This is a genomic window from Brevundimonas variabilis (assembly GCF_014199945.1).
Classification (GTDB): Bacteria; Pseudomonadota; Alphaproteobacteria; order Caulobacterales; family Caulobacteraceae; genus Brevundimonas; species Brevundimonas variabilis.
Window position 1 is genome coordinate 55,357 of record NZ_JACHOR010000004.1, and the last position, 57,671, is coordinate 113,027.

Below are 57,671 nucleotides of genomic sequence, written 5' to 3' on the forward strand. Positions count from 1 at the left end.
GATAGGCGGGGTCAGCATTGACGCGGAAGCTCGAGTAGCAGGAAATCCGATAGCCAAGCGCTGTCAACGGGGGCAGACGTCGTCTGATAGCGGTGGTGCACTCAACTGATGGCCGTAACACACTTAGCGAAGGTCTCCGCAACCGTGCGATAGAGAAACGTCTTTCCGGTCCGCACGCTAAGCTGGTGAGCGATGGCGCTGAGCTCAGTTGAGCTTGGCATTAAATGGCCAGATTGGCGGGCTAGAGAAAATGCACGCTTGACGAGAAGAGATTTTGCTGTTCCCTTCTCGTTCAAGGGGAATACAAATGTCTGCAATAATAGGCTGCTTAGTTTCTCTTTCGGCTCTATGCGCCTCAAGTCAAGAAGTCAGGCTCGACCGCCTCCAAATCGTCCATGCCCTTTCAGGGCGAGCAGCACTTACGGTCAATGAGCGAGGCGACGCATTGACGTCAGGCGGAGCCGAACGCTTTTACCGTGACGGTAGATACTCCAGTGGCAACGACCGAATCGGACGACGGGGAAGCTATTACGTTCTGCGCGATCAGATCTGCGTCACGTTCCCTGATGACGATGCCCGAATGTGCCGACGCGTCTACAGGCTCGGGTGGGACTACTACTTTAGTTATGTTGCAGAGCCATCTTCACGTAGAAAGATAACCATATCCGATCTAGAATAGGAAATTTCCATGCCTTGGTCACAAGTTCAATCATCCATCGATTTTTGGGGCGTGGGACCTAACGGGGCCTGGGCGACCATACGGGAGGCGCCAGTCTCGTCCTTCTCGAGTTCAGATCAAGCGGACATACTGCTTTACTTAGAAAATTTATATAATGCTTCAGTAAGTTTCCGTCTACTCGTAGACAAATTTGTTTCTACAGGGCAGCGAATTCGTCTCGGAGAAAGTCCCACTGAACCAGGCCGAGCAAATTTTACTCAGCAACCAGTTTATGCAACGTTCAATTTTTCATTCGTAGGCGCGTATTATACATTCAATCAATTTGGCGCACTCGTTCCAGATACGGAAACAATACTTATGTTGCATGAGATTTTGCACGTCGTATTGAGTGCGAATGACACTATCGAACGTCCAACAGAGCAGCAGTTGAACTCAGCCGCTTTCGATTATGCGGGAGGAATATTTCCAACACAGAATCAGATCATGCAGGAGTTGGGTTTTTCTAATCTAGTTCTTCCGTCTTATGATGCTTTGGTCATGGGAAGCGATTTAGCCGCGCTGGGGCTTCAGCACTCAAATGTTAGCTATTCTTTCGGGGCTACAGTTGAAATCGTCAGGAGGGGTAACGGAGCGTCTAATTACATAGATATGAGTCAGCGGACGAATTCAAGCGATCTGCTATTTGGTTTCGGCGGCGACGATTTCATCATAGCGGGTGGTGGCGACGATTTTCTTTACGGTGGGACAGGTGACGATGAGTTGTCCGGAGGGCTCGGTGACGACGTTCTGAATGGAGGTATCGGAGATGACGTGCTTCATGGCGGTGAAACAGGAACGCTTACGCCAGGGGATGGGCGCGATCGTGTGGATTACTCCATAGTCGACTCGGGATTCGTTGCGCCTACCGGAATCACCATTGCGCTCAATGCGGCCAACTCGCCGATTGGCAGTTCAGGCGTTCAAGCCTTTACGGTATCGAACGATGGATATGGCAACCAGGACACATTGATCTCGATCGAGGAAATCACCGCAACTGATACAATCGACACCTTCTCCTTTGAGGGTATCTTTAATGCTGACCTAGACCTTCGCATAGACGGTGTTCTCAACTCTGGAGGTTCGGCTGATGTCGTGGACCTGTCATCGAGTGGAACGGGCTACAATCTGCTTCTGAGTGACCAGGGCAACGGTAGTTTGCAGAGCCGCATGGGCGGTGGGATTTTGAACTTCGACAACCTTCGACCGAACGTGGTCGGAAGCTCCCAGTCTGACGTGCTCGCTGTGAACATTGGCGGCTCGCTAATCGACGGCGGTTCCGGAGCCGACCTGCTCTTCACGACACTGGGCGGCGCGACCAGGTTGGATGGGGGAGATGGAAGCGATCGGCTTATTGTGTCTTACGACACGACCAGTGGTACGTGTGTTGTCTCTGGCGGTGCCGGGAACGATGCGATCGAGATAAGGGCTGAGGGATCTGCTACCGCACTTGGTGTATACGTTGAATTCGGCCTTGGGGGCGGACATGATTACATCATGGATGGGCTGAGAGGCGGAAGTCTAGGTGGTATTAGTGGCATAAATTTTACTGACGTATCCTCCGGACAGTGTCAGATCCTTTTTTCTGACGCTTATGGGAGAGTGGAAAACTATTTTGGCTGGGAGGATCAGGACGGTTACTACATTTGCATAGAGCGCGAGGTATTCCTCGAGCTTCCGGACGGGTCGACGATCAACGTCGGGCGTATAACGACTTTGGAAGATGAGTTTGGTAATACGGCCCTCGAGAACTTTCAGTGGGCTTATGTTCCCTTAGAGATGAACTTCTCCGACGGTACATTTGATGTTAGCGACCTGCTAGGTCCATTACTTAGCGATTTGCAGGGAGGTCCCGTCCCTGCGCGGGACACTTCAGCCTTCAGAACGGCTGAATCGGATTGGCAGGAATCATTTGGGCCCAGCTACGCGGACGCTTTGGGACTTGCAGCAGGTTCGGACACTTCTGCACCCCAAGTCATGCCAGTGCTCGCTGCAAAAACAACTACCGACGAATGGTATGCGGACCTTGAGCCTTCAATTAACGAGTTCCAATTTGACGAATTCCAGGGCTGTTTTCAAGCAATGAATGCTGTGCAACATTGGGAATTACTGCATTGACGGTTAGCGGTTTCAAAATAGCTGGTGAAATCGGAGCAGGTCTCGCTGCCTTCCTTCTTTGACAAGAGGATGTTTCCCGTGTCCGGGAACAGTCAAATAAGTCCGCCACATATCGAAAGCGGGACCTGAAACGTGAACAGAAAGCAGACTGATTTCACCTTAGAAGCGAATGCTTCTCCGGTGAGATACGAATGTCTGCTCCTGACGCTGCACCCGCCCCCCTAATGCGCCTCGTCCCAGTTCGTCGCCGCCCGGGCATCCACCACCAGAGGGACGCTCAGCTTCACCGCCGGTTCGTCGGCGGTTTCCATGACCTGGCGGATGACGGTCATGGCGGCTTCGGCGTCGGCTTCCGGTGTCTCGAACACCAGTTCGTCGTGGACCTGCAGCAGCATCTTCACCTGTGACAGGCCGGCGGCCTCCAACGCGCCGGGCATGCGGATCATGGCGCGGCGGATGATGTCGGCGGCGGCGCCCTGGATCGGGGCGTTGATGGCGGCGCGCTCGCCGAACTGGCGCTCGGCCCCCGACTTGGAATGGATGGCCGGGATGTGGATCTTGCGGCCGAACAGGGTCGAGACATAGCCCGCCGCCCGCACCTCGGCCCGGGTGGCGTCCATATAGGCGCGGATGCCGGGGAAGCGTTCGAAATAGGTCTTGATATAGGCCCCGGCCTCGGACTGGTCGATGTTCAGCTGGTTGGCCAGGCCAAAGGCGCTGATGCCATAGACGATGCCGAAATTGATCGCCTTGGCGCGGCGGCGGGTCTCGGCGGGCATGCCCTCGACCGGCACGCCGAACATCTCGGACGCCGTGGCCGCATGGATGTCGAGCCCGGCCTTGAAGGCGCGCTTCAGCTCGGGGATGTCGCCGATATGGGCCAGCAGCCGCAGCTCGATCTGGCTGTAGTCGGCGCTGATCAGCAGGTTGCCGGGCGAGGGGACGAAGGCCTGGCGGATCTGGCGGCCGATGTCGTTGCGGACGGGGATGTTCTGCAGGTTCGGGTCGCTGGAGGACAGCCGGCCCGTGGTGGTGGCCGCCATCTGGTAACTGGTGTGGATGCGGTGGGTGTCCGGGTCGGCGGCGGCGGACAGGGCGTCGGTATAGGTGCCCTTCAGCTTGGCCAGCTGGCGCCATTCCAGCAGGGTGGCGGGCAGGGGGTGGTCGACCGCCGGGTTGCGACCCAGCTCGTCCAGGATGGCGGCGTCGGTGGCCCACTGGCCCGAGGCGGTCTTCTTGCCGCCGGGCAGGTTCAGCTCGCCGAACAGGATCTCGCCCAGCTGTTTGGGGCTGCCCAGGTTGAAGGGGCGACCGGCCTGTTCGTGGGCCGTCTGCTCCAGCTCGACCATGCGCAGGCCGAACTCGTGGCTCAGGCGGCGCAGGCGTTCCGGGTCGATGCGGATGCCGGCGGTCTCCATCTCGGCCAGGACCGAGGGCAGGGGGCGTTCCAGGGTTTCGTAGACCGTCAGCAGCCCCTCCGCCGCCAGCCGGGGCCTGAGGATCCGGTACAGCCGCAGGGTCACGTCCGCGTCCTCGGCCGCATAGCGGGTGGCCGGGTCCAGCTCGACATGTTTGAAGGATTTCTGGGCCTTGCCGGTGCCCGCCACCGTCTTGAACGGGATGGGCTCGTGGCCGAGGTGCAGTCGGGCCAGCTCGTCCATGCCGTGGCTGTGCAGCCCGCCCTCCAGCACATAGCTGATCAGCATGGTGTCCTCGACCGGGTGCACCCGGATGCCGCGCCGGGCCATGACGGCGAGGTCGTATTTGGCGTTCTGGAGAACCTTGAGGACGCCGGGATCTTCCAGCAGCGGCTTGAGCTTCGCCAGCGCCGTCGCCTTGTCGATCTGGGCCAGGGGCTCGCGCGTGTCCGGCGCATCGCCGAAGTCCAGCCCGCCCGCGCCCGCCATCGGCGTGTGCTCGTGGGTCAGGGGGATGTAGCAGGCCTCATTGGGCCCGATGGCCAGCGAGACCCCGCACAGCCCGGCATGGGTGGCCGACAGGGCGTCGGTCTCGGTATCGAACCCGATGACCCCTGCCGCCGTGGCCTTCGCGATCCAGGCATCGAGGTCCGCCTCGGTCTGGACGCAGACATAGGCGGCATGGTCGAACCCCTGCGCCTCGACCGGCTCGGCCGGGGCGGCGGTCGCGCCATAGCGGGGCGTGACCACGGGCGCGCTCATATAGACCGGACGCGGGGCCAGGGCCGGGCCGTCGTGGTCGGGATGTTTGCCATCCCCGACACGGCGCGCCAGAGACCGGAACTCCATCTGCTCAAGGAACGCCGACAGGGTCGCCGGATCGGGATCGCGCACGGCGAAATCGGCGATGGCCTCGGGGGCCGGGGCATCGCAGGTCAGGCGCACCAGCTCGCGGCTGAGGCGGATCTGGTCGGCGAAATTGATCAGGGTCTCGCGCCGCTTGGGCTGTTTGATCTCGCCGGCGCGGGCCAGCAGGGTGTCGAGGTCGCCGTATTCGTCCAGCAGTTGTGCCGCCGTCTTGGGGCCGATGCCGGGGGCGCCGGGGACATTGTCGACGCTGTCGCCGATCAGGGCCTGCAGATCGACCATCTTGTCCGGGGTGACCCCGAACTTCTCCATCACCGCGTCCTCGCCCAGACGCCGGTCCTTCATCGGGTCGTACATGATGACCCCGCGCCCGATCAGCTGCATCAGGTCCTTGTCCGAGGACACGATCACCGCCTCGCCGCCCATGTCCCGCGCCTTGCAGGCATAGGTGGCGATCAGGTCGTCGGCCTCATAGCCGGGCAGTTCGACACAATGGACGCCGAACGCCGCCGTCGCCTCGCGCACCAGCGGAAACTGGGGGACCAGGTCCTCGGGCGGGGCCGAGCGGTTGGCCTTGTACTGGTCGTAGAGAGTGTTGCGGAACGTCTTTTCCGAATGGTCGAAGATGGCCGCCAGATGGGTCGGCCCGTCGGCGCCCTTCATGTCCTTCAGCAGCTTCCACAGCATATTGCAGTAGCCCTGCACCGCCCCGACCGGCAGGCCATCGGACTTGCGCGTCAGCGGCGGCAGGGCGTGATAGGCCCGGAAGATATAGGCCGAGGCATCGATCAGATACAGCCGCAGGGGCGCTGCGTCGGAGCCTGTGGCGGGCGGGGCATGGGGCGTGTCGGACATGGCCGCGACCATAGGGGCGTCCGCCGGCTTCGTCACCGGATCATGCGCAGCCGCGATGCGATCGCGTCACCAGGACAGGCTCACCCCGATCCGTGCCGTGCGGGGTGGGCCATAGCCGGTGATGGCATCCCCGGTCTGGGACACGGCCACGTCCGCGTCGAACAGGTTGTCGACAGCGGCATACAGGCGTGTGCCCTCGCGCAGGGCGAACTCGGCGCGACCGTCGACGGTCAGGGCGTCGTCGAGGATCCGGCTGTTCAGGTCGTCGTCGAACCGGCGGCTCTCGTAGCGCGCGCGGGCCGACAGGCTGACGCGGTCTGTGGCCTGCCAGTCCGCTCCGGCCGTCGCACTCCAGACCGGGGCCTGGGCGGGGCGCAGGCCGGTCAGCTGCGGCGCCGCCGTGCCGCCATCCAGCTCGGCATCGGTGACCGAAGCGGCGGCGACAAAGGTCAGGCGGTTGGCGATCCGGTATTCGCCGTTCAGCTCCAGCCCGGTCGCCTCGATCGTGCCCGCATTCTGGCGCTGGCGCAGGACACCGCCCGCCGGGACGAACCCTGCGCGCGGGAAGGTGCCGGGGCCCTGTCCGATCGTGACATTGACGATGGCGTCCTTGATCCGGTTCCAGAATACCGTGGCCGAGACCGAGGCTGCGCCGCCGGTCCAGGACAGGCCGGTCTCGACCCCCTGCAGGGTCTCGGGCTCCAGCGCGGCATTGGCCTCGGTCAGGTCATTTCCGACGCGGAACGGCCGGTGCAGTTCATTCAGCGTGGCCGGCCGGAACCCCGAATAGGCGGCGGCCCTTGCGGCCACCCCAGCCCCCAGATCGCGACGCACGGCAAGACGGGCCGACACGACCTCGCCCGACCGGTCGGGATCGGCGACGTCCAGCGTCGGCAGGCCGTTGGCCCGGTCCAGCTCCAGACGGCGACCGTTGGTCGTCTCCCAGTGATCAATCCGGACCCCGCCCGCCACCAGCCAGAGGTCGGACGTCCACGATCCTTCGGCATAGCCACCGACGACAGCCGTCTCGCCGCCCGCGATCCGGTCGCGGGTGAAGGCACCGTTCATGAAGCGGAATCGCTCGCGCGTCTCGCCGGTGTTGAACCGGGCATCGGCCCCGACCTCCCACTCCAGCCGACCTGCAGCCAGATCGACGGCGGTCTGGCGCAGGGCCAGATTGCTGCCCCACCCCTCGGCCGGCGTTTCGAACTGGTCATTGGCCGGGGTGGTCGCGCTGCGGTCGGCGGCAACCGCGACCGACGAGTTCGCAAAGTCGCTCTCGCTGCGCCAGATCTGGGCGCGCCAGCCGAGACGGTCGCGGGCGGGCGTCCGGGCCAGGGTGGCGCTGTAAAGCTGTCCGCTGGCCGAGGCGCGGGCCCCGACCAGACCGGCACCCCGATCCTCGTCATAGGCCGAGGCGCGCAGGGACAGGGCGGTCGCATCGTCCAGCCGGACGTCGCCGCGCAGGGATCCGCTGTGGGTCTGCAGGTCCAGCAGGGTGTCGGCCGCCCCGCCCGCGCCGTTACGGACCGCGCGGTAGCCGTCGCTGGTCTCGGCCATGAGTGAAGCCGTCAGGGCGAACCGGCCGCTTTCCAGCGCGGTCGAGGCCGCCAGCCGCTCGCCGCCATCCTCGGCCACGGACACGTCCAGAGCCCCGCCCCGGTCACGCTCGCGCAGGGCGATGACGCCCGTCAGGGCTCCGGCCCCATAGGGCCCGGCCCCGGAGCCGCGCACAATATCCACCCCGCTCAGGCTCTCGGGCGCGACCCGCGACCACAGCACCCAGCCGCCGAACGGGTCGTTCAGAGGCACGCCGTCGAGGGTAACCAGCGTCCGCCCCGCCCCCGAGGGCGCGATGGCGCGCAGGCTGATGCCCTGGGTCGTCGGATTGGAGGCCAGGCTCGATGTGCGCCGGAACAGTGACACGGCCGGCACGGTGGCCAGGGCCTCGTCGAGGCGGTTCGTCCGGTCCAGCACCTGGGGGTCCAGCCGGATGACGGAGAAGGCGGCTTCCCCGGCGGCGGGGGGCAGCCGGGCGGCCGTGACGACGACTTCGCCAAGGTCTGCAGGGGCCTGAACGACGGGCGGTGGAGGCGGCGGAGTCTGGAACATCGGGCCTAAGCGCCCAGGCGAGTCAAAAGCTCCGCCGCAAACTCGGAAAGGGTGTCATCGCGTGCGCCCATCACGACGATCCGGTCGCTCGGCCGGGCGATTGCGACGATCCGATCGCCACAGGCCGCGCGGTCCGGCAGGGCCTCGGCCTGTCGGCCTGCGGCACGGATGCCGGAGGCGATATCCTCGGACCCGACGCTGCGATCGGTGGTTCCGCCATAATAGACGGGCTCGGGCATCAGCAGGTGGTCGTCCTCGCGCATCAGTCCGGCGAAGCCCGCGATGAACTCGGACTTCATCAGCTTCAGCGGGCCAAAGCCGTGCGGCTGGAACAGGATCAGCAGCCGACCCGGAAAGGCATGCAGGGTCTTCAGCGTCGCTGCGATCTTGTCGGGGTTATGGGCAAAGTCGTCGATGACCGTGATGCCGCCCGCCGAGCCGACCACCTCCATCCGGCGGCGGATGCCGGAAAAGGTCTCGAGCGCGGCGACCGCCTCGGCCATGGGCACGCTCAGCGCCCGCACGGCCCCAAGGGCGGCCAGGGCATTGGCGACATTGTGGGCCCCGGGCACGTTCAGCACGACGGCAAAGGTCTCGCCGCTGGCCCGCTCGGTCAGGGTGAAGGTCATGCCCGTCGGCAGGGGGGCAAGATCATGGGCCGACAGGTCGGCATCGGCATGGCCCAGCGCAAAGGTGATCACGGCCTCGGCGCGACCGGCCTCGACCATCGCCTGGGCCAGGGCCGCCGTTTCAGGGTTGTCGAGGTTGAGGACGGCATGGCGGGCCCGGTCCGTGAAGCCGCCGAACAGGTCGCGCAGCTCCTCCATCGACTTGTGATCCAGCGAGATGTTCGACACCACGGCCACGGTCGGGTCGTAGCGGGCGATGGAGCCATCGCTCTCGTCCACCTCGGCCACGAACAGGTCGGGACCGCCGATCAGGGCACTGGCGAAGGGATGGTCCGCATCGGCGAAATTCCGCATCACGGCACCGTTCATGACGGTCGGTGCGCGGCCTGCAGACTGCAGGATCCAGGCGATCATGCCGGTGATGGTCGACTTGCCGCTGGTGCCGGCCACACCGATAGAGACCGGGGCATCATTGAACAGGCGGCTGAGCAGTTCGGGCCGGGTGACAATGGTCGCGCCGACGCGCCGGGCCGCACCGATGTCAGGGACAGTGTCCTCGATCGCGCCGGTGGCGACGACGGTCTGGTCCGGGCTGACGATCCCTGAGCCGTCCTGCGGGTGCAGGGCCACGTCATGCGCCCTCAGCCAGTCGAATTTGGCCGGGGTCCGGCCCTGGTCCAGCGCGCGGTCGGACCCGGCGATCCGCCCGCCCCGGGCCTGGACGATCATCGCCAGCGGCAGCATCCCCGATCCGCCGATGCCACAGAAGAAATAGTCTTTCGTCTCGTTCATCCCGCGTGACTAGAGGGATGCGATTCGAAGGGAAAGGGTGGTTGGTGCGATGCCGCCTTCCGGCCTATGAAAGGCGCACACCGGATCGGGGGAAGACGCTTTGAAGATCGGAATCGTCAATGCCTCGTCGCGCCTGAACCCCGAGCGGGGCGAGGCGATCGAGGCCTGGTTCGCGACCCACGTCCCGGACCAATCGATCTCGGTGGTGTTCCACCCGGCCAGTTTCTCGAAGCACGGCCATTTCGGCGGCGACGATGCGACCCGGGCAGCGGCCTTCGTCGAGTTCGCCAATGATCCCCGGCTGGATGCCATCTGGTTCGCGCGCGGTGGCTATGGCTCCTGCCGGATCGCCGAGGCGGTCATTCCGCGCCTGAACGACGTGGCCCGGGCCAAGCGGTATCTCGGCTATTCGGACGCCGGCAGCCTGCTGGCCGGGATGTACAAGGCGGGCTTCCAGCACCTGGCGCACGGGCCCATGGCCTCGGATGCAGTTCGCAACGACGCGACGGCCTGGCGGGCGCTGAACTGGCTGACCAAGGGCGCGGCGTCGTCATGGGAGCCCTCGCTGCACGAGGACCCTCGCCCGGCGGTGGCCTTCAACCTGACCATTCTGGACCAGCTGGTCGGTACGGTGCTTGAGCCGGATCTGGGTGGTCACGTCCTGATGCTGGAAGAAGTGTCCGAGGCGCTCTACCGGGTCGACCGGATGATGTTCCACCTGACCGGCCAGGCCTCGATCCGGCGTGTGGCGGGCATCCGGCTCGGCCGGGTTTCCGACATCACCTACAATGAGCCGGACTTCGGTCTGACACCCGAAGAGATCGTTCGCTACTGGTGCGACCGGTCGGGCATCCCCTGGCTGGGGACCGCCGACATCGGCCACGACCGGGAGAACAAGATCGTCCCCTTCGGACTGCGCTGATCCGGCTCAGGCCGCCTCGGCCCGGGCCGTCACCACGCAATCAAGGGCCTGGACCAGATCGGCGATCAGGTCATCCTGATGTTCCAGGCCGACCGACAGGCGCAGCAGGCCGTCGGTGATCCCGGCGACCTTGCGGGCCTCCGGCGTCATGGCGGCGTGGGTCATGGTGGCCGGGTGGGCGATCAGGCTTTCGACCCCGCCCAGCGACTCGGCCAGGGTGAAGACCTCCAGGTTCTCGATGATGGCGCGGACGGCCTCGACGCCGCCGGCCAGCTCGAACGACAGCATGGCCCCGGGGCCCTGCTGCTGGCGAGCCGCCAGCGCATGGCCGGGATGGGACTTCAGGCCGGGATAGTGGACTGCCTTGACCGCCGGGTGGGCTTCGAGCAGTTCGGCCACATGGGCGGCGGTGGTCTGTTGCCGCTCGATCCGGGCAAACAGGGTGCGCACACCACGCAGCGTCAGATAGGCGTCGAAGGGCGAACCGGTGACGCCCAGACAGTTGGCCCACCAGGCCAGCTCGGCATGGTCGGCCGGATCGGCCGCGATCACGGCGCCCCCGACCACGTCCGAATGACCGTTGATGTATTTGGTCGTCGAGTGGACGACGATGTCGGCCCCGAGCGCGATCGGCCGCTGCAGGGCGGGCGACAGGAAGGTGTTGTCGGCCACGACCTTTGCGCCCACCCGGTGCGCGCGGGCACAGATGTCGGCCACGTCGACGACGCGCAGCAGCGGGTTCGACGGGGTCTCGACCAGGACCATCTTCGGATTCAGGGCCAGGGCCCGGTCCAGAGCGACAGGATCGCCCTGGTCGACCCACAGCACCTCGAAATGGCCCTTGCGGGCGCGGGCGCAGAGCAGCCGGTGGGTCCCGCCGTAACAGTCATGCGGCGCGATCAGCAGGTCGCCGGGATCGAGCAGGCTGAGCGGCAGGTCGACGGCGGCCATGCCGGTCGCAGTGACGACGCAGCCTGCGCCGCCTTCCAGCTCGGCCAGGGTCTCGGCCAGCACGTCCCGCGTCGGATTGCCCGAGCGGCTGTAGTCGTATTTCCGCTTCTGCTCGAAGCCGGCGAACGAATAGTTCGACGACAGATAGAGCGGCGGCATGACCGAGCCGTGCGCCGTGTCCGTATCCACGCCGTGACGGGCGGCGATCGTTCTGGGGTCGGACTTGCGGCTCATTGGTCGATCTCCTTCAGGGCGTTGCGCAGGATGTCGCCGACGAGGGCGTCTTCCTTCAGAAAGGCGTCGTGGCCGTACAGGGACGGGGCCTCGACCAGACGCCACAGGTTCGGCAGGCGGGCGGCCAGCTCGCGGATATCGTCGATGGGAACCAGCCGGTCCGAGTCGAACCCGACCAGGGTGACCGGTGTGCTGATGGCCTCGGGCGACACGGCATGCCGGTCGATCGAGTCCGACAGCGACAGCCAGCGGGCGGGCGTGGTGTGGGTGCGGTAGGCCTTGCCCCGGGCCGTCAGATATTCGCAGACCGGATAGGCCTGACCGGCGCTGGCGGGGGCGGTGCTGGCGAAGCGATCGCCGAATTCCTCGGCCGTGCGATAGGTGGTCATGGCCAGTTCGCGGGCGAGGGCGACGCCATCTTCGGGGCGACCCGCCGCCTGGGCCAGCTGCAGGATGCGGCGCTGGATGCCGCGCCAGGCCGTGGCCTGCGGGTGGGCACGGTGCGCGGCCGAGACGACGACCAGCTGTTCGGCCCGGCGCGGGAACAGCTCCCCGAACGCCAGGGCGATCATGCCGCCATAGGAACAGCCGACGAAGGCCGACACGGTCTCGAAGCCCAGATGGTCTAGCAGCAGTCCCAGCAGCCTTGCCTGGTCATGGGTGGTGATCGTGACCGAGGAACCCTGCCCGGCATCGGGGGCATAGTCGAAGGCGAGGACCTGGAAGCGGGAGAGGTCGATAGGGCCCCGGATCGAGACCGCGCCGGACCACCAGCCCAGGCCGTTGGTCTCGGTCCGGTGCACGAAACGCCCGGCCGAGATCCCGCCGGCCACGACGATCAGCGGCGTGCCCTCGCGGCCGTGCAGACGGCCGGTCAGGGTGCGCTGGCCGAGGCGCTCCCCGGACTGGAGGCGGAAGTCGGCGGGAATGTCGATCGTGATGTCGACGGCGTCGCCCGACCGCTCGCGGCGTGGCTGCGCATAGGCACGGCTCGCCGGGATGGGGCGGAGGCGGGAATCGTCAGAGGTTTTTGAAGCCAGGGCCAGGGTCATCGGGTCGTCGCATCGTCCTGCTCAGCAAGACCCCGGTGCGATGACAGATCGTGGAACGTCGCCTCGTCGACGCTCCACTCATCTCTCGCGAGACCTGTCATTTCCGAAGAAATGGGGCGGTCTCTCGCAGGAGTTGGCACCGTTCGGTTGGGACCGATGGTTGCCCCGACGTCAAAGGGCCTATCCCTCGGTCGGTCTTGATGAGTTTCACTACGTTGCAACTGCGAGAACCGCCGGTCAAGTGCAAAAATTCACCCGTGTTCAGATAAAACCCGCGCCAAATGAACATTCCATTACGCCTCATGTGCACGGCGCGCAAAAAATGTGCATGACGGGGGTTGACGAATGGAAGCTCTGCCGACACCTTCAGGTTCGATTTTCACAGGAATGACGCTCGTGTCCCGTTTCGGCAGCATCGCCGGTTCGACCTTCTCCGCAGCCGGCTCGGCGCGGACCAGCACCCGTGTCACCCCCCTCACCACGCTCACGACCATCGGCGGTATGACCATCACCGGCCCCTTGCGGGCGGGGACAGGTTAGCGCGCGCCGGACAGGCCAAAACGCAAACCCAGACCCGCCCGGACCCCTCCGGAGCGGGTTTTTTCTTGCCCGAAATCCAGCCCCTTCATCTTCCAGTCCTGAAACGAACCCCATGCCCTACTCAGCTGCCCACCTTGCCGTCGTCCCGTCCGAACCGCTGAAACCTGGCTCTGCAGCCAGCCCGGCTCCGGATGTCGTGGTGCTCAAATTCGGATCGTCGATCCTGAAGTCCGCGGCCGATGCGCCGGTGGTCGCGTCGGAGATCTATGGCCATGTCCGCGCGGGCCGGAAGGTCGTCGCCGTCGTCTCGGCCTTTGCCGGGCACACGGACCGCCTTCTGGCCGAGGCCCGGTCGCTGGGGCTGGATCACGAGAACGATCTGCTGCCCGGCTATGTCGCGCTGGGTGAGGAAAAGGCGGCGGCCTTCTCGGCCATCGCCTGCGACCGGATCGGTCTGGGCGCCGTGGCCCTGTCGGTGCGGGAACTGGGGATCGTGGCGGACGGACCGCTGCAACATGCCCATCCCTGCGACCTGCGCGGCGACGGCCTGCGACAGGCGCTGGAGCAGCATCAGGTCGTCGTCGTCCCGGGGTTCGGGGCGGTGCGGCCCGATGGCCGGGTGGCCCTGCTCGGGCGAGGCGGTTCGGACCTGACGGCCGTCTTCATCGCGGCCGAGCTGGGCCTGAAGCGGGTGCGGCTGGTGAAGGATGTCGATGGTCTCTACGACCGCGATCCGGCCTCGGCCTCGGGCAAGCCGCTGCGCTATCGCCGGGCCTCCTGGGACGATGCCCGTCGCCACGGCGGGGCGCTGGTCCAGCACGGTGCCATCGACATGGCGCACCAGCGGGGTGTCGAGATCGAGGTCGCGGCGCTTGGCCGGGCCGACTGTACGGTGGTTGGGGATCATTCCGCCCCTCCGGGACCCTCGGTTCCCGATGCTCCGGTGCGGGTCGCCATCGCCGGCTGCGGTGTGGTCGGGGGTGGCCTTCTGGCCCGTCTGCTGGTCGATCCCCGGTTCCAGGTCGTCGGCGTCCTGGTGCGGGATCCGCGCAAGGCCCGCGACGTCGATGCCCCGGTCAATCTGTTCACCAGCGACCGCGAGGCCCTGCTGAACCAGAAGCCCGACCTTCTGCTCGAGGCCCTGTCCGAGGGTGGTGCCGGGCACGACCTGATCCGCTGTGCGCTCGAGCGCGGCATCGACGTGGCCAGCGCCAACAAACAGGCAATCAGCCGCGACCCGGCCGGACTGGCCGCCCTGGCCCAGGCCAGCGGTGCGCGTCTGGCCTATTCGGCGGCGGTCGGCGGGGGTGCCCCGATGATCGAGACCCTGCGCGCCGCCCGGGCGGCCGGGCCCGTGGCGGGCTTCGAGGCCGTCCTGAACGGCACGGTGAATTTCATGCTGGGCCGTCTGGAGGCCGGAGCCGATTTTGCCGATGCCCTGGCTGACGCCCGCGTCGCCGGCTTCGCCGAGGAAGACCCGTCTTCCGACCTGGAAGGTCGCGATTCCGCCGCCAAGGTCCGCCTGCTGGCGTTCGAAGCGTTCGGCGAAACGCCCGCCGAGGCCGATGTGCCGTGCGATGTGCTGTCGGATGCCTTTGTGGTGTCCGGGCCGGTCCGCCAGATCGGTGCCTGTCACCGGGTGGACGGGGCGCTGAAGTCGTCTGTCAGGCTTGACGGCGCGCTTTCCGACCCGCTCTTTGCCCGCCTCAGAGGGGAGCGCAACGCCTTGAAGGTCTACGGTGAGGATGGTCGGGTCTGGTCGTGCAAGGGTCGCGGCGCGGGTCGCTGGCCGACGACCGAAAGCGTTCTGTCCGATGTCGCCGACATTGTCCGGGCGCGACACGCCGTGCTCGGCCACCACTGAATGGCGGTCTTCACCCCGGTCTCTGACGATCAGGCACGCGCCTGGCTGCAGGGCCATTCGGTCGGCGAATTCGTGTCGCTGCACCCGATCGCCGAGGGGGTGGAGAACACCAACTACCGGCTGGAGACCGCGACGGGCCGGTATGTCCTGACCCTGTTCGAGGGACGGACGGATGCGGCGTCGCTGCCCTTCTGTCTGGGTCTGACCGACCATCTGGCCGACCGGGGCTTTCCGGCTCCGCGTCCGGTGCGGGACCGGTCGGGCCAGTGGCTGGGCCGGCTGAACGACCGGGCCTGCGCCGTGATCGAATGGCGGGCCGGGGCCTGGCTGCGGAGCCCGACCTTGGCGGATCAGGCGACGGCAGGCGCGGTGCTGGCGCGCCTGCACCGGGACGCCGCCGGGTTTTCAGTGCCGCGCGCCAATCCGGTCGGACCGGTCGCCTGGCGGGCCCTGGCCGACCGTTGCGCCACTGCGGCAACGGGTGCGGACCGCGCCATTCTCGACACGGTCGAGGCGGCGCTGGCCCGCCTGGGCGATCCGTTCGCCTCGGACCTGCCAAGGGGACCGATCCATGCGGACTATTTCCCCGACAATGTCCTGTTCGAGGGTGGCGAGGTGTCCGGCGTCATCGACTTCTATTTCGGCTGCGTCGACGCCCTCGTTTATGATCTGGCCATCGCCCTGAGCGCCTGGGGATTCGATGGCGAGGGGCGGGAAATCCCCGGAGCGGTCGAGGCGTTCCGGCGCGGCTATGAGTCCATTCGGCCCCTGTCACCGGCCGAGGCGCAGGCCCTGCCAAGGCTCGGCGAGGCGGCGGCGCTGCGGTTCACCCTGACCCGGCTGCACGACCGGATCTTCCACGACCCGACCAAGCTGGTGACGCCCAAGGACCCGGCCGCCTTCGTGAGGCGGCTGGACTACTGGCGGCTGGCGGAGGCCGTCTGACTGCCGAAGCCCCGGACGGCATCGAGGGCGGCCTCCAGCGTTCCGGCAATGACCGTCATCCGCTCCGGCCGGTCGCCCAGATCGCGGATCACGCGGCAGGGCTCGGGCGCGAAGCCCAGCACATCCCCGACGTCGCGGCCGAACTTGGCCGGATGGGCGGTGGCCAGCACCACAGTCGGGCCGTCGATCGCGGGCAGGGCCCGGGCGGCGGCCAGAGCCACAGCGGTGTGCGGACAGACGACCTGACCCCAGGCTGAGTGGGCATGGGCGATCTCGGTGCGGGTCGTGGCCTCGTCGATCGAGACCGCGGACACCTCGGCCCGGATAGCGGCCAGCAGGTCGGTGGGGAGGGTCACTGATCCCGTGGCCGCGAAGGTCTCGAACAGGTCGCGCGTCGCTGCCGGGTTGCGACCCGAGGCCTCGAACACCAGCCGCTCGAAATTGGAGGGGGCCTGCACGTCCATGCTGACCGAGGCCGTCTCGACGGCGGCCTTGCGGGCATAGATGCCGTCATTGATGGCGCGGGCCAGGGCGTCGTTGCTGTTCACGGCAGCGACGAAACCAGCGACCGGCAGGCCCATGCGGCGGGCCGCGACCCCGGCAAAGGCATCGCCGAAATTGCCGGTCGGCACAACGAAGCGGGGCGGGCGGGTCTCGCCCTGTGCGGCCATCTGGGCGACGGCCGAGACATAGTAGGGGATCTGTCCGGCCAGCCGGGCCCAGTTGATCGAGTTGACCGAGCTGAACCGGCCCCGCTCGCGCAGGGTCTCGTCGGCCAGAAGGCCCTTCACCAGCCGCTGGCAGTCGTCGAAATCGCCCTCGATGGCCAGGTTCAGCACATTGTCGGCGTCGATCGTCGTCATCTGCCGCCGCTGGATCGGCGAGACCCGGTCCAGCGGGTGCAGGACGATCAGGTCGATCCGGGCCTTGTTGGCAAAGGCGTTGACGGCGGCGGCACCGGTGTCGCCGCTCGTCGCCGTGACCAGGGTCAGCCGCTCGCCCGAGGCCGCCAGCGCCTCGTCCGCCAGGGACGCGGCCAGTTGCATGGCCAGATCCTTGAAGGCCGCAGTCGGGCCGTGGAACAGTTCCAGCATCCACAGGTCGTCTTCGAGCCGGACCATCGGTGTGGTCTCGGCGGTCTCGAACCCGGCGACCAGCTTCGCCAGCGCCCGGTCCAGCGCGCCGTCGGGCAGGGCCGTGCCGAGATAGGGCACCATCGCGGCGCGGGCGATCGCGGCATAGGTCTGGCCGGAGGCAGCGGCGTCTGCAGGCAGAACCGGCCATGCAGCGGGCATATAGAGGCCGCCGTCCGGGGCGATGCCACGCAGCAGGGCCTCGACGAAATCGACTTCGGGGGCCCGGCCGCGGGTGCTGACATAACGATCTGGGGACATCACGATGTTTCGTAAAGCGCGGTGACCGGCGCGTCATCCGTCTTTTCGCAATCGCGAAACGAAAGCTGCGACGCCTGTGACGCTGGCGTCGCAGGTCCGGAGCCGCCATCTAGGTCCGGATGAGACGTCGCGACTTCCTGATCCGGCTCGGCCTTGTCGCGGCAGGGGTCAGTGGCGCCTGGTGGCTGCGCGACAATGTGCTGTGGGCCCGGCCCGATGTGGCCTTCGGTCCCGACGGATCGAGCGGCTGGCTGCCCTATGACGAGCCGCGGGCCAGTGTGCCGACCGTCCAGATCACGGTGGCGGGTCAGCCCGTGCGTGCCCTGATCGATTCCGGGGCCCAGTATTCGGTGATCGACCGGGGTCTGTTCGAGACCCTGGGAATATCCAACACCTTCGACCTGCCGCTGGTGGCCTATGGCGTCGGGGGTCAGCCGCAGCTCGGCAAGGGCACGACTCTGGATATTCAGGTCGGAGAGATGCGACTGACCGGCCTGCGCACGGCGATCCTCGCGTTGGGTCCGCTGGCGATGCGCGAAGGTCTGTCGGCGCCTCTGATCCTGGGTCAGGACATGCTGCGCAGCGTGGTCATCGAGATCGAGACGGGCGAGCGGCGCGTGCGGATGGTGGCGCCAGACCGTCACGTCCTGCCCGACGATGTCGGCCCGGTCGCCGTGCGGCGTTCGGGCAATGCCCTGGTCACCGATGTGACGGTCGAGGGCTCGGTGATCGAGGCCGTGGTCGATACTGGAGCCTCGGCCCTGCTGGCGCTGAGCGGCGAGGCAGCAGGCGGGGCCGGTCTTCTGGACGGGCGGGCCCAGCGGCGGGGCTCCAGCATCGTGCTGGGCGGCGCGATCGCGTCTCGCCTGGTTGAGGCGCGGACCGTGACCTTTGGCGACGTCCTGTTCGAGGCGGTCGAACTGCCGATCTATGCTGACGTCGTGCTGCCGGGCTTTCCGGACGCGCTGCTGGGCATGGAGGCGTTCGAGGGCCAGACGCTGGTGATGAACACCTCGGCCGGCACCCTGCATGTCACGCGGACGACGGACCTGACGGTGGGGCCGCAAGGCGATCAGGGCCGGACCTGACCGGTGCCGCGCACGACGTATTTGTAGCTGGTCAACTGCTCTGCCCCGACCGGTCCCCGGGCATGCAGCCGGGCTGTGGAAATGCCGATCTCGCCGCCGAAGCCGAATTCGCCGCCGTCCGCGAACTGGGTCGAGGCGTTCCAGATGACGATGGCGCTGTCCACGGCGTTCAGGAAGGCGGCGGCGGTATCGGCGTCTTCGGTCACGATCGCGTCGGTATGGCCCGAGCCATGGGTGCGGATGTGATCGACCGCCTGTTCAATCCCGTCCACGACCCGGACGCTCAGGATCGGGGCCAGATATTCGGTGGTCCAGTCGGCGGCGTCGGCGACCTCGATCCCGGGCAGGATGGCGCGCGCCGCATCATCGCCGCGCAGGACACAGCCGGTCGCCGTCAGGGCCCCGGCGATGACGGGCAGCAGGGTCGGGGCTACGGCGGCGTCGATGAGCAGGGTCTCGGTCGCACCACAGACCGAGACGCGCCGCATCTTGGCATTGACGACGATATCCCGGGCCATGTCCGGGTCGGCGGCGGCATGGACATAGGTGTGGTTCAGCCCCTCCAGATGGCCCAGGACCGGGACCCGCGCCTCGGACTGGACCCGCTCGACCAGACTGCGGCCGCCGCGCGGGATCAGCAGGTCGATGGTGCCGTCCAGCCCCGTCAGGATCGCCCCGACCGCCGCCCGGTCCGGGGTCGGGACCAGCTGCACGATATCGGCCGGCAGGCCGACGGACGTCAGCCCCTCGGCCACGGCCGCATGGATGGCCAGGGCGCTGTCCAGACAGTCCGAACCGCAGCGCAGGATGGCGACATTGCCCGACCGGATGCACAGGGCGGCTGCATCGGCCGTCACATTGGGGCGGCTTTCGTAGATGATGGCCAGCACGCCCAGCGGGGTGCGGACCCGGGCGATGTCGAGGCCGTTGGGTCGCGTCCAGCGCGCGGTCTCCACGCCCAGTGGATCGGGAAAGGCCGCGACCTCATCTACGGCCCCGGCGATGGCGGTGATGCGGTCGGGGGTCAGGGCCAGCCGGTCCTGCAGGGCTGCGCTCAGACCGTTGGCCCGGGCCCGCTCCAGATCGCGCTCATTGGCCGCGAGGATCGTCCCGGCCCGGTCCCGCAGGGCCGAGGCGATCGCTGTCAGGGCAGCGGACCGGACCCCGGCCCCGGCCAGACGTAGGGGCTCGGTCGCGGCCCGGGCGCGGCGGCCCATGTCCAGCATCATCGCGGCAACGGTATCGGTCATGTCGGGTCCAGCACCAGATCGTCGCGATGGATGGCGACGCAGGGTCCCTTGTAGCCGACCAGACCCTCGATCTCCCCGGAATGTCGACCCTGGATACGGGCCATTTCATCGGCCGCATAGGCCGCGAGCCCGACGCCAAGAGGGGCACCGCCCTCGGTGCGAACGCGGACGCAGTCGCCCCGGTCGAACCGGCCTTCGACCGAACGGACCCCCGAGGCCAGCAAGCTGCGGCCTGTCGCCAGCGCACTGGCGGCACCGTCGTCGATCAGGATGGCCCCCGCGGGCTCCAGACTGCCGGCGATCCATTGCTTGTAGGCCGCCAGCGGCGTGGCCGGGGCGGTGATCAGACTGGCCCGGGCCCCGGCCTGGACGGCGGCCAGGGGTTGGGCGACCGCTCCCGAGACGATCAGGGTCGCGCAGCCGGCGGACCGGGCGATGCGGGCAGCCTCCAGCTTGGTGGCCATGCCGCCGGTGCCGACGTCGGCCTCGGCATTGGATCCCCCCGCCATGGCCAGGATGTCGGGACCCAGGGTCTCGACCAGCGGCAGATGCCGGGCCTGGGGATCGGACCGGGGATCGGCCGTATACAGACCATCCACGTCCGACAGCAGGATCAGCAGGTCGGACCGGGTCAACTGGGCCGTGCGGGCTGCCAGTCGGTCGTTGTCGCCGTAGCGGATCTCCTCGGTGGCGACGGTGTCGTTCTCGTTGACGACCGGGACGACGCCCAGCTTCAGCAGGGCCTCCATCGTGGCGCGGGCGTTCAGCCAGCGACGACGGCGCTCGGTGTCGTCGCGCGTCAACAACACCTGGGCCGGGGTCAGGCCGTGCGGCGTAAAAGCGGCCTCCCAGGCCTGCATCAGCAGCGACTGGCCGACGGCGGCGGCGGCCTGTTTCTCGTCCAGCCGCGCGTTGCGGGCCAGCCCCAGTCGCCCACGGCCCAGCGCGACCGCCCCGGACGACACGACGATGACCTGCCGCCCCTCGCGCTGCAGCCGGGCCAGGTCGCCGGCGAGCGCGGCCAGCCAGTCGGTCGCCGGTCCGCGCGACGCCGCATCCACGACCAGCGAGGAGCCGATCTTGACGACGATCCGCCGGGCAGCGGTCAGGGCGGTGGCAGCAGTCTGGGGCACGCAGGAACCATGGCGCGCCGGGTGCGGTGCAACAAGGGCCTTTGCCCCCGCATTGCCGCTCATCCCGGCGAAAGCCGGGACCGCCACCCTCCCTCCCGCTCATCCCGGCGAAAGCCGGGACCCAGTGTTGTTGCGGGGCCGGTCTGCGGGATCGGGGGTTGGGCCTCAACGCATACAGCGTTCAGCCCAAAGGACTGGGTCCCGGCTTTCGCCGGGATGAGCGGGTGAATCAAAGAGCCGAGAAGGTATCGCAGCTGGCGGGGTCGCCGGTCTGGTAGCCGCGCTGGAGCCACTCCATGCGCTGGGCCGAGGTGCCGTGGGTGAAGCCCTCGGGCACGACCCGCCCGCCGCCGCGCCGCTGCAGCGTGTCGTCGCCGATGGCCGAGGCAGTGCGGAGGCCTTCTTCCAGATCGCCGGGCTCCAGCGCAACCTGGCCGTTGGAGGCGGCAGACGCATTCTTGGCCCAGACGCCGGCATAGCAGTCGGCCTGCAGTTCCAGCGCGACGGAGTAGCGGTTGGCCTCGGCCTCGCCCGACGCCCGTTGCTGGGCCTCGCGGACCTGCTGCGAGGCCCCGGTCAGGGTCTGGATGTGGTGCCCGACCTCATGGGCGATGACATAGGCGCGGGCAAAGTCGGCGCCCGAGGCCCCGAGATCGGTCTCCATCTGCTGCCAGAAGGAAAGGTCCAGATAGACCGTCTGGTCAGCGGGGCAGTAGAACGGTCCCATCGCCGACTGGCCATAGCCGCAGCCGGTCTGGGTGCCCTGTTCATAGACGACCATATTGGGGGACTTGTAGCCCTCGAGCCGGGTCTGCCAGACGTCGTCGGTGCTGGCGCGGATCACGGCCACGAACTGGCCGGCCTGATCCTCGGGCGTGCCGACCTGACCGGTTTCCCGCGAGCCTGCGCCGCCGAACTGGCTGGCGACCTGCTGGGTCGTGGTCGGGTCGATGCCGAAGACGAAATAGCCGATCAGGGCCAGGACGGTGACGCCGATGCCACCCCCGGCAATCGCGCCGCCCCCCATGCCGCGCCGGTCCTCGATATTGCCGCGTCGTCCACCCTGCCAGCGCATGATCCATCCTCCCGAAGTCATCCAAGCTAGGCCGGAACGCGGGTAAAGGGGAAGGGATGCCTGATCGTCGGCGATCAGTTTCGGGGTCGGTCGAGCCAGTCGTCGATCGCGGTCACGCCGCGGACAATCGTCTCGCGCCGGGCGGTCGCGGCCTGTCGGGCGGCCCGGGCCTGTTCGAGCGTCAGGGCCGTCGCGGCCGGGTCACTGCCGATCGGAGCAGACTGACGTCGGGACTGGAGCTCAAGCTGCGTCAGGCGCGCGTTCAGCGCCTGTTGCCGGGCCTCGATGGCGCGCTGGTCGGATTGCAGGCGCAGGCGCTCGGTCTCGAACCGGTGCTGGTCTCCGACGGGATTGGCATTCCGGAAGTTGACCACCTGGGCGGTTGCCGGAGACGCCAGGATCAGACCGAACGCGATGAGGACGAGACTGCGCATGCGATGGACATGGGCACGCCGCCGGCCTGGTCAAGCGTGGCCTTAGCGGAGGCGTCCTCCTTCCCCCTTCCCCTGGAGGGGGAAGGGCCGGGGATGGGGTGGAGGCACTCTGGCGCCGTTTGGTCGCGTTCACCCGGTGCCCAAGGACCGGGTGGTAAAGCCCCCCTCTGACAGGTTGCCTCCACCCCATCCCAACCCTTCCCCCTCCAGGGGAAGGGCTATCGCCGGCTCACCTGTCGTGGTGAAGCCGGGCTCCTGATCAGAGCGCCGAATACAGGGCCTGCATCAGCCGTACGGCGCGGGGATCGCCGACGAGGTGGGGCGACTGGCGGGTCATGACATAGGCCGCCGACACCCGGTTCTCGGCATCGGCCATGGCACAGGACCCGCCCCAGCCGCAGTGACCGACCGCGTCAGCATTGGTGCCGAAGATGTTCAGCGTCTCGTTGCGCATGTATCCGGCGGCCCAGCTGATATCGAAGGGCACGACCTTGTCGACGCCCCGGATCCGCTCGCGCAGGACCTGCGACACGACATCGGGCGACAGGATGGCCTTGCCGTCCAGCACGCCGTCGTTGGCCAGCACCCCCAGGATCCGGGCGATGGCGACGCCTGTGCCATGCAGATTGGCCGAGGGGATCTCCGCCATCCGCCAGTCGGTCGAGCCCCGCCCGCCGGGGGCCGAACCGCGGTCGAGGAAGGCGGCCTTCTTCACCGCATCGATGGTCCCCAGGTCGGGGGCAGCGGAGGGTTTGCGCAGCTGGGCCACGCGGGCGTGCTCCGCCTCGGGCAGTCCGATCCACAGGTCGAGGTCGAACGGGATGGCAAAGTCCTGACGCAGGGCCGTGCCCATCGACCGGCCATCGACGATGCGGAACAGCTCGCCCGCCAGATAGCCGATGGTGATGGGGTGATAGCCTGACGCCGTGCCCGGCGGCCACATCGGGGCCTGGGCGCACAGCTGGTCCAGCACGGCGGTCCGGTCGAACCAGATGGTCGGATCGACGGTCTCCGAAAAGCCGGGCAGGCCCGACTGGTGCGACATCAGCTGGCCGACGGTCAGCCGGTCCTTGCCGGCCTGGCCGAAGGCGGGCCAGTGCGAGGCGACCGTGTCCTCATAGGCCAGCAGCCCGCGCTCGACGCAGGTGGCGATCATCAGGGCCATGATCGCCTTGCCGGTCGAGAAGACGGGCACCAGGGTATCAGGACCGAAGGGCACCGTGCGGGCTCCGTCCGACCAGCCGCCCCAGAGATCGATCACGGTCTCGCCCGCGATACAGACGCTGAACCGGGCGGCCTGTTCGTTCAGACCCTCGGGGGCGTCGGTGAAATTGGCGGCGAAGGCGTCCTTCACGGCGGCGAAACGGTCGGGGCAGACGCCCGAGATGTCGGTCATGCGGGGTCCTTTTCAGGTCGGGCCAGCCAGTCGAGGGCGCCGCGCGCGGCCGCCACGCCGGAGGCAAAGGCGGCCTGCAGCAGATAGCCACCGGTCGGGGCCTCCCAGTCGATCATCTCGCCGGCGACGAAGACGCCGGGACGGGCGGTCAGCATCAGGTTGTCGTCCAGGCCCTCGAACTTCACGCCCCCGGCCGAGGAGATGGCGCGCTCCAGCCCCTGCATGCCCGTCAGGGTCAGACGGACGGCCTTGATCCTTTTGGCCAGTTTCTCGGGGCCGGTGGGGATGTCGCCGGGGATCTCGCGCATCAGGGCAATGGCGACGGGCGACAGGCCGCCCGCCTTGCGCAGCCAGTTGGTCAGGCTGTCCTTGCCGCGCGGGCGCGACAGGCGCTCGGCCAGCACGGCCTCTGTCAGATCGGGCCGCAGGTCGATGACGAGGGTGGCCGAGCCGTCCCGGGTGATGGCCTCGCGCAGCGCCGGCGACAGGGCATAGATGGCTCCGCCCTCGATGCCGTAGCGGGTCAGCATCGCCTCGCCCTTGATTGTAAGTGGGCCTACCGCGCCTTGCGCTGCTTGAGGCCCGGAGGGACTTGGGCCGACCGAGAAAGCGGCCGCCTTCAGAGGCTCGCCGGCGAAGCGATCGCGCAGGATGTCGGACCATTCGACATTGAACCCGGCATTGGACGGCTGGAACGGCGCGACGGCGGTGCCGTCCGCCTCGAGAGCGGGTGCCCAGGCTCCGTCGGAGCCGAGCCGGGGCCAGCTGGCCCCGCCCATGGCCAGTATGGTGGCGTCAGCGATGACGGGCTCGCCGTTCTCGAAGGTCAGGGCCGGGCCGTCGAACCCGGTCCAGCGCGAGCGGCTCACGATCGTGACCCCCATATCGTCCAGCCGCCGCAGCCAGGCCCGCAGCAGGGGCGAGGCCTTCAGGCTTTTCGGAAAGATCCGGCCGCTGGAGCCGGTGAAGGTCGGCTGGCCCAGACCCTCGACCCATTCGACCACGGCGGCGGGGGGGTATTGGTCGAGCCAGGGCGTGACGTCCGCAGTCCTGTCGCCATAGCGGGCGGCAAAGGGGGCGCGGTCCTCGGAATGGGTCAGGTTCAGTCCGCCCCGACCAGCCAACAGGAATTTGCGGCCGACCGAGGCCATCCGGTCGTGCACGACGACCCGCACCCCGGCGCTGGCCAGGACCTCGGCGGCCATCAGCCCGGCAGGACCGCCGCCGATGATGGCGACGAGGGGGGCAGTCGGGGATGCGGACGCGGTCATGGCGGGGACTTAGCCCGCCCGGGCCGGGACCGCCACTCGCCATGACCCGATACGGCGCCTATGTTCCGTGCCATGAGTGTTGCCTTCACCCGAGAGGAAGATCTCGAAGCCACGGCTGCCGATCTTCCCGACCGTCCCGTTTCCCCGCACGCCAATCTGGTCACGCCCGAGGGACTGAACCAGATCGAGGCCGAACTGGCCTCGGCCCGTGCGGCCTATGCGGCGGCCCAGGCGCACGGCTCGATCGAGGTCGACCGCACAGCCATGGCGCGGGCGACGCGGGATCTGCGCTACTGGTCCGCGCGCCGCGCCAATGCCCAGCCGCAGCAGATCGCCCCGCCTGACGGCACGGTCCGGTTCGGCGGTTCGGTCACGATCGAACGCGAGGACGGCCGGACCCAGACCTGGCGGATCGTGGGCGAGGACGAGGCCGATCCTGCGAACGGTTCCGTCAGCCATGTCTCGCCGCTTTCGCGGGCCCTGATGGGCAAGCGGGTCGGGGACGAGGCGGTCGTTGCGGGTCAGTCGGTCGAGATCGTGGCCGTCGATCAAGCGTGAAGGTTGTCGTGCGGCCCGGCTTGCCTCACAAACAATCCCCGAAGGCATGATAGACGTGCCGACCTGTCCGGCGTTCGAGCCGCGCCCCGCGCGACGACGCCCTAGTCAATGAAAGCGAGGCCCGTTCATGGCCAGAAAGCCCAACTACAGTTTCGAGCGTCAGGAACGCGATCGCGCCGACGCCAAGAAGGCCGCCGAAAAGGCTGCAAAGAAGGCGGAAAAGAAAGCCCAGGCGGCCTGGGAAGCCGGTGAGGGTCCCCAGCCTGACGAGGCCCCGCGCGAGGACTGATCCCGCGCGAGGCAATTGCGCGCAGCAACCCGGCGGCGATTTGCCTTTCCGCTCCAGTTGAGTCTCCTATGGGGTAACGACCCCTTCGGAGACCGACGTGGGCGACAGGACTGGAAACACCCATCCCGACCGGGTTCGCTCGGTTCTGGCCGACGACGCGGGGCCCGCGCGGTCGGTCGTGGCGGCGTCGTGGCGTCGGTCCATGACGGTGTACGGGCTCGATCCTGCCGATGCCTCTTTGCCCGAAACCCTGACAGAGCAACAGCTTCGCGCCGTCTGCGAGGCGATGGAGCCCCTGACCCGCGCGGCCCAGGGCACGCTGGACCGGCTGTTCCGGGCGGTGGGCGATACCGGCTGCTGCGTTCTGCTGACCAATCGCGACGGCGTGCCGGTGGACCGGCGCGGGGCGGTTAGCGACGACGAGACCTTCCATCGCTGGGGGCTTTGGCCCGGGGCGGTCTGGAGCGAGGCGACCGAGGGCACCAACGGCATCGGCACCTGTCTGGCCGAGGGGCGGGCCCTGACCATTCACCGCGACCAGCATTTCCACACGAAGAACACGGGGCTGAGCTGCACGGTCGCGCCGATCTATGATCATCAGGGGCGGCTGGCGGCGGCGCTGGATGTTTCGTCGTGCCGGGCGGACCTCACCGAAGGCTTCGTCGGCCTGATCGCGGCGGCGGTGGCCGATGCCGCCCGCGCGATCGAGGCCCAGAATTTCCGCCAGGCCTTCAGCGGCTCGCGCATCCTGCTGGCCGCCGACGAGGATCGCAGCACGGCGGCGCTGCTGGCCGTCGACCGGCACGATCTGGTGGTCGGGGCGACGCGGTCGGCGCGGCAGCTTCTGGGGATCACCGATGCCTGTATCGCGGGCTCCCTGCCGGCAGCGGACGTGCTGTCGGTGGCGACGGATGCCGAGGACCTGATCGATGCGGAGCGCGGGGCGGTGCGGCGGGCGCTGGCGCGGGCTGACGGCAATGTCTCTGCGGCGGCACGCGCGCTGGGGGTCAGTCGCGCGACCCTGCACCGCAAGCTGAACCGGCTCGGCCTGCACTGACGCGTTGACGCGTCGTTCCGGACGACCTGTCGCAACCTTGCGACAGGTGTGCGCCGCACCAAACCATGACGCTCTGGCACCCTGTCCGGGCTGGGCTTCAGGTGAGGGTCAGCGATGCCGGGCGAACCGGCGCGTCCCAGGAACCCGGAGACACCCCATGACCAAGCCCGAATTCATCCGCGCCGTCACGCCCCAGTTCAAGACCCGCTACGAGAACTACATCGGCGGGGCCTGGGTGCCGCCGACCAAGGGACGCTATTTCGACAATTCCTCACCGGTGAACGGCCGGGTCCTGTGCGAGATCGCCCGGTCGGACGCCTCGGACATCGAACTGGCGCTGGATGCCGCCCATGCTGCAAAGGATGCCTGGGGCAAGACCTCCACCACCGAACGGTCCAACATCCTGATCCAGATCGCCCAGCGAATGGAGGACAATCTTCAGAAACTGGCCGAGGCCGAGACCTGGGACAACGGCAAGCCGCTGCGCGAGACCCTGGCCGCCGACCTGCCGCTGGCGATCGACCACTTCCGCTATTTTGCGGGGGCCATCCGGGCCCAGGAAGGCGGCATCAGCCAGATCGACAACGATACGGTGGCCTATCATTTCCATGAGCCCCTGGGCGTCGTCGGCCAGATCATCCCGTGGAATTTCCCGATCCTGATGGCTGTCTGGAAGCTGGCACCGGCCCTGGCTGCCGGGAACTGCGTGGTCATCAAGCCCGCCGAACAGACTCCCGCCTCGCTGCTGGTCCTGATGGAGATCATCGGCGACCTGATCCCGCCCGGTGTGCTGAACGTCGTCAACGGCTTCGGTCTCGAGGCCGGCAAGCCGCTGGCGTCCTCGACCCGGATCGCCAAGATCGCCTTCACCGGCGAGACGACCACGGGCCGCCTGATCAGCCAGTATGCGTCGCAGAACCTGATCCCCGTCACGCTTGAGCTGGGCGGCAAGTCCCCCAATGTCTTCTTCAAGGACGTGATGGCCGAGGACGATGCCTATCTGGACAAGGCGCTGGAAGGCTTTGCCATGTTCGCCCTGAACCAGGGCGAGATCTGCACCTGCCCCAGCCGGGCCCTGATCCACGAGGACATCTTCGATGCCTTCATGGAAAAGGCCATCGCCCGCGTCGAGGCAATCGTAGCCGGCGATCCGCTGAATCCCGACACCATGATCGGGGCCCAGGCGTCTTCGGAACAGTTCGAGAAGATCCTGTCCTATCTCGACATCGGCCGTCAGGAGGGTGCCGAGGTCCTGACCGGCGGAGCGAAGGCCGAACTCCAGGGCGATCTGGCGGGGGGCTATTTCATCCAGCCCACCATCCTGAAGGGCCACAACAAGATGCGGGTCTTCCAGGAGGAAATCTTCGGCCCGGTCGTGTCGGTGACGACCTTCAGGACCGACGAAGAGGCGCTCGAGATCGCCAATGACACCCTGTATGGCCTGGGGGCCGGTGTCTGGACCCGGGATTCCAACCGGGCCTATCGCATGGGTCGCGGCATCCAGGCGGGCCGGGTCTGGACCAACTGCTACCATGCCTATCCGGCCCATGCGGCCTTCGGCGGCTACAAGCAGTCGGGCATCGGGCGCGAGAACCACCGGATGATGCTGGACCACTATCAGCAGACCAAGAACCTGCTGGTCAGCTACAGCCCGGACAAGCTCGGCTTCTTCTGATGACGGCGGACAAGGTCTCCGCCACCCCCGCCGCGCTCGCCCTGCTGGCCGAGATCGTCGCCGACCACGGTCCGGTGATGTTCCACCAGTCGGGCGGGTGCTGCGACGGGTCCTCGCCCATGTGCTATCCGGTCGGCGAGTTCATCCTGGGCGACCATGACGTCCGGCTGGGGCGGATCGGGGAGGCGGACTTCTGGATCAGCGGCTCCCAGGCCGAGGCCTGGAAGAATACCGACCTGATCATCGATGCCATCCCGGGTCGGGGCGGCATGTTCAGCCTCGACAACGGTCGCGAGCAGCGGTTCCTGACCCGCTCCACCGTCTGTGCCGTGCCGGAGTAGATGAGCCAAACCGGGCCTCGGGCGTTGATGTCGCCGGGCAAGGGTGAGGTCACGCGTGAAGAATCTGTTGGGCAGGCTGCTGCTGGTGGCGCTGATCGGAGCCGGCCTCGCCTTCGTCAGCGCGCCCGTGGTGACCTTTTTCGGCATCCGTTCGGCGGCCCAGGCCAACGATGTGGCCGGTCTGGTCCGGCTGATCGACTTTCCCGCCGTGCGGGCGTCCCTTCGGCCGCAGCTGGCGGGGCGGCCCGAGATCATGACGCCTGCCCCGTCCATTTTCGACGATCCGATCGGGGCCGTGCGCCGCCGCTTCCAGCAGGCGACGGCACCGGCCGCGCCGGACCCTGATTCCTATCTGACACCCGACGCGATCAACGCCCTGATGGCCGGGCAGGGCCGGTATGCGGCGACGCAGACCGTGCCGATCGAGGCCTCTGACGCCTGGCCCCGGCTGCGCTACTGGGGCTTTCAGACCACACGTCTGTCGGTTGCGGACGCGGGCGGGTCGGAAACCCTCTTTACCTTCCAGAGACGGGCTCCGTTCGAATGGAAACTGGTGCATATCGGTCTGCCGGACGGGGCGACACCGGTCGCCGTTCCGCGCCCGACCGACCCGATCGCCTCCGTGCCTGAAAGGCCTGCTGCCCGATGACCAAGACCCGCAAGCGCCGTCTCCTGATCGGAACCGCCGTCATCAGCTTGATCGTTGTGCTGATCCTGTTCGTGGTGACGCCGGCCCTGGCGGTGCAGGGTATTATCGCGGCGGCAAAGGCCGGGGACGCTGCTGCGCTTGAGAGCCGGGTCGATTTCCCGGCCCTGCGTGGCAGCCTGAAGGATGAGCTGAATGCGCGGATGCGGGCCGAGGTTCGGGACCAGTTGCGCGACGAGGACCCCGGTCTGGCCGCCCTTGGGATGATGCTGGCCCCCAGTCTGATGGACAGCGCCGTGGACGTCTTCGTCACCCCGGACGCCGTGGCCGCCATGGTGTCTTCGGCCGAGGCGCCGGGCGTGAAGGACGACGCGTCCGCCGAGCGCGGGAACGACGCCGACATCCGCCGGAGCTACGGCTTTCGCGACCCGAACACTTTTGTCGTGACCCTGACCGATCCGGAACGGGCGGAGCAGCCGCTGAAGCTGCTGCTGGAACGGCGCAATCTGGTGCAGTGGAAGCTGGCGGGGGTCGATCTGCCGGACCGGGTCTGAGGCCGGCAGCCCCTCCACCCCTTCGGGGTCCCCCTCCCCATCGCTTCGCGACAGGGAGGATAAACGCTTTCCTCCCCACGCAGTGGGGAGGGGGACCGCGAAGCGGTGGAGGGGCTACTGCGCTGCGATCCAGGCATCCATCCGGCGATCCAGCAGGTCCAGCGGCAGGGGGCCATCGACCAGAAGCGCGTCGTGGAAGGTGCGGACGTCGAACCGGTCGCCCAGGGCCTGTTCGGCGCGCTGGCGGATCTCGCGCAGGCGGATCTCGCCGATCTTGTAGGCCAGGGCCTGACCCGGCCAGCCGATGTAGCGCTGCAGCTCGGTCTCTATATTGTGCGGGGCCAGGGCCGAGTTGTCGGTGAAGCAGCGACGGGCTTCCTCCGTTGTCCAGCCCATCCAGTGCATGCCAGTGTCGGCCACCAGCCGGCAGGCCCGCCACATCTCGTAGGACAGGCGGCCGAACCGCTCCTCGGGCGTGCGGTAGAAGCCCATCTCCTCGCCCAGGAACTCGGAATACAGGCCCCAGCCCTCGGTGAAGGCGGTGACATTGGCGCTGCGGCGATAATAGGGGCCCTCGGCGGCCTCCTGCTGCAGGGCAATCTGCAGGTGGTGGCCGGGGACGGCCTCGTGCAGGGTCAGGGCCGGCAGTTCATACAGCGGCCGCTGGTCCAGCCGTCCGGTGTTGACGATATAGCCGCCAGGCACGCCGTCGGCGAGCGAGCCCCCGTTGTAGCGGCCGGTCGTATAGGTCGCTTCGATATCGGCCGGGACGGGGCGGACGTTGTAGGTCAGCCGCGGTAGGGTCCGGAACAGGGCGGGCAGGCCGCCGTCGGCGCGCTTGGCCATCTCCGACGCCTTTTCCAGCAGCTCCTCGCGGCTCTTCGCATAGAAACGCGGATCGGTGCGCAGGTGGTTCAGGAAGCTGGCGAAGTCGCCGGTCCAGCCGGCGGCCTTCATCTCGACATCCATCCGGGCCCGGATCCGGGCCACCTCGTCCAGCCCGATCTGATGGATCTGGTCGGGTGTCAGGTCGGTGGTCGTGTAGCCGCGCGCCTGGAACGCATAGAACTCCTTGCCGCCGGGCAGGGAGCCGACACCGACCGCCTCGGGCGCGGCGGGCAGGTAGTCATCCTCGACGAAATCGACCCAGGCCTGACGGCGCGGCACGATCTGTTCGGCGACGATGGCGGCAGCGCGGGCCCGGAGATCGGCCTGGACCTCGGTCGGAATGGAGGCCGGCAGGGTGGCTGTGGGCTTCAGAAGCGGGTCGGTGGCGGCGGTATAGGCCGTCTCGTTGCGGAAGGTGACGAGGGCGCTTTCGACGACCGATTTCGGCTGGACGAAGCCGGTGGCGAGGCCCCGACGGGCATTGGCGAGGCCTGCGTCATAGAAGGCCGACACGCCCGCGAGCCGCGTCAGCCAGGCCTCTGCATCGGCGCGGGTCGCGATCCGGGTCGTGCTGGCCAGATAGGCCGCGGACTGGCCGGGCCCGCCCTCGGAATCGAAGGCGAGGCGGCTGCTGTCATAGGCGATGGCCTCGATCCCGCGATCGACGATCCGGGTCAGGAAGGCATGGTTCAGGGCGTCGTCCGGCGAAAGGCCGGTGGGGTCGATCGCGGCCAGCCGGGTCTTGAAGGCGGTCAGCGGCTGGACCTGGGCCTCCTCGAAGGCGCGGGTCGGGTCGGGCAGGCGGGACTTGGCGGCCTGATCGCCTTCCTGACCGGCGGAGATTGGATCCAGCGCCCGCAGATAGGTTTCGTAGTCGGCTAGGATCGAAGCCAGGGCCGGGTTCTCGGCCTGGACGGCGGCCGTCGGCGGGGTCGCCTGGGCGAGGGCCGGTGCGGCGACCGATGTCAGCAGCAGGGTGACAAGGCTGAGCGTGGCAATGCGTTTCATGGAAGACCCCCGGATGACAGGGCCGCATGGAGCCTGCACCGGGGGGTGGCGTCAACCGCCAGCCTAGCCGTGGATGGTCTCGCCGTGCTCCGAATAGTCGAGGCCCTCGATCTCGGACTCCTTGCTGACGCGCAGGCCGACCGTGAATTTGCAGATCATCAGGATCAGGAAGGTCCCGATCGCGCTCCAGGCGATGACGGAGAGCAGACCCAGGGCCTGTTTCAGGACGGTGGCCCCGTCCGCCACGCCATTGATGGCCGCATTGGCGAAGACGCCGGTCAGCAAGGCCCCGACGATGCCGCCGATGCCATGGATGCCCCAGGCGTCGAGGGTGTCGTCATACCGCAGCCAGCGCTTCAGCCAGACGGCGCCCGCATAGCAGGCCGGGCCGCCGATCAGGCCGATGAAGAAGGCCCCCTTGGGGTCGACCAGCCCTGCGGCGGGAGTGATGGCGACCAGTCCCCCGACGATGCCGGACAGCAGGCCCAGCAGGGTCGGGCGCTTGCGGTCGATCCACTCGATGAACATCCAGCCCAGCGCCGCCGTGGCGGCAGCGAGGATGGTGTTCAGGGCGGCGACGGCGGCGATGCCGTCCGCAGCCCAGGCCGAACCGGCGTTGAAGCCGATCCAGCCGACGAACAGCAGGCCGGTGCCGATGGCCGTATAGGCCAGGTTGCCGGGGGCCATATTGTCCCGACCGAAGCCGTGGCGCGGGCCCAGCACGAGGGCGCAGACCAGACCGGCGACGCCGGCATTGACATGGACCACGGCTCCGCCCGCGAAATCCAGCACGCCCATGGCCCCGAGGAAGCCGCCACCCCAGACCTGGTGCGCGATGGGCACATAGACGATCAGATGCCACAGGGCGAAGAACAGCAGGGTCGCGGAAAACTTCATCCGCTCGGCAAAGGCCCCGGCGATCAGGGCCGGGGTGATGATGGCAAAGGTCAGCTGATAGGCGATCCACAGGAACTCGGGCAGGCCGGGCGCGAGGCTGTGGGCCGTGTCGATCCGGACGCCATCAAGGAAGACGGCCTGCAGCCCGCCGATGAAGGGATTGGTCGCCGGCCCGCTGGTCCCGAACGACAGGCTGTACCCCACCAGGAACCAGAGCACGGTCACGATGGCCAGCGCCGCTGTTGAATGGGCGATGGTCGCGATGACGTTCTTCTTGCGGACCATGCCGCCGTAGAACAGCGCCAGACCCGGCAGGGTCATCAGCAGCACCAGCGCCGTGGACGTCAGAATCCAGCCGGTCGAGGCCTCGTTCAGGACCAGCGCTGCCTGATGGGCAAGCAGTTCGGGAGCGGCGGCGGTGGTCATGCCGGGACGGCCTCGATCGGTTCAGCAGCCTTCTCTGCCCGGGCCACGGGGGTTGGGACGACGCGGACGAAGCGCAGGACGCTGTCGCTCCAGTCGCTCAGCAAGCGGCTGGCCAGCGGTGAACCGGTCGCCTTCAGATGGGCCTCGACGAGGGCCTGCAGCCGGTCGGCCGCCTCGGGCGTCACGGCTGCGATCGAGGCCAGATCGCCATTCAGGGCCAGGGCGACCCGGTCCGGGGTCCCGAGCACGAACAGCTCGCCGCCGCTCATGCCGGCTGCCAGATTCCAGCCGACCGGACCCAGAACGACGACGCAGCCGCCGGTCATGTATTCGCAGCCATGGGCCCCCAGACCCTCGACCACGGCATGGGCTCCGGAGTTGCGGACGGCGAAACGCTCGCCCGCCGAGCCCGCCACGAACAGCCGGCCCGATGTCGCGCCATACAGGGTGGTGTTGCCGATTGCGGGCTGGTGCTCGCGCCATTCGACCGGCTTGACCACGATATCGGCACCGGACAGGCCCTTGCCGACATAGTCATTGGCCTCGCCGGTCAGTTCCAGCTTGAGCCCCTTGGCTCCGAAGGCCCCGAAGGACTGGCCGGCCGAACCGTTCAGCCGCAGGGTCAGGACGCCGGTCGGGCCGGTCGAGCCCCAGCGCCGCACGATGGCCGACGAGACCGCCGCGCCGATGGTGCGCATGACATTGGAGATCGGATAGGTCAGCTCCGACGTCTGGCCCCGGTCGAGGAAGGCCCAGGCATCGTTGAGGACGCGGGCGTCCAGCGTTTCCGGCACCGCCGCGCGGCCCTTCTCGGCCCACAGCTTCTTCTCGGAGGCCTCGACCCTGACCAGCAGGGGGTTGAGGTCGAGGTCGTCCAGATGCACGCCCCCGCGCCGCACCTGACGCAGCAGGTCGGTCCGGCCGACGATCTCGTCCAGCGACCGGGCTCCCAGCATGGCCAGGTATTCGCGGACTTCCTCGGCGATGAAGGAGAACAGGTTCACGACCTTGTCCGCCGTGCCCGTGAACTTCTCGCGCAGGCGCGGGTCCTGGGAACAGACGCCGACCGGGCAGGTGTTGGAATGGCACTGGCGCACCATCAGACAGCCCATGGCGATCAGCGAGGCGGTGCCGATGTTGAACTCTTCGGCCCCGAGGATGGCGGCGATGACGATGTCGCGGCCGGTGCGCATGCCGCCGTCGGCTCGGACCACGACATGGCTGCGCAGGTTGTTCAGGCTGAGGACCTGATGGGTCTCGGCCAGGCCGATCTCCCACGGCAGGCCCGCGTGCTTGATCGAGGACTGGGGCGAGGCCCCGGTGCCGCCATTGTGCCCGGCGATCAGGATGCAGTCGGCCTTGGCCTTGGCCACACCCGAGGCGATGGCCCCGATGCCCGAAGCACTGACCAGTTTCACCGTGACGCGCGCGTCCGGATTGATCTGCTTCAGGTCATAGATAAGCTGGGCCAGGTCCTCGATCGAATAGATATCGTGGTGCGGCGGCGGCGAGATCAGCGTCGTGCCGACCGTCGAATGCCGCATCCGGGCGATGAATTCGGTGACCTTGAACCCGGGCAGCTGGCCGCCCTCGCCGGGCTTGGCCCCCTGGGCGATCTTGATCTCGATCTCGCGGCACTGGTTCAGATATTCGGCGGTGACGCCAAACCGGCCCGAGGCGATCTGCTTGACCGCCGAGTTCATGTTATCGCCGTCCGGACGGGTGGCGTAGCGGTCCGGGTCCTCGCCGCCCTCGCCGGAGACCGAGCGGGCACCGATCCGGTTCATGGCCACGTTCAGCACGCCGTGTGCCTCGGGTGACAGGGCCCCCAGCGACATGCCGGGCGTCAGGAAGCGCTTGCGGATGTCGGAGACACTCTCGACCTCGTGCACCGGGACGGGAGTCAGGCGCTCGCGCCAGTCCAGCAGGTCGCGCGGGGCGAGGTCCGGCTGGTCGCGGATGGCTTCTGAATACTGTTTGAAGCGCTTGTAGTCGCCGCGATTGCAGGCGTCCTGCAGCAGGTGGATAGTCCGGGCATCGTGGGCGTGGGCTTCCTGGCCCGCACGGATGCGGAAGAAGCCACCGATCGCCGGCGAAGGGGCGGCGTCGATCCAGGCGGCAGCATGGCGGCGCATCGCCTGCTGCTCCAGACCGGCCAGGCCGATGCCCGAGATGCGCGACGGGGCACCGGGGAAGAACTCCGCTGTCAGGGCCCGCGACAGGCCCAGGACCTCGAACTCGCAGCCGCCGCGATAGGCGGAGATGACGCTGATCCCCTTGCGCGCCAGGGTCTTCATCAGGCCGGCCTCGAGACCGGCCTTGTAGTTCAGGCAGGCGTCGCGCAGCGACAGGCCCGGATAGGCCCCGCGATCGAGACGTTCCTGGAACATCTCCTGCGCCAGCCAGGGGTTCACGGCGGTCGCCCCGACTCCGACCAGAACGGCCACGCCGTGCGGCTCCAGCGCCTCGGACGAACGCACCACGATGGAGACGAAGCTGCGCAGGCCGCGGTCGGTCAGCCGCAGATGAACCGCCGCCGTGGCGATGATCATCGGGATGGTGATCCGGTCCTCCGACGCGCGTTCGTCGGTCAGGACGACCAGGCCTGAGCCTTCACGGACGGCGGTTTCGGCCTCGAGCTGGATACGGTCGATGGCCGCGCGCAGTCCGGCACCGGGGCGGTCGACCTCGGCGGGAAGGGGATAGGAACAATCGATCGTCACCGTGGTCCCGGCGCCGACGACGCCCAGCATCCGCTCGTACATGCCGGTGGTCAGGATCGGGCTGTCGAGGACGAAGACGTTCGTCTGGGCCTCTTCCTCGGCGAGGATATTGCCCAGGTTCTTGAACCGGGTCTTGAGGCTCATCGCCCCGGCTTCACGCAGGGGGTCGATCGGCGGGTTGGTCACCTGCGAGAAATTCTGGCGGAAATAGTGGGCCAGCGGACGCGGCAGGGTCGACAGGACGGCGGGCGGCGTGTCGTCGCCCATGGACCCGACGGCCTCCTTGCCGTCGACGATCAACGGGTCAAGCAGCATGTCGAGGTCTTCGCGGCTGAAGCCCGCCGCGATCTGGCGCCGGGTCAGGGCCTCGCCGGTGGCGGCGCGGGGCTCGGGTCCGGGGCCGATCAGGGGCTCCAGATCGACCATGTTCTCCAGCCACTCCGTGTACGGATGGTCTGCCGCCAGGGCATCGATGGCCTCGGCCTCGTCCAGCAGGATGCCGTTGCGCAGGTCGGCCACGATCATCCGGCCCGGCCCGATCGGCAGGCGGCGCTTGATGCGGCTGTCCGGCAGTCCGGCCAGACCCGCCTCGGACCCGGCCAGCAGCAGGCCGTCGTGGGTCTCCATGGCGCGCAGCGGGCGCAGGCCGTTGCGGTCCTTGCCGCAGACGATCCAGCGACCGTCGGTGGCGCAGATGGCCGCGGGGCCGTCCCACGGCTCCATCACGGCATTGCAATAGGCATAGAGGGCCCGGTGCTCGGGCTTCATCAGGCCCTCGTCCTTGGCCCAGGCCTCGGGGATCAGCAGGGCCTTGGCCATCGGTGCCGGACGCCCGGCGCGGACCAGAACCTCGAACACATTGTCCAGCGAGGCGCTGTCGGAGCCACCCGGCTGGACTACCGGCTTGACGTCCTCGTCATGGTCGCCGAACGCCTGGGCCGTCATGCGGATCTCGTGCGACCGCATCCAGTTCAGATTGCCCTTCAGCGTGTTGATCTCGCCGTTGTGGGCCAGCATCCGGAACGGCTGGGCCAGCCGCCATTCGGGGAAGGTGTTGGTCGAATACCGCTGGTGGAAGATGGCGTAGGCGGCCTCGAAAGTCGGGTCCAGCAGGTCGGGATACAGCTGGTCCAGAAGCTCGGCGCGGACCATCCCCTTGTAGATCAGCGACCGGGCCGACAGGGAGCAGATGTAGAAGCCGGGCACGCTCTCGGCGATCACCGCGCGCTCGATCCGGCGACGGACCAGATAGAGTTCGCGCTCCAGCGCCTCGCCATCGTCGGACCCGGCGAGGTCGGCGGGGGCGGCCAGCATGATCTGTTCGATCTCGGGCCGGGTGGCATCGGCCTTGGAGCCGACCACGCGCAGGTCGATCGGGGTCTGGCGCCAGCCATAGATGAAGAAGCCTGCGCGCAGGACCTCGGTCTCGACGATGGCGCGAGCCCGGTCCTGGGCCCCCAGGTCGGTGCGCGGCAGGAAGATCTGGCCGATGGCGATGGGGCCGGGCCGCAGGGCCTGGCCGATGACCCGGACCTGTTCGGCAAAGAAGGCCTGGGGGGCCTCGACCATGATGCCGGCCCCGTCGCCGGACAGGCCGTCGGGATCCACGGCACCGCGGTGGGCGACATTCTTCAGCGACCGGATGGCCAGTTCGACCACTTCGCGGCGCGGCTTGCCGTCGATGGCGGCGACGAGGCCGACCCCGCAGGCGTCCTTCTCGGAGGCCGGCTGATAGGCATGGGCGTCGATCAGACGCTGGCGGTCATCATTATACTTGGTCAGCCAGGTCATTTCAGGTGTGTCTCGATCCACTTATCCCGCTCATCCCGGCGAAAGCCGGGACCCAGTGCTTTGGGTTTGTCGAGGACGGCAGAGCAGGGAAAAGGACTGGGTCCCGGCTTTCGCCGGGATGAGCGGAATAGGGAAAGGGGGTCATGCGGCCTGCTCCAGAATGCGGGCCTTGAGGTAGCGGTCGATCTCGGCTGCAGCCTCCTGACCGTCGCGCACGGCCCAGACCACCAGCGAGGCACCGCGCACGGCGTCACCGGCCGCGAAGACGCCGGGCAGGGAGGTGGCGGCGCTGCGAGGAGCCACGGCAACCGTATTCCAGTCCGTGAGGGCGAGGTCGGGGTGGTGGTCGGCAAAGGCCTCGGGCTCGAAGCCCAGGGCCTCGATGACCATGTCGGCAGCGAGGTCGAAATCACCGCCGGGGACCGGCACGATCTCGCGACGCCTGCCGAAGACGGGTTCGGATAGCGCCATGCGCGCTGCCCGGACGGCCGTGACCGCCCCGCCCTTGGACAGCAGGGCCTTGGGCGCGCCCAGCCATTCGAAGCGGATGCCTTCTTCCTCGGCATTCAGGACCTCGCGGGCCGAGCCGGGCATGTTCTCGCGGTCGCGACGGTACAGGCAGACGACCTCGGCGGCCCCCTGGCGGATGGCGGTGCGGACACAGTCCATGGCGGTATCGCCGCCACCGACCACGACCACGCGACGGCCCTTCGCATGATACCAGCCCTCGCCTTCGGGATCCGACAGGTCGCGGCGGTTCTGGTGCGTCAGATAGTCGAGCGCGCGGATGGTGTCGCCGGGGCCTCCGCCGGGCACCGACAGGGCCCGGGCCTGATAGACGCCCATGGCCAGCAGCACCGCGTCATGGCGTTCACGCAGGGTCTCGAGCGTCACGTCCACGCCGACATTGCAGTTGGACACAAAGGTCACGCCGCCGTCAATCAGGCGATCGACCCGGCGCTGGACCACCCGCTTCTCGAGCTTGAAGCCGGGAATGCCATAGGTCAGCAGGCCGCCGGGACGGTCATGGCGGTCGTAGACCGTGACCTGATAGCCCTGCTCGCGCAGCCGGTCGGCGGCGGCCATGCCGGCCGGACCGGCCCCGACGATGCCGACGCTCTCGCCCCGCTCATGGGCCGGGCGGATCGGCTCGACCCAGCCATTGTCGAAGGCGGTGTCGCCGATGAAGGCCTCGACCGAGCCGATGGTGACGGCTTCCCAGCCCGACTGGTGCAGGGTGCAGGCGCCTTCGCACAGCCGGTCCTGCGGACAGATGCGACCACAGATTTCCGGCATGGTCGATGTGGCCGACGCCATGCGCCAGGCCTCGCGCAGTTCGTCCTCGGCCGACAGGCCCAGCCAGTCTGGAATGTTGTTCTGCAGCGGGCAGCCGGTCTGGCAGAAGGGCACGCCGCAGTCGGTGCAGCGACCGGCCTGCACCTCGATATTCGTCGTCGTCGGCGGGACGATAATCTCGCCGAAATCCTGCACGCGCAAGGACGCGTCCGTCTTGGGAAGACGGCGTGGCTGAACGACGAACCCTTGAGGTCCGGATGGGCCTTTGTGTTGCATGGCAACATAAAAGCCAAAAACGGACTTATGAGCAAATGGTTTCCACGCAACGCGCCTGAGCGGTCGACGGAAAGCACGAATTTGCCGATTTCAGTCCGAAGTGCGCACGATGCGTGATTTCGACGCGCAGTCGGGGCAAGCGCCTGACGTCAGCCCTGGTCCCACCCTCCGGCGAGGGCCTTGAACAGGGCGATCTGGTAGGTGGTCACCAGGGCATCCGATGAAGCCAGCTGGGCATCGGCGCTGGCCAGGGTGCGCTCGGCGTCCAGGACCGTCAGGAAGCTGTCGGCGCCGGCGTCGAAGCGCAGGCGCGACAGTCGCGCGGCGGTCGCGGCCTGGTCGCGAGCCTCGGTCAGGGCGGCGCGGCGGTCCAGTTCGTTGGCATATTGCGTCAGGGCCGTCTCGGTCTCCTGCAGTGCCACCAGCACGGCCTGATCGAAGTCGGCCAGGGCCGCGTCGGTGAGCGCCCCGGTCTGGGCGATCCGGGCGCGGGCGACGGCAATGTTGGGGAAGGACCAGCTGATCAGCGGGCCGACGCTAAACCGGAAGGACGTGTCGTCGCCAAGGTCACCGGCGCTGAGGGCCGTCGAGCCGAGCGACCCGCCCAGGCTGATGGTCGGATAGAGCGAGGCCGTCGCGACATTCACCCTTGCGGCGGCGGCGGCGAGGTTGCGCTCTGCCTGACGCACATCCGGACGACGGGCCAGCAGCGCGGCACCGTCTCCGATCGGGACGGGCTGGGCCAGTTGCGGCGGTCGCTGGCACTGGCGCGCGGCCTCGCTGGCCTGTGAAGGAGTGGTTCCTGTCAGGGTCGCCAGACGGAACAGGGCCTCGTCGCGGGCGGCCTGCAGGGTCTGCAGGCTGGCCCGGGTCGAGGCGAGGGCAGAGCGCGCGCGGGCGGTGTCGAGACCGGTCCCCGCTCCGCCCTCGAGCAGGCGCTGGGTCAGGTCGACGGTGCGGGTCTGGAGATCAATATTGGTCTGGGCCACCGCGATCTGGGCATTGGCGGAACAGGCATCGGCATAGGCCCGGGCGGTCTCGGCCGCGACCGTGACCCGAACCACGTCCAGGGCGGCGGCCGCCGCATCGGCATCGGCACGGGCGGCGCGGATCGACGACCCGACACGGCCGAACAGGTCGACCTCGTAGGACACATCCAGACCCACGTCATAGGTCTCGACCTCGTCAAGCGGCTCGCCCGACGCGGGTGCGCCCGAGGCGGCAAAGGTGGCGGATGACGACCGGCCATAGCTGTAGCCGCCCGACGCATTGGTGGTCGGAAGCCGGCTGGCGCGGGCCTCGGACAGGGAGGCCCTGACCGCCCTCAGGTTGGCGGCCGCCGACTCCAGCTGGTTGTTGTTGGCGAAGGCCTGGCTCACCAGACCGTCGAGGGTCGGATCGGCATAGAGCCGCCACCAGTCGTCACGCGCGGGATCGGTGGTGACGACCCCGCTGGCGACGGGCAGGCCGGCGCTGGCAAAGGGGCCCGTCGCCGACGGGGGGATCAGGGCATCGGGAGCCTTCGGCCCGACCGCACACGCCGACAGCAGGGCTGCGGCCGAGGCGAGGGTCAGGAACCTTAGCGAGTCGGAACGGGTCATGTCAGGCGTCTCCTGCGCGCGGGGCGGATCCCGCGGGCAGCGGCTGGTTGGGGTCTTGCGGATAGGGAGCGTGACCGGCGTCGGTCGGGCCCGTGTCGCCGGTCCGGGGCTCGTGCGGCAGGCGCGCCGCCAGACCCCGGCAGATCACATAGAAGACCGGGGTGAACAGCAGGCCGAAGACGGTCACACCGATCATGCCGAAGAACACGGCTGCGCCCAGCGACTGGCGCATCTCGGCACCCGGGCCGTCGGCCAGCACCAGAGGCAGCACGCCGAGGATGAAGGCGAACGAGGTCATCAGGATGGGCCGCAGACGGATACGGGCCGCGGCGACGGCGGCGTCCCAGCGATCGAGGCCGTGTTCTTCCTGCTGTTTGGCGAACTCCACGATCAGGATGGCGTTCTTGGCGGCCAGGGCGATCAGCACCACCAGCCCGACCTGGACCAGGATGTTGTTGTCCAGTCCGAGCGCATTGACCCCCAGCATGGCCGCCAGAAGACACATGGGCACGATCAGGATCACGGCCAGCGGCAGGGTGAAGGCCTCGTACTGGGCGGCCAGGACCAGGAAGACCAGCAGGACGGCGATGACGAAGATGATCGTCGCGCCGCCGGACGCGGTCTTCTCCTGATAGGCCAGACCCGTCCACTCATAGGTGAAGCCGGGGGGCAGGGCCTGCTGGGCGAGCGCCTCCATGGAGGCCAGCGCCTGGCCCGAAGACACGCCCGCAGCCCCCTGTCCCTGAAGCTCGGAGGCCGGGGACAGGTTGTAGCGCACGATCCGCGACGGCCCGGAGGTCTCGCTGATGGTCGCGACCGAGCCGATCGGCACCATGGCCCCGGATGCGGCCCGGACCTTCAGGTTGCCGATGTCGGCCAGGTCGTCGCGATAGGCGGGCTCGGCCTGGGCCGTGACCCGGAAGGTGCGGCCCAGCAGGTTGAAGTCGTTGACGTAGGACGAACCGAGATAGATGCCCAGCGTCGAGAAGACGTCGTTGGGCTGGACCCCCATCATCAGGGCCCGGTCGCGATCGACATCGGCATTCACGCGCGGCGAGCCGGTGTTGTAGGTCGAGAACACCTGCTGGACCTGATCCGGAGCCTGGGCCGCGGCCCCCATCATGGCGAAGGTGGCCCCTTCGAGCGCGCCATAGCCCTGGGCACCCGTGTCCTTGATCATCATCACGAAGCCGTTGCCATTGCCCAGTCCCTGGATCGAGGGCGGAGCGATGACGAAGATGTTGGCGTCCTGGATGCCCGACACCGAGCCGGTGATCGATCCTGCCAGGGCTGCGGCGGCCGTCTCGCGCTCCTCGAAGTCGCTCAGGCGGATGAAGATGGTCGCGGCATTTGAACCGAACGAGAAGCTGGAGCCGTCGAGACCGGCAAAGGCCACGGTGCCGTCGACACCCTCGGTCTTGCGGATGATGTCGCTGGTCTGGGCCATGACCGCCTCGGTCCGCTCGAGCGAGGCGCCGGCTGGAAGCTGGATGACACCGATCAGGAAGCCCTGGTCCTGGTCCGGAATGAAGCCGGACGGGGTGTCGACCAGTCGCCAGGCCGTCAGGCCGAGCAGGCCGACATAGACGATCAGCACCATCATCACGGTACGCACCAGGCGTGCCGTCAGGCGGCCGTAGCGGTCGGACAACCAGTCAAAGCCCTCGTTGAACTTACGGCCGGCCCATCCGCCATAGTATTTGGCGGTGCTCAGCAGGCCCTTCTTGCGTGGCGCATCCTCGTCATGGACCTTGTGCGGCTTGAGCAGCAGGGCGGCCATGGCGGGCGACAGGGTCAGGGACACGAACAGCGACACCACGGTGGCGGCGGCGATTGTCACGGCAAACTGGCGATAGAAGATGCCGGGAATTCCGGGCACGAACATGGTCGGAATGAACACGGCCACCAGCACCAGACCGATGGCGATCAGCGCTCCGGAAACCTCCTGCATCGACTTGTAGGCAGCGTCCCTCGGACTGAGTCCCTGTTCGATATAGCGTTCGACGTTCTCGACCACGACGATGGCATCATCGACCACGATCCCGACTGCCAGCACGAGGGCCAGCAGCGACAGGGAGTTGATCGAATATCCGAGTGCCAGCTGCACGGCGAAGGTGGCCACCAGGGCGATCGGAATGGCCACGATCGGAATGATGGCGGCGCGCCAGGACTGCAGGAAGATCAGCACCACCAGCACGACCAGAATCACCGCCTCGATCAGGGTGTGCTGGACGGACTCGACCGACTTGGCGACGAATTCGGTGGGGTTGTACGGGACGGAGATGGCCATGCCCTGGGGCAGTTCGGTCTTCAGGGCCTCGACCTCGGCGAGGACACGGTCAGCCGTTCCAAGCGCATTGGCACCGGGCTGCTGGACGATGGCAATGCCGACGCCGCGCTGGCCGTCGAAGAAGCCGCGGATGCCATAGTCCTGGGCCCCCAGCTCGACGCGGGCCACGTCGCGGATGCGGGTCACGCGACCTTCGGCATCGGTCTTGACGACGATCTCGGAGAATTCCTCCGGGGTCGACAGGCGACCCTGGACCTGGATCGGCTGCTGGAAGGCCGAGGCATTGGTGGCAAAGGGTGGCTGGCCGATCGAGCCGGCGGCGGCCTGGATGTTCTGGGTCTGCAGGGCGGTGGTGATGTCCGATGCGTTCAGGCCGCGGGCAGCCGCCTTGGCCGGGTCGATCCAGACCCGCATCGAATAGTTGCCACCGCCGAAGATGGTGACGTTGCCGACCCCCTCGAGCCGGAGCAGGCGGTCGCGCAGGGTGGCATTGGCATAGTTGCCGACATAGTCGTTGTTCAGGCTGCCGTCGGGTGACGTCAGGCCCAGGATCATCAGGAAGCCGCTCTCCTGCTTGTTCACGACGACGCCGACCTGGCGCACCTGTTCGGGCAGGCGCGGTTCGGCGAGGGCGACCCGGTTCTGGACCAGCACCTGGGCATCATCCAGATTGGTGCCGGGCTGGAAGGTGACGGTGATCGAGACCGCCCCGTCGGAGGTCGAGGACGACTGGAGATACAGCATCCCCTCGACGCCATTGACCTCCTGCTCGATCGGGGCGGCGACGGTCTCGGCCAGGGTCTCGGCCGAGGCCCCGGCATAGGCGGTATTGATGGTGATCGTCGGCGGCGCGATCTCCGGATACTGCGACAGCGGCAGCAGCGGATAGGCGAAGACCCCGATCAGGGTGATGAAGACCGCGATCACGGCCGCGAAGATCGGCCGGTCGATGAAGAAGCGCGAGATGTTCATGGTCTCAGTCGCCCGTGGCCACGGAGGCGGACAGGGCGCTGACCGAGGTCGCGGTGGCCGCTGGCGGCGCGATCGTGGTCGGGACCTGGTCCTGTCGCGGCGCACGGGTAATCCGGCCGGTGGTCGGCTGGACCTTCATGCCGGGCATGGCCCGCTGCGCGCCGGAGATGATCACGCGGTCGGTGGGGGCGAGGCCCGAACGGACCACCCGCAGGCCGTCGACCAGCGGCCCGAGTTGCACGGGCTTGGGCGTGACCGAACCATCGGCGGCGACGACCTGGACCACGCGACGGGCCTGGTCGGTGCCGACGGCGGCGTCCGGGATCAGCAGGGCGTCATAGGCGGCCGAGCCCGCAACCCGGGCCTGGCCGAACATGCCCGGCTTCAGGAAGCCGTCGGCATTGGCGATGATGGCGCGCAGACGGATCGTGCCGGACGCGGCGTCGATGGCATTGTCGGTGAAGTCCAGCGTGCCCGAGCGGGAATAGCCGGCCTCGTCCTGCAGCCGGATCTGGACCGGCGCAGACGAGCCCGTGCGGGCCTCGCGCTGGTATTTCAGCAGCAGGGATTCAGAGCCTTCGAAGACGAAATGGATGGGGCTGGACGAGACCACGGTGGTCAGGATGTCGCCGGCGGACGAGCCGCCCGCCACGACGTTGCCGGCATCGACCCGACGGTCCGACACACGCCCGGACAGGGGGGCGACGACGCGGGTGAACTCCAGGTTCAGGCTGGCAGTCCGCAGCGCGGCCTGGGCCGACGCCACCTGGGCCTGGGCCGCCTCGACGGCTCCGGCATTGGTGTCGACCTCGGCCTGGGAAACGGCCTGGCTGGCCAGAAGCCCCTGCGAACGGGTCAGATTGGTACGCGCCAGGTTCAGCTGGGCCTGGGCCTGGGTCAGGGCGGCGCGGGCCGATGCGACCTCGGCCTGGGCCGGGCGCGGATCGAGGGTGAACAGCAGCTGGCCGCGGCGGACGAAGTCACCATCGCGGAAATGGACGGCCTGGATATAGCCGCCGACCCGGGCGCGGACCTCTGCGGTCTGGGTGGCCTCGAACCGGCCTGTGAACTCGTCCTGGTCTACGATCCGCTCGGCCAGCGGCACGGCGACCGTGACGGCGGCAGCGGGCGGCGGCCCTTGCGCCTCGGCTCCCTGCGAACAGCCATAAAGCGCGCCCGTCACGAGGACGGACACGGCAACCAGTTTCAGCCTGCGCATCTGCGCACTCTCCCGATAAGGGCAAAATCCCTGTCAACGACGGTCCGGGCAACGGGGGAGGAGCCGCAGGTCATCGCCTGATGACATCTAGGTGATCGACCGTCCGGTTGTCAACGCGTGATGACATATGCATAAGAGCCCTTGGGGCAGTCGGGAGATCACATTGGGTTTCGAGCTTTGCAGCCGACCGCGGAATGCCGCGGCGACACGCGCCGCTATTCTGGACGCCGCCAGTCGCCGCTTCATGGCGGAGACCTATGAACAGGTCGGGATGCGCGATGTTGCCGGAGACGTGGGTGTCGATGCCGCCCTGATCTCGCGCTATTTCGGCTCGAAGGAAGACCTCTTTCTCGCCGTGCTGGACAACTGCGGCAAGGGTTCGGACCTGATGGACGGCGACCGAGCCGACTTCGGTCGGCGCATGGCCCATGAACTGGTTTATGGCGAGCCGAACGAGGGCAAGATGGGCTGGCTGCTGATCATGCTGCGATCGGCCTCGTCGCCCAAGGCCGCAGCGATCCTGAAACTGTCGTCGAACAATTTTCATGCGCCGTTCGCGGAATGGGTCGGCGGCAGGAATGCGCTGGTCCGTGCCCGGCTTCTGACGGGCGTGCTGATGGGGCTGGGCGTCAGCCGGGACATCTCGGGCGGGTTCGATTTCGATGCCGAGGAATGCGAGACGATGTGCGCATGGTTGGCGGACACCCTGCAGGGGCTGATCGACGGCTGATCGCCGCGACTTTCAAGCCCGCCTGGGCGAGCAAGGATCGAAATTGCGCCGTGAGAGGTGATCTCGCGCAATATTGGAAGAATTTTCCCTAACCGGGTTGTGCGACGCACCAAGGTCTGGCTTAATGACGCTCGCAATCAGGAGCGGGTCGTGACCCAACGCCAAGACATCAGACCATCGGTTCGCACAGCCAAGGCTGTTGCCATCCAGCGCGTGCAGGCGACGAGCGCAGCCCTGACCACCCTTATTCTCAGCGTACTCCTTGGACTGCTCTCCGGAGCGGTGTGGATGCACGCAACCTGAACCCCAAACTCAGGATCGCACGCAGCCACCCGCTCCCGACAGGAAGCGGGTTTTTTGTTGCGCGCGGTCCGAACACGCACTCGGACCCTGTTAAGTCATGACGCAAGATTTCACCCCGGAAGACACCGCCCCGTCGCCCAAGCGACGCAGCGCGGTCGTGACCGCCGGACCCAGCCGCGCCGCGGCTCGCAGCTATCTGCGGGCTGCGGGCATGGACGATGCCGATTTCCAGAAGCCGATGGTCGCGGTGGTCAACACCTGGTCATCGGTGACGCCGTGCAACATGCATCTGGACCGGCTGGCAAAGGATGTTCGCGCCGGCATCATCGCGGCCGGCGGCTTCCCGATCGACTTCAACACCATCGTCGTTACGGACGGCATCTCGATGGGCACGCCGGGCATGAAGGCCTCGCTGATCAGCCGCGAGGTGGTCGCCGATTCGATCGAACTGGCGGTCCAGGGCCACCAGCTGGACGGCGTCGTCTGCATCGTCGGCTGTGACAAGACGATCCCGGCCGCCGCCATGGCCCTGGCCCGGATGGATATCCCGGGACTGGTCTATTATGGCGGGACCATCCTGCCCGGCCGGATCGGCTCGGCCGAGATCTCGATCCAGGAGGTGTTCGAGGCCATCGGTGCGCACGGAGCCGGCACGATCGATGATGACCAGCTGAAGGCCGTCGAAAGCGCAGCCTGCCCCGGTGCCGGGGCCTGTGGTGGTCAGTTCACGGCAAACACCATGGCCATGGCCCTGTCGATGATGGGCCTGTCCCCGATGGGGGCCAATGACGTCCCGGCCGTCGATCCGGCCAAGGCCGCCGAGGGCGAGCGCTGTGGCCGCCTGATCGTCGAGCGCATCTTCGCCGGCGACACGGCCCGCAAATACATCACCCGCGCCTCGCTGAAGAACGCCGCCGTGGCCGTCTCGGCCTCGGGCGGCTCGACCAACGCTGTCATGCACCTGACCGCGATCGCCGCCGAGGCCGGGGTCGAGTTCGGCATCGAGGACTGCCACCAGGCCTGTGTCGAGGCTCCGGTCATCTGCGACCTGAAGCCCGGCGGCCGGTTCCTGGCCTCGCACCTGTATGCCGCGGGCGGCACGCGGCTGGTGACCCAGCGGCTGGCGGCGGCGGGCAAGATCGTCAATGCGCCCACCGTCTCGGGCCGCAGCCTGTTCGCCGAGGCCGCCGAGGCCGAAGAGGCCCCGGGCCAGCAGGTCGTGACCACGGTCGAGGCTCCGGTCATGGCGCGCGGCTCCTATGCGGTTATCCACGGGGACCTGGCCCCCGAAGGCGCGATCATCAAGCTGGCGGGCCATGCCATCGACCGGTTCGAGGGTCCGGCCTGTGTGTTCGATTCCGAGGAAGACGCCTTCCATGCCGTCCAGGACGGGTCGGTCGGCGAGGGCGATGTGATCATCATCCGCTACGAGGGACCGCGCGGCGGTCCCGGCATGCGCGAGATGCTGCAGGTCACGGCGGCCCTGAAGGGACGCGGCGTCGTCAACGTCGCCCTGCTGACCGACGGCCGGTTCTCGGGGGCCAGCTATGGCTTCGTCGCCGGCCACATCTCGCCGGAAGCCGCCGTCGGGGGGCCGATCGCCCTGGTCCGCGACGGCGACCGGATCACCATCGACGTCACCAACCGCCGCATCGACGTCGCCGCCGATCTGGTGGCGCGTCGCCGCGACCATGTCGCCCCGCCGCTGAGCCCCGCCACGGGTGTCTTTGCCAAATACCGCGCCAGCGTCGCCTCGGCCTCGCAGGGTGCCGTCACCATCCCCAATCCGCCGCCCGCCCAGGTGCCGGCGACCACCCAAGCCCGTCAGGAAGCCTGAGCCATGGAAATCTACACCAACGAAGACATCCGCCCCGGCGTCATCGCAGGACAGCGTATCGCCGTCATCGGCTATGGCTCTCAGGGCCGGGCCCACGCCCAGAACCTGAAGGACAGCGGCCACGACGTGGTCGTCGGCGTCCGCGAGGGCGGCAAGGGCTGGAAGCACGCCCAGGCCGATGGCGTTCCGACCGCCGAGCCCGCCGAGGCGGTCAGGAATGCCGACATCATCGCCATTCTGACGCCCGACATGGCCCAGGCCCAGGTCTATCGCGACATCATCGAGCCGCACGCCAAGAAGGGTGCGGCCATCCTGTTCGCCCACGGCTTCTCGATCCTGTACGGCCGGGTCGCGCCGCGCCCCGACATGGACGTCATCCTGGTCGCGCCCAAGGGACCGGGGGATCTAGTCCGCCGCGAGTATGCGCGCGGTCGCGGCGTGCCAGCCCTGTTCGCGGTCGAGCAGGATGCCACGGGCAAGGCCCGCGACCGGGCCATGGGCTATGCCAAGGGCATCGGCGGCGCGACCGGCGGCCTGCTGGAGACCAGCTTCCGGGAAGAGACCGAGACCGACCTGTTCGGCGAACAGGCCGTCCTGTGCGGCGGGGCCAAGGAACTGGTCATGGGCGGCTTCAGCACCCTGGTCGAGGCCGGCTACCAGCCCGAGATCGCCTATTTCGAATGCCTGCACGAGCTGAAGCTGATCGTGGACCTGTTCTACGAGGGCGGCATCACCAAGATGAACGAATTCATCTCCGAGACCGCCAAATGGGGCTCGGTCGTCTCCGGCCCGCGCGTCATCAACGGCGAGACCCGCGAGCGGATGCGCGAGATCCTGGCCGAGATCCAGTCGGGCCAGTTCGCCCGCGAATGGATCGCCGAGAACGAAGCCGGCAAGGGGGCCTATGACGCCCTGGTCAAGGCCGACAGCGATCACCCGATCGAGGTCGTCGGTGCCGGTCTGCGCGAGCGCATGGCCTGGCTGCACGCCCCCAAGACCGCCGAAGCGGCCTGATCGACAACCGAGCCAGACTGATGACCGTCGCCACTGCCTTCAAGGACGCTCCCGCCACTGCTCCCCAGAGCGGCGCGCGGCTGCTCGTCTCCACGCTGGAACGGCTGGGGGTCGAGGTGGTGTTCGGTTATCCGGGCGGGGCCATCATGCCGGTCTATGACGCCCTGACCGGCTCGTCGCTGAAACACATCCTGGTGCGACACGAACAGGGCGCGGCCTTCGCCGCCGATGCCTGGGCCCGGGCGACGGGCAAGGTCGGGGTCTGTATGGCCACGTCCGGCCCTGGTGCGACCAACCTGATCACGGGCATCGCCAATGCGATGATGGATTCGGTGCCGATGGTCTGCATCACCGGCAATGTTTCCACCGCCGTCATGGGCACCGACGCCTTCCAGGAGATCGACATCCTGGGCGTCACCCTGCCGATCGTGAAGCACAGCTGGATCGTCCGGAACCCGGCCGATGTTCCCGCCGTGATCGAGGAGGCCTTCCACGTGGCCCGCTCGGGCCGTCCCGGTCCCGTGCTGGTCGACCTGCCCAAGGATGTCCAGGTCGGCATGACGGCCGATCCCTATGGCTTCTCCATCCCGAACACGACGGCGGAACTGGACTGGGCCGCCATCGCCGAGGCCGAGGCACTGATCCGGCAGGCGGCGCGGCCGCTGCTGTACGTCGGGGGCGGGGTCAAGATCGCGGGCGCGACCGAGGCGCTGCGCGACCTGGCCGGGCGCACGGGCATCCCCGTCGTCTCGACCCTGAACGCCCTGGGCTCGGTGCGCACCGATGCCCACGGCTATCTGGGCATGCTGGGCATGCATGGCACGCGCGCCGCCAATGAGGCGGTGCAGGAAAGCGACCTGCTGATCGTCCTGGGCGCCCGGTTCGACGACCGGGCGACCGGCAAGCTGAACGAGTTCGCCCCCTTCGCCCGCGTCGTGCATTTCGATGTCGACCCGGCCGAGGTCGGCAAACTGCGTGCGACCCATGTGCCGGTCATCGGTGACCTGAAGGCCGGGATCGAGGCCCTGAACCCGGGCCCGCTGGCCATCCAGCCCTGGGCCGAACGCTGCACCCGCAACGCGGCCACGAATGCCTATCGCTATGACGCGCCGGGTGAGGGGGTCTATGCGCCGGCGCTGCTGAACGAACTGTCGCTGCAGGCCGGGGACAGTTTCGTCGCCGCCTGCGATGTCGGCCAGCACCAGATGTGGGTGGCCCAGCACTGTGCCTTCACCCGGCCCGAGGCGCATCTGACCTCGGGTGGTCTGGGGGCCATGGGCTATGGCCTGCCCGCCGGCATGGGGGCCAAGCTGGCCCGGCCGGACGCCCATGTCGTGACGGTGTCCGGCGACGGCAGCTTCATGATGAACATCCAGGAGCTGGCCACGCTGCGGCGCTACGGCATCGCCCTGAAGATCGTGCTGCTGGACAACTCCAGCCTGGGACTGGTGCGCCAGTGGCAGGAGCTGTTCTTCGAGCAGAACTATTCCGAGGTCGATCTGTCCGACAATCCGGACTTCGTCGTCGTGGCCCAGGCCTTCGGGATCGAGGCGTTCCGCGTCGATGCCCGGGACCAGGTCAGCGACGGGATCGCCCGGCTGCTGGACGCGCGCGGGCCCTGCCTGATGCACGTCCTGATCGACCCCAAGGAAAACGTCTGGCCGCTGGTGCCGCCAGGCAAGAACAACGCCGAGATGATGCACGGCGACTCACGCTTCGAAGGAGACATGTGATGAACGACACCATCCATATCCAGATTGATCGGGCCGATGGCTCCCTTCAGCGTCTCATCGGTCTCGTGGAGCGCCGGGGCTTTCACATCGACGGCATGAGCCTGTCGGACGAAGGCCAGACCCGCCGGGTGCAGATCAAGGTGCGCGGCCGCGATGCCGGGCGCTGCATGGAAAACCTGGGCCGCCAGATCGACAAGCTGGTCGGCGCGACCCGCGTGTCCCGCCCGGTCGCGGCCTTCACCGGCGACTATCGCACCGAGGTGGCGGCATGACCGATCCCCAGGTAGGCCGCGACCCGAACCGGGTCGTGATCTTTGACACCACCATGCGCGACGGCGAACAGGCCCCGGGCTTTTCGATGTCCCCCGCCGACAAGGTCCGCATGGGCCGGGCACTCAAGGACCTGGGTGTCGACGTCATGGAGGCCGGCTTTGCCGCCGCGTCTCCCGGCGACGAGGACTGTATCCGGGCCGTGGTCGGTGAAATGGCCGAGGACGACTCCGGGCCGGTCTTCTGCTCGCTGTCGCGGTCGAGCGAGGCCGACATCGACGCTAGCTACCGCGCCCTGCGGGGCACGAAGCGCCGACGCTGCCACGTCTTCATCGGCACCAGCCCGATCCACCGGACCGCCAAGCTGCGGATGACGCCGGACGAGGTTCTGGCACAGGCCGTACGGGCAGTTCAGTACGCGCGGACCCATTTCCACGACGTCGAGTTCAGCGCCGAGGATGCCATCCGGACCGAGCCGGAGTTCCTGGCCGAGGTGCTGGAAGCCGTCAGCGAGGTCGGGGCCTCGACCCTGAACGTGCCCGACACGGTCGGCTATGCGACGCCGGACGAGATCGGCGCCCTTTACCGGTTCCTGATCGCCCGGATCCGTCCGCGATTCCCCAATGTGATCTTCTCGGCCCACTGCCACAACGACCTGGGTCTGGCGGTCGCCAACTCCCTGGCGGCCGTGGATGCCGGGGTGCGTCAGGTCGAAAGCACCATCAACGGCATCGGCGAGCGCGCCGGCAACGCCGCGCTGGAAGAGGTGGTCATGGCCCTGAAGGTGCGCGCCGAACGCTATGGCGTCACGACCGGCGTGGACACGACCCGTCTGGTCTCGACCAGCCGGGCCCTGAGCGAGGTGACCCATTCGCCGATCGTCCGGAACAAGGCGATCGTCGGCATCAATGCCTTTGCCCACGAGGCGGGCATCCACCAGCACGGCATGTACGCCGACGCCCGGACCTACGAGATCATGCGTCCGCAGGACGTGGGTTTCGAGGGCAGCTTCTTCGTGCTGGGCAAGCATTCCGGGCGGACGGCGGTCGCCAAGCGGGCCGAGGTGCTGGGCTGGCCCCTGGCCGACGCGCATCTGGCCGAGGCCTTTGCGGCCTTCAAGACCCGGGCGGACGTCATCGGCGAGATCAACGACGCCGAATTGATCGCCATCTGCAAGGCGACCCAGAGCCGGGTGGCGCATGCAGCGGCGTGATTTCCAGACCCGCAAATTCCGCTCATCCCTGCGAAAGCCGGGCCCCGGTGCTTTGGGCGGTATGATTTGTGTCCGCTCACCGGGTCAGCCATCCGGCGCACACTGCGCTGTGACAGGACTGGGTCCCGGCTTTCGCCGGGATGAGCGGAGTTACTGATGACGTCCGCGCGCACCCTGTATGAGAAGGTCTGGTCCCGCCACGTCGTGGTGGCGGAGACCGAGGCGACCCCGGGCGTGATGTATGTCGACCTGCATCTGGTCCATGAGGTCACCAGCCCGCAGGCCTTCACCGAGATCGAGGCGCGTGGCCGGACGGTGCGGCGTCCCGACCGCACCTTTGCCACGCTGGATCATTCGACCCCGACCCTGCCGGCGGTCGATGGCGAGCGGCCCTATGTGACGGCCGAAGCCCGGTCCCAGGTCGAGCGGCTGGAGGCCAACTGTGCCCGGCATGGCATCGATCTGGCGGGATGGGGCTCGCCCGACCGGGGCGTCGTCCATGTCATGGGGCCGGAGCTGGGCCTGACCCAGCCGGGCATGACGGTGGTCTGTGGCGACAGCCATACGGCCACGCACGGGGCTTTCGGAGCCCTGGCCTTTGGTATCGGCACCTCCGAGGTCGGCCATGTGCTGGCGACCCAGTGCCTGTTGCAGCGCCGGTCGAGGACCATGCGGGTCACGGTCGACGGCACCCTGGCACCGGGCGTGTCGGGCAAGGACGTCGCCCTGGCCGTGATCGCGGAACTGGGCTTTGGCGGCGGCACGGGCTTTGTCATTGAATATGCCGGCCAGGCCGTGCGCAGCCTCGACATGGAAGGGCGGATGACCCTCTGCAACATGTCGATAGAGGCGGGTGCGCGGGCCGGGATGATCGCGCCGGATGCCGTGACCATCGACTGGCTGCGAGGCCGCAAACATGTGCCGCACGGCGCGGCCTATGAGGCCCTGGCGACCGAATGGCTGGCCCTGGCCAGCGATGCCGGGGCGGTGTTCGATCAGGAGATCGTGCTGGACGGCTCGGCGATCCGTCCGATGGCGACCTGGGGCACCACGCCCGATGCCGGGGCTCCGATCGGCTCCCCCGTGCCGCAGCCGCGCTCGGACAGCGACCGCAAGGCCCTGGCCTATATGGGGTTCGAGGCCGGGGGTACGACGACCACCCAGGCCGTGGACGTGGTCTTCATCGGCAGCTGCACCAACGGTCGTCTGCCCGACCTGCGCGCGGCGGCCGAGGTCCTGCGGGGCCGCAAGGTCGACCCGCGCGTCCGCATGCTGGTGGTCCCGGGCTCCGAGGCCGTGCGCCGCGATGCGGAGGCCGAAGGGCTGCATCACGTCTTCACCGAGGCCGGTGCCGAATGGCGCATCCCAGGCTGTTCGATGTGTATTGCGATGAATGGCGACGTCGTCGGGCCGGGCCAGCTGGCGGTCTCGACCTCGAACCGCAATTTCGAAGGCCGCCAGGGCAAGGGGGCCCGCACCATCCTCGCCAGCCCCGCCACGGCCGCCGCCAGCGCGATCGCCGGCGTCCTGACCGATCCGCGCGTGTATCTGGGGGAGGTCGTGGATGCGTGACCAATGTGCACCCTTCCCCTGCAGGGGGAAGGGCCGGGGATGGGGTGGAGGCACCCTCTCAATGGGACGCTGCGACACCCGGTCTTCTCGCAGGCCCGGATACCACCGGGTGAACGTGGGAACTGGCAGGACCGTGCCTCCACCCCATCCCAACCCTTCCCCCTCCAGGGGAAGGGCTTTCCCGGCTTTCGCCGGGATGAGCGGAATCATGGGGCCAAGCGGAGGACTGTCATGGAACCCCTGAAAACCCTGACCTCCCACACCCTGGTTCTGACCCAGGCCAATATCGACACCGACCAGATCATTCCGGCGCGGTTCCTAACCACCACAGAAACGACCGGGCTGGGGGCCAAGGCCTTCTATGACTGGCGCTATGAGGCGGACGGGTCCCCAAGGCCCGAAGCGGTACTGAACCGCATCGATCCAGCGGCGCACCGGATCCTGGTGGCCGGGGACAATTTCGGCTGCGGATCGTCGCGCGAGCACGCACCCTGGGCCCTGCACGACTATGGCTTTCGCGCTGTCGTCTCGACCTCGATCGCCGACATCTTCACCTCCAATGCGCTGAAGAACGGCCTGCTGCCAGTCGTTGTGGATCAGGCGACCTGGGACGATCTGGTCGCCCATCCGGAACAGGCCGTGACCATCGATCTGGAAGCCAATGAACTGCGCCGCGGCAACCATGCGCCGGTACCCTTTGCTGTCGAGCCGTTTGCCCGCCAGTGCCTGCTGGACGGCGTGGACACGCTGGGCTGGCTGTTGAACCACACCCCCGCCATCGAAGCCTTTGAACACGCCCGAACAACGGAAATCGCCTGATGCCCAGTATCCAGACCTACAAGATCGTCATCCTGCCCGGCGACGGTGTCGGCCCCGAGGTCACGGCCGCAGCGCGGGATGTGCTGAATGTCATCGCCGACTTCTACGGCCACCGGTTCGAGTTTTCGGAGCATCTGATCGGCGGCGCGGCCATCGATGCGACCGGCGATCCCTTGCCGCCGGAAACCGTCGAGGCCTGTCTGGCCTCGCACGGCGTTCTGCTGGGGGCCGTCGGTGGGCCCAAATGGGAAGGCGGAAAGCGTCGTCCCGAAGAGGGCCTGCTGAACATCCGCAAGGCCATGGGTCTGTTCGCCAACCTGCGGCCGCTGCAGGTCTCGCCGGTCATGGCGCACCGCTCGCCGCTGAAGAAGGAGATCGTCGAGGGGGTCGACCTGATCGTCTTCCGCGAACTGACCGGCGGCGTCTATTTCGGTGAAAAGGTCCGCACCGACACCATGGCCTCGGACCTGTGCGTCTATTCGGTCGAGGAGATCGAGCGGGTCACGCGCGCGGCCTTCCGGATCGCCCTGCAGCGGCGCGGCAAGGTGACCTCGGTCGACAAGGCCAATGTCATGGAGACCAGCCGCCTGTGGCGCGAGGTCGTGACCCGCATCCATGCCGAGGAATTCCCGCAGGTCCAGCTGGAGCATGCCCTGGTCGATTCCATGGCCATGCATCTGATCCGCAAGCCGCGCGAATACGACGTCATCCTGACCGAGAACATGTTCGGCGACATCCTGTCCGACGAGATCAGCGTGCTGGGCGGGTCGATCGGCCTGTTGCCCTCGGCGTCGCTGGGGTCGGGCGGGCCGGGTCTGTTCGAGCCCATCCACGGCTCGGCACCGGACATCGCCGGCCGGGACCTGGCCAATCCGGTGGGCACCATCCTGTCGGCCGCCATGCTGTTGCGGCACGGACTGGGGCTGGATGACGAAGCCTCCTCGATCGAGGCCGCCGTCGCCGCTGTGCTGGCCGCTGGTGCCACGACCGCAGATCTGGGCGGTGAACTCGGCACCCGGGCCGCAGGCGAAGCCATCATCGACGCCATCCGTGCCATCCACTGGGCGGCTGCCCATCGCGTGCAAATGCACTGGGGATAACCCTTGCGTTAACCTTTGCTGTAAAGGTCAGATATTGCTCGATCTAAGGAAAAACCTGAGAAATCGGCCTTTCATCCAAGTATGAAATACGAAGGCTGCACGAAAATTGCACAGAACACGGCATAGCCCCTTGCACTTCTCGCAAATGCGTTAAACAGTTCGCAACTGCGAGATTGCAAATCAGGGGAGCAACTTCATGGTGCGGTTCGGGAACGGGTTGAGAGGGCTTATGGCCCTGGGGGTCTTGACCCTCAGTCTATCGAGTGGGGCCATGGCGATTGCGGCTCCGGCCGTTCCGGAACCGGTGGCAGAGGCCGCTGCGGCGGTCGTCGAAGCCCCCGCCGAGATCGTCGAGGCGGTCACGGCAGAAGCCGAGGCCCCGGCGCCAGTGCTGCTGGCACACCAGGCGGCCCTGGAACTGGATGGCGCAGGCACGGCCTGGCTCGGCACATCGACCGCGCTGGTCCTGCTGATGACCCTGCCGGGTCTGGCCCTGTTCTACGGCGGCATGGTCCGGCGCAAGAACGTCATCGCCACCATCACCCAGTCCGTCGGCGTGTTCGGCGTCGTCTCGCTGGTCTGGTTCGTGGCCGGCTATTCCCTCGCCTTCGGCAATGGTGGCGATCTGAACAGCTATATCGGCGGGTTCGACTCGCTGTTCCTGAACGGGGTCACCATGGACACGGCGCACAGCCTGCTGCCCGGGATTCCCGAGTTCCTGTTCATCGCCTTCCAGATGACCTTCGCCATCATCACGCCCGCCCTGATCACCGGAGCCTTTGCCGAGCGGATCAAATACTCAGGCTTGCTGCTGTTCACGGCCCTGTGGTCGCTGCTGGTCTATTCGCCGATCGCCCACTGGGTGTGGGGCGGCGGGTTCCTGGGCTCGATGGGCGTGCTGGACTTTGCCGGCGGTGCCGTCGTTCACGTCAACTCCGGCGTGGCGGGTCTGGTCTGCGCGATCTTCCTCGGCAGCCGCAAGGGCTACGGGTCAGAGCCGATCGTGGCGCACAACCCCGTCCTGACGATGATCGGTGCCAGCCTGCTGCTGGTCGGCTGGATCGGCTTCAACGCCGGATCGGCCGGTGCGGCCAACAATCTGATGGCCGTCGCCCTGATCAACACCGTGCTGGCGGCCGCTGCGGCTTCGCTGACCTGGAAGATCGTCGAAGTGATGGAGAAGAAGAAGCCATCCCTGATCGGCGTCCTGTCCGGCATGGTCGCCGGCCTCGTGGCCATCACGCCGGCCGCGGGCTTCGTCGATCCCAAGGGTGCGGTGATCATCGGCCTGATCGCCGGTCCGGTCTGCTATGCCTCTTCGGTGTGGATCAAGAAGCTTCTCAAGTATGACGACAGCCTGGACGCCTTCGGCATCCATGGCGCAGGCGGCCTGCTCGGCGCGCTTCTGACCGGCGTGTTCGCCACGACCACGATCAACAGCCTGTCCGAGGGTGCAAACTTCGGTGCCCAGGCCATTGGTCTGGTCTGGACCATCCTGTTCAGCGCCATCGGGACGCT

General features: G+C 67.7%; 43 protein-coding genes and 1 riboswitch (1 of these 44 running past the window's edge). Of the genes, 24 read left to right on the forward strand and 19 right to left on the reverse strand.

Annotated elements, in window-relative coordinates:
• Positions 1–688 precede the first annotated feature (688 nt).
• Positions 689–2,833, forward strand: a complete 2,145-nt coding sequence (locus tag GGR13_RS11650; protein ID WP_183213724.1) for a calcium-binding protein — start codon at positions 689–691, stop codon at positions 2,831–2,833.
• Positions 2,834–3,054: 221 nt separating this feature from the next.
• Here GGR13_RS11650 and polA read toward each other — a convergent pair whose 3' ends face one another.
• Genes polA through GGR13_RS11665 form a run of 3 tightly spaced genes read right to left on the reverse strand, consistent with a single transcriptional unit; the run spans position 3,055 to position 9,506 of the window.
• Complete coding sequence (polA, locus tag GGR13_RS11655) at positions 3,055–5,985, reverse strand: DNA polymerase I (RefSeq protein ID WP_183213725.1); 2,931 nt, start codon at positions 5,983–5,985, stop codon at positions 3,055–3,057.
• A 54-nt stretch (positions 5,986–6,039) separates the two neighbouring features.
• Positions 6,040–8,085, reverse strand: a complete 2,046-nt coding sequence (locus GGR13_RS11660; protein WP_183213726.1) for a TonB-dependent receptor — start codon at positions 8,083–8,085, stop codon at positions 6,040–6,042.
• 5 nt (positions 8,086–8,090) lie between these two features.
• Positions 8,091–9,506 carry a UDP-N-acetylmuramate--L-alanine ligase gene (locus GGR13_RS11665; protein ID WP_183213727.1) on the reverse strand — a complete coding sequence of 472 codons (1,416 nt, stop codon included), beginning with the start codon at positions 9,504–9,506 and terminating at the stop codon, positions 8,091–8,093.
• 100 nt (positions 9,507–9,606) lie between these two features.
• Between GGR13_RS11665 and GGR13_RS11670 the strand changes: the two genes are divergently transcribed.
• A complete protein-coding gene (locus tag GGR13_RS11670) occupies positions 9,607–10,428 on the forward strand; it encodes an LD-carboxypeptidase (RefSeq protein WP_183213728.1) in 822 nt (273 codons plus the stop codon).
• 6 nt (positions 10,429–10,434) lie between these two features.
• Here the strand turns inward: GGR13_RS11670 and metB are convergent, their stop codons facing one another.
• Together metB and metX are read right to left on the reverse strand one after the other, a co-directional pair.
• Entirely contained in the window at positions 10,435–11,613 is a 1,179-nt protein-coding gene (gene metB / locus GGR13_RS11675) for a cystathionine gamma-synthase (protein WP_183213729.1), read from the reverse strand.
• Complete coding sequence (gene metX / locus GGR13_RS11680; protein WP_183213730.1) at positions 11,610–12,665, reverse strand: homoserine O-succinyltransferase MetX; 1,056 nt, start codon at positions 12,663–12,665, stop codon at positions 11,610–11,612. The genes metB and metX overlap by 4 nt, the downstream gene beginning before the upstream one ends.
• A 75-nt stretch (positions 12,666–12,740) precedes the next feature.
• Positions 12,741–12,872: riboswitch (SAM riboswitch) on the reverse strand.
• Positions 12,873–13,052: 180 nt separating this feature from the next.
• Here metX and GGR13_RS11685 point away from each other — a divergent pair.
• The 3 genes from GGR13_RS11685 (at position 13,053) to thrB (ending at position 16,014) form a co-directional block, all read left to right on the forward strand.
• A complete protein-coding gene (locus tag GGR13_RS11685) occupies positions 13,053–13,205 on the forward strand; it encodes a hypothetical protein (protein ID WP_183213731.1) in 153 nt (50 codons plus the stop codon).
• A 112-nt stretch (positions 13,206–13,317) separates the two neighbouring features.
• On the forward strand, positions 13,318–15,069 hold the full coding sequence (locus tag GGR13_RS11690) for an amino acid kinase family protein (protein ID WP_183213732.1): 1,752 nt from the start codon (positions 13,318–13,320) through the stop codon (positions 15,067–15,069).
• Complete coding sequence (thrB, locus tag GGR13_RS11695) at positions 15,070–16,014, forward strand: homoserine kinase (protein WP_183213733.1); 945 nt, start codon at positions 15,070–15,072, stop codon at positions 16,012–16,014.
• Here the strand turns inward: thrB and thrC are convergent.
• Positions 15,987–17,408 carry a threonine synthase gene (gene thrC, locus GGR13_RS11700; protein WP_183213734.1) on the reverse strand — a complete coding sequence of 474 codons (1,422 nt, stop codon included), beginning with the start codon at positions 17,406–17,408 and terminating at the stop codon, positions 15,987–15,989. The genes thrB and thrC overlap by 28 nt on opposite strands.
• Before the next feature lie 119 nt (positions 17,409–17,527).
• Here thrC and GGR13_RS11705 point away from each other — a divergent pair, with 119 nt between their 5' ends.
• Complete coding sequence (locus GGR13_RS11705) at positions 17,528–18,496, forward strand: aspartyl protease family protein (RefSeq protein ID WP_183213735.1); 969 nt, start codon at positions 17,528–17,530, stop codon at positions 18,494–18,496.
• Here the strand turns inward: GGR13_RS11705 and GGR13_RS11710 are convergent.
• From GGR13_RS11710 to GGR13_RS11735, 6 genes are all read right to left on the reverse strand, one after another.
• Complete coding sequence (locus tag GGR13_RS11710) at positions 18,481–19,746, reverse strand: glutamate-5-semialdehyde dehydrogenase (protein WP_183213736.1); 1,266 nt, start codon at positions 19,744–19,746, stop codon at positions 18,481–18,483. The genes GGR13_RS11705 and GGR13_RS11710 overlap by 16 nt on opposite strands.
• Positions 19,743–20,966, reverse strand: a complete 1,224-nt coding sequence (gene proB / locus GGR13_RS11715; protein WP_343060375.1) for a glutamate 5-kinase — start codon at positions 20,964–20,966, stop codon at positions 19,743–19,745. Before proB ends, GGR13_RS11710 begins: the two co-directional genes overlap by 4 nt.
• 142 nt (positions 20,967–21,108) lie before the next feature.
• The gene (ypfJ, locus tag GGR13_RS11720; protein WP_183213737.1) at positions 21,109–21,954 is read right to left on the reverse strand and encodes a KPN_02809 family neutral zinc metallopeptidase; all 846 of its coding nucleotides are present in this window, start codon (positions 21,952–21,954) and stop codon (positions 21,109–21,111) included.
• Between the two features lie 74 nt (positions 21,955–22,028).
• Positions 22,029–22,388 (reverse strand): hypothetical protein, encoded by a 360-nt coding sequence (locus tag GGR13_RS11725; RefSeq protein WP_183213738.1) that lies wholly within the window; start codon positions 22,386–22,388, stop codon positions 22,029–22,031.
• A 259-nt stretch (positions 22,389–22,647) separates the two neighbouring features.
• On the reverse strand, positions 22,648–23,784 hold the full coding sequence (locus GGR13_RS11730; protein WP_183213739.1) for a serine hydrolase domain-containing protein: 1,137 nt from the start codon (positions 23,782–23,784) through the stop codon (positions 22,648–22,650).
• The gene (locus tag GGR13_RS11735; protein WP_183213740.1) at positions 23,781–25,055 is read right to left on the reverse strand and encodes a TIGR03862 family flavoprotein; all 1,275 of its coding nucleotides are present in this window, start codon (positions 25,053–25,055) and stop codon (positions 23,781–23,783) included. Before GGR13_RS11735 ends, GGR13_RS11730 begins: the two co-directional genes overlap by 4 nt.
• Positions 25,056–25,127: 72 nt before the next feature.
• Between GGR13_RS11735 and greA the strand changes: the two genes are divergently transcribed.
• The 7 genes from greA to GGR13_RS11770 all read left to right on the forward strand — a co-directional run bounded on the left by greA (position 25,128) and on the right by GGR13_RS11770 (position 30,175).
• Positions 25,128–25,613, forward strand: a complete 486-nt coding sequence (gene greA, locus GGR13_RS11740) for a transcription elongation factor GreA (RefSeq protein ID WP_183214099.1) — start codon at positions 25,128–25,130, stop codon at positions 25,611–25,613.
• Between the two features lie 127 nt (positions 25,614–25,740).
• Positions 25,741–25,902 (forward strand): hypothetical protein, encoded by a 162-nt coding sequence (locus GGR13_RS11745; RefSeq protein ID WP_183213741.1) that lies wholly within the window; start codon positions 25,741–25,743, stop codon positions 25,900–25,902.
• Between the two features lie 97 nt (positions 25,903–25,999).
• A complete protein-coding gene (locus GGR13_RS11750; protein ID WP_343060376.1) occupies positions 26,000–26,959 on the forward strand; it encodes a GAF domain-containing protein in 960 nt (319 codons plus the stop codon).
• A 157-nt stretch (positions 26,960–27,116) separates the two neighbouring features.
• Positions 27,117–28,634 (forward strand): aldehyde dehydrogenase, encoded by a 1,518-nt coding sequence (gene adh / locus GGR13_RS11755; RefSeq protein WP_183213742.1) that lies wholly within the window; start codon positions 27,117–27,119, stop codon positions 28,632–28,634.
• A complete protein-coding gene (locus tag GGR13_RS11760) occupies positions 28,634–28,975 on the forward strand; it encodes a DUF779 domain-containing protein (protein WP_183213743.1) in 342 nt (113 codons plus the stop codon). The genes adh and GGR13_RS11760 overlap by 1 nt, the downstream gene beginning before the upstream one ends.
• A 55-nt stretch (positions 28,976–29,030) precedes the next feature.
• Positions 29,031–29,624 carry a DUF2939 domain-containing protein gene (locus tag GGR13_RS11765; protein WP_183213744.1) on the forward strand — a complete coding sequence of 198 codons (594 nt, stop codon included), beginning with the start codon at positions 29,031–29,033 and terminating at the stop codon, positions 29,622–29,624.
• Positions 29,621–30,175, forward strand: a complete 555-nt coding sequence (locus GGR13_RS11770; RefSeq protein WP_183213745.1) for a DUF2939 domain-containing protein — start codon at positions 29,621–29,623, stop codon at positions 30,173–30,175. The genes GGR13_RS11765 and GGR13_RS11770 overlap by 4 nt, the downstream gene beginning before the upstream one ends.
• A gap of 114 nt (positions 30,176–30,289) precedes the next feature.
• Here GGR13_RS11770 and GGR13_RS11775 read toward each other — a convergent pair whose 3' ends face one another.
• The 7 genes from GGR13_RS11775 to GGR13_RS11805 all read right to left on the reverse strand — a co-directional run bounded on the left by GGR13_RS11775 (position 30,290) and on the right by GGR13_RS11805 (position 45,562).
• Positions 30,290–32,071: a DUF885 domain-containing protein gene (locus tag GGR13_RS11775; protein WP_183213746.1), complete on the reverse strand. Its 1,782-nt coding sequence runs from the start codon at positions 32,069–32,071 to the stop codon at positions 30,290–30,292.
• Positions 32,072–32,134: 63 nt separating this feature from the next.
• The gene (locus GGR13_RS11780) at positions 32,135–33,394 is read right to left on the reverse strand and encodes an ammonium transporter (RefSeq protein ID WP_183213747.1); all 1,260 of its coding nucleotides are present in this window, start codon (positions 33,392–33,394) and stop codon (positions 32,135–32,137) included.
• Entirely contained in the window at positions 33,391–37,908 is a 4,518-nt protein-coding gene (gene gltB, locus GGR13_RS11785; RefSeq protein WP_183213748.1) for a glutamate synthase large subunit, read from the reverse strand. The genes GGR13_RS11780 and gltB overlap by 4 nt, the downstream gene beginning before the upstream one ends.
• Before the next feature lie 141 nt (positions 37,909–38,049).
• Entirely contained in the window at positions 38,050–39,480 is a 1,431-nt protein-coding gene (locus tag GGR13_RS11790; protein ID WP_183213749.1) for an NAD(P)-dependent oxidoreductase, read from the reverse strand.
• Between the two features lie 149 nt (positions 39,481–39,629).
• Complete coding sequence (locus GGR13_RS11795) at positions 39,630–41,081, reverse strand: TolC family protein (RefSeq protein ID WP_183213750.1); 1,452 nt, start codon at positions 41,079–41,081, stop codon at positions 39,630–39,632.
• Between the two features lies 1 nt (position 41,082).
• Positions 41,083–44,343, reverse strand: a complete 3,261-nt coding sequence (locus GGR13_RS11800) for an efflux RND transporter permease subunit (RefSeq protein WP_183213751.1) — start codon at positions 44,341–44,343, stop codon at positions 41,083–41,085.
• Positions 44,344–44,347: 4 nt separating this feature from the next.
• On the reverse strand, positions 44,348–45,562 hold the full coding sequence (locus GGR13_RS11805; RefSeq protein ID WP_183213752.1) for an efflux RND transporter periplasmic adaptor subunit: 1,215 nt from the start codon (positions 45,560–45,562) through the stop codon (positions 44,348–44,350).
• A gap of 163 nt (positions 45,563–45,725) precedes the next feature.
• On the opposite strand from GGR13_RS11805, the gene GGR13_RS11810 reads away from it, so the two are divergent.
• From GGR13_RS11810 to GGR13_RS11860, 11 genes are all read left to right on the forward strand, one after another.
• Positions 45,726–46,292, forward strand: coding sequence for a TetR/AcrR family transcriptional regulator (locus tag GGR13_RS11810; protein WP_246347829.1), 567 nt, complete (start codon positions 45,726–45,728; stop codon positions 46,290–46,292).
• Between the two features lie 150 nt (positions 46,293–46,442).
• Positions 46,443–46,595 (forward strand): hypothetical protein, encoded by a 153-nt coding sequence (locus GGR13_RS11815; RefSeq protein WP_183213754.1) that lies wholly within the window; start codon positions 46,443–46,445, stop codon positions 46,593–46,595.
• Positions 46,596–46,692: 97 nt separating this feature from the next.
• On the forward strand, positions 46,693–48,432 hold the full coding sequence (gene ilvD, locus GGR13_RS11820; RefSeq protein ID WP_183213755.1) for a dihydroxy-acid dehydratase: 1,740 nt from the start codon (positions 46,693–46,695) through the stop codon (positions 48,430–48,432).
• A gap of 3 nt (positions 48,433–48,435) precedes the next feature.
• A complete protein-coding gene (ilvC, locus tag GGR13_RS11825) occupies positions 48,436–49,446 on the forward strand; it encodes a ketol-acid reductoisomerase (protein ID WP_183213756.1) in 1,011 nt (336 codons plus the stop codon).
• A 20-nt stretch (positions 49,447–49,466) separates the two neighbouring features.
• Entirely contained in the window at positions 49,467–51,179 is a 1,713-nt protein-coding gene (gene ilvG, locus GGR13_RS11830) for an acetolactate synthase 2 catalytic subunit (protein WP_183213757.1), read from the forward strand.
• Complete coding sequence (locus GGR13_RS11835; RefSeq protein ID WP_183213758.1) at positions 51,179–51,451, forward strand: ACT domain-containing protein; 273 nt, start codon at positions 51,179–51,181, stop codon at positions 51,449–51,451. Before ilvG ends, GGR13_RS11835 begins: the two co-directional genes overlap by 1 nt.
• Complete coding sequence (locus GGR13_RS11840; RefSeq protein WP_183213759.1) at positions 51,448–52,662, forward strand: 2-isopropylmalate synthase; 1,215 nt, start codon at positions 51,448–51,450, stop codon at positions 52,660–52,662. The genes GGR13_RS11835 and GGR13_RS11840 overlap by 4 nt, the downstream gene beginning before the upstream one ends.
• 156 nt (positions 52,663–52,818) lie before the next feature.
• Positions 52,819–54,234: a 3-isopropylmalate dehydratase large subunit gene (gene leuC, locus GGR13_RS11845; RefSeq protein ID WP_183213760.1), complete on the forward strand. Its 1,416-nt coding sequence runs from the start codon at positions 52,819–52,821 to the stop codon at positions 54,232–54,234.
• A 231-nt stretch (positions 54,235–54,465) separates the two neighbouring features.
• Entirely contained in the window at positions 54,466–55,053 is a 588-nt protein-coding gene (leuD, locus tag GGR13_RS11850) for a 3-isopropylmalate dehydratase small subunit (RefSeq protein ID WP_183213761.1), read from the forward strand.
• Entirely contained in the window at positions 55,053–56,153 is a 1,101-nt protein-coding gene (leuB, locus tag GGR13_RS11855; RefSeq protein ID WP_183213762.1) for a 3-isopropylmalate dehydrogenase, read from the forward strand. The genes leuD and leuB overlap by 1 nt, the downstream gene beginning before the upstream one ends.
• A 271-nt stretch (positions 56,154–56,424) precedes the next feature.
• On the forward strand, positions 56,425–57,671 hold the 5' portion of the coding sequence (locus GGR13_RS11860) for an ammonium transporter (RefSeq protein ID WP_183213763.1). Its footprint extends 109 nt past the window's final position; only the first 1,247 of its 1,356 coding nucleotides appear in the window; its start codon is at positions 56,425–56,427; its stop codon lies beyond the right edge, outside the window.

Coding starts and splice junctions, on each gene's coding strand:
- GGR13_RS11685 (WP_183213731.1), top strand. CDS start 13,053: ATGACGCTCGTGTCCCGTTTCGGCAGCATCGCCGGTTCGACCTTCTCC.
- GGR13_RS11690 (WP_183213732.1), top strand. CDS start 13,318: ATGCCCTACTCAGCTGCCCACCTTGCCGTCGTCCCGTCCGAACCGCTG.
- GGR13_RS11735 (WP_183213740.1), bottom strand. CDS start 25,055: ATGACCGCGTCCGCATCCCCGACTGCCCCCCTCGTCGCCATCATCGGC.
- GGR13_RS11795 (WP_183213750.1), bottom strand. CDS start 41,081: ATGACCCGTTCCGACTCGCTAAGGTTCCTGACCCTCGCCTCGGCCGCA.
- GGR13_RS11840 (WP_183213759.1), top strand. CDS start 51,448: ATGACCGATCCCCAGGTAGGCCGCGACCCGAACCGGGTCGTGATCTTT.
- ypfJ (WP_183213737.1), bottom strand. CDS start 21,954: ATGCGCTGGCAGGGTGGACGACGCGGCAATATCGAGGACCGGCGCGGC.
- GGR13_RS11730 (WP_183213739.1), bottom strand. CDS start 23,784: ATGACCGACATCTCGGGCGTCTGCCCCGACCGTTTCGCCGCCGTGAAG.
- GGR13_RS11805 (WP_183213752.1), bottom strand. CDS start 45,562: ATGCGCAGGCTGAAACTGGTTGCCGTGTCCGTCCTCGTGACGGGCGCG.
- GGR13_RS11665 (WP_183213727.1), bottom strand. CDS start 9,506: ATGAACGAGACGAAAGACTATTTCTTCTGTGGCATCGGCGGATCGGGG.
- GGR13_RS11800 (WP_183213751.1), bottom strand. CDS start 44,343: ATGAACATCTCGCGCTTCTTCATCGACCGGCCGATCTTCGCGGCCGTG.
- GGR13_RS11660 (WP_183213726.1), bottom strand. CDS start 8,085: ATGTTCCAGACTCCGCCGCCTCCACCGCCCGTCGTTCAGGCCCCTGCA.
- ilvD (WP_183213755.1), top strand. CDS start 46,693: ATGACGCAAGATTTCACCCCGGAAGACACCGCCCCGTCGCCCAAGCGA.
- gltB (WP_183213748.1), bottom strand. CDS start 37,908: ATGACCTGGCTGACCAAGTATAATGATGACCGCCAGCGTCTGATCGAC.
- GGR13_RS11725 (WP_183213738.1), bottom strand. CDS start 22,388: ATGCGCAGTCTCGTCCTCATCGCGTTCGGTCTGATCCTGGCGTCTCCG.
- GGR13_RS11775 (WP_183213746.1), bottom strand. CDS start 32,071: ATGAAACGCATTGCCACGCTCAGCCTTGTCACCCTGCTGCTGACATCG.
- leuC (WP_183213760.1), top strand. CDS start 52,819: ATGACGTCCGCGCGCACCCTGTATGAGAAGGTCTGGTCCCGCCACGTC.
- GGR13_RS11760 (WP_183213743.1), top strand. CDS start 28,634: ATGACGGCGGACAAGGTCTCCGCCACCCCCGCCGCGCTCGCCCTGCTG.
- GGR13_RS11745 (WP_183213741.1), top strand. CDS start 25,741: ATGGCCAGAAAGCCCAACTACAGTTTCGAGCGTCAGGAACGCGATCGC.
- thrB (WP_183213733.1), top strand. CDS start 15,070: ATGGCGGTCTTCACCCCGGTCTCTGACGATCAGGCACGCGCCTGGCTG.
- metX (WP_183213730.1), bottom strand. CDS start 12,665: ATGACCCTGGCCCTGGCTTCAAAAACCTCTGACGATTCCCGCCTCCGC.
- GGR13_RS11710 (WP_183213736.1), bottom strand. CDS start 19,746: ATGACCGATACCGTTGCCGCGATGATGCTGGACATGGGCCGCCGCGCC.
- leuB (WP_183213762.1), top strand. CDS start 55,053: ATGCCCAGTATCCAGACCTACAAGATCGTCATCCTGCCCGGCGACGGT.
- GGR13_RS11835 (WP_183213758.1), top strand. CDS start 51,179: ATGAACGACACCATCCATATCCAGATTGATCGGGCCGATGGCTCCCTT.
- polA (WP_183213725.1), bottom strand. CDS start 5,985: ATGGTCGCGGCCATGTCCGACACGCCCCATGCCCCGCCCGCCACAGGC.
- ilvG (WP_183213757.1), top strand. CDS start 49,467: ATGACCGTCGCCACTGCCTTCAAGGACGCTCCCGCCACTGCTCCCCAG.
- thrC (WP_183213734.1), bottom strand. CDS start 17,408: ATGTCCCCAGATCGTTATGTCAGCACCCGCGGCCGGGCCCCCGAAGTC.
- GGR13_RS11780 (WP_183213747.1), bottom strand. CDS start 33,394: ATGACCACCGCCGCCGCTCCCGAACTGCTTGCCCATCAGGCAGCGCTG.
- greA (WP_183214099.1), top strand. CDS start 25,128: ATGAGTGTTGCCTTCACCCGAGAGGAAGATCTCGAAGCCACGGCTGCC.
- adh (WP_183213742.1), top strand. CDS start 27,117: ATGACCAAGCCCGAATTCATCCGCGCCGTCACGCCCCAGTTCAAGACC.
- GGR13_RS11770 (WP_183213745.1), top strand. CDS start 29,621: ATGACCAAGACCCGCAAGCGCCGTCTCCTGATCGGAACCGCCGTCATC.
- metB (WP_183213729.1), bottom strand. CDS start 11,613: ATGAGCCGCAAGTCCGACCCCAGAACGATCGCCGCCCGTCACGGCGTG.
- GGR13_RS11790 (WP_183213749.1), bottom strand. CDS start 39,480: ATGCAACACAAAGGCCCATCCGGACCTCAAGGGTTCGTCGTTCAGCCA.
- GGR13_RS11650 (WP_183213724.1), top strand. CDS start 689: ATGCCTTGGTCACAAGTTCAATCATCCATCGATTTTTGGGGCGTGGGA.
- leuD (WP_183213761.1), top strand. CDS start 54,466: ATGGAACCCCTGAAAACCCTGACCTCCCACACCCTGGTTCTGACCCAG.
- GGR13_RS11705 (WP_183213735.1), top strand. CDS start 17,528: ATGAGACGTCGCGACTTCCTGATCCGGCTCGGCCTTGTCGCGGCAGGG.
- ilvC (WP_183213756.1), top strand. CDS start 48,436: ATGGAAATCTACACCAACGAAGACATCCGCCCCGGCGTCATCGCAGGA.